The sequence below is a fragment of the Bradyrhizobium sp. S69 genome, assembly GCF_009766005.1.
In the GTDB taxonomy this organism is placed as follows: domain Bacteria; phylum Pseudomonadota; class Alphaproteobacteria; order Rhizobiales; family Xanthobacteraceae; genus Bradyrhizobium.
The window spans coordinates 1-55,303 of record NZ_LMUK01000028.1 but is presented as its reverse complement, the minus strand read 5'-3'; the positions used below and the strand labels follow the sequence as shown (position 1 = coordinate 55,303).

Here is a 55,303-nt window from a genome sequence, read left to right as displayed (position 1 = left end):
CGAGCGGAAAGATGGCGGGTTACGGCTGCGCCTAACCCACCCTACGAGCTAAAGTTGACCCCTTGGATCACGCGAACGCATGTCTGGCCGCCAGCTTGATCAGTATCCACGCTGCGGCTAACGGCGTGGAACTCAGAAACAGAATGCTTGCGGCGCTCAACATCAGATATGAAAGCCAAGCAACGCGAAATCGCGTCCAAAATCCTACAATCGCAGCCAAAAAGTTGAGACCAAACGCAAAGTAAGCTGCAACAAGCTGTGTGTTCAAAGTAACGTAGCCTGTAATTCTGAGATTGCGTATGATTGCCATCGCAGCAAAGATGGCGATTACGAAAGCAATCAAAGAAGAGGTTTTAGACCAACGCATGGCTGCAATCTTCTTAGGTTAAAGACGCTTCTCGGAGGCACAATGCGCTCACACTTGAGCCTAGCACGGAGAAGTAGAAGTCTGTGAAGGTATCGCCAACAGCGTAAATCATCGGTTGACTTCCGCTGCTGGCGGCACATTGCGTCATTTCGCTGCGATACGGAATTTAGTCGCGACCGGGGCATAGCGCACCTTGGTGAAGGCCCCACCAATCGCCCTTGAGTTATGAGGGCTTCCCCCGATCAGCCGCCGCGACGCAGCGATGCGATATTCGGGTTGCTCATCAGGGTATCTGTCCGGTTCGTTCGCTTGGCCGACCTACCAGTGCCTGCGTCGCCGTCAGGGCGATTACACCAGCGCTTGGTCCAGTATCCGCGCTGAAAATATTCCGCTTTGATTTTGACCCAAATCACGTCTTCCATTGTCTATCCCACCCGATGAGAGGGGCGGCTCGCGATCGTCACGAACGTGCGGTGGGATGCGATGGACGCGAGTGCCACGACTGACGAGCGTGGCTCAAGCGGACGGCAAAGTCGTGTGGTCCTGACGCCCCAATGGCCGGTGTCAAGTTCGCAAGGAGTTCACGCTTCTTGGGGGCGACGGTGACAAGCAAGCCTGGTCTCACCGGGGAGAGCACGGAATAAGCTGTAAAACCATTGCGCAGGGAAGGCCGGACTGCTTCCGCTGAACCTGTATGCTCGTGTGCGCCTTTCTATCTACCCTTGCACGCGAGACCGCGGGTGCAGCGCGCACCCGGTCTTCCCTGCGCCCTCCCTTTTTGGGGGCGAATGAATTTGCAAACCTCGGGCGCATCGTGTCGCGAGAATGCGGGCGTACGTTCAGCCGTCATTGCGAGGAGCTCTTGCGACGAAGCAATCCAGCTTCTCCGTGCGGCTCCTGGATTGCTTCGCTAACGCTCGCAATGACGATGTTGGACGTGGACGTCACGCCCCCCACCGGTGGCGGGTATGACGGCGGTAGTGTGTAGACTCATGTAATGTTATAATATAACAATATCTCATGGTTCCACCTCATGCCCACGCCCACGGCCCCGCGTCGCCGCATCCGGCGCAGCCGGCTCCCTGGTCGATCCTGCGCATGACCGGGCTCTCACGTCTGGCTGCGGCGATAGCGGTCAGCGCCGGCCTGTGGGCCATCGTATGGCTGGCGATGAGGTGAGCGATGGCGGCGCAACTGCAATTCCGTGACGTCACCTTGGGCTATGACCGGCATCCGGCGGTGCACCACCTCAGTGGCGAGGTCGCCTCCGGCGCCTTGATTGCGGTGGTCGGTCCCAACGGCGCCGGCAAGTCGACGCTATTTCGGGGGCTGGTCGGTATCCTCAAGCCGCTGGCCGGGTCGATCGAGCGCGGCCTCGACATCAGGGATATCGCCTATCTGCCGCAGACCGCCGATATCGACCGCAGCTTTCCGATCTCGGTGTTCGACTTCGTCGGCACTGGATTATGGCGCTCGACCGGATTTTTCGGCGGCATCGGCAAATCGGCGCGAGGCAAGATCGCCCAGGCGCTGGCATCGGTTGGTCTCACCGGCTTCGAAAATCGCAATATCGGCACGCTGTCGGGCGGGCAGATGCAGCGCATGCTGTTTGCGCGGGTGCTGTTGCAGGACGCAGCCTTAATCGTGCTGGACGAGCCGTTCAACGCCATCGACACCAAGACCTCGGCCGATCTGCTGGTGCTGGTGCGGCGCTGGCATAGTGAAAAGCGCACCGTGCTGGCGGCGCTGCACGATATGGATCTGGTGCGCGGCAATTTTCCGGAGACGCTGCTGCTGGCGCGCGGCAAGGTCGCCTGGGGCTCAACGCCTGACGTGTTGACCGCGGAAAACCTTATCGAGGCGCGGCGGATGTGCGAAGCCTTCGACGATGGCGCGGCGCCTTGCGTGGCGCAAGACACAGCCTCGCGGGCCGCCTGAGATGGTGCTTTACGATGCGCTGATCGCGCCCTTCACCGAATTTGAATTCATGCGCCGGGCGCTTGCCGCGGTGATCGTGCTGGCGCTGGGCGGCGCGCCGATCGGCGTGTTCCTGATGCTGCGGCGCATGAGCCTGGTCGGCGACGCCATGGCGCATGCGATCCTGCCGGGGGCTGCGATCGGCTTCCTGGTGTCGGGGCTCAATCTGTTTGCGATGACGACGGGCGGATTGATCGCGGGCTTCATGGTGGCGATTCTCGCGGGCGTGGTCGCGCGCAACACCGAGCTGAAGGAAGACGCATCGCTGGCCACCTTCTATCTGACATCGCTGGCGCTGGGCGTCACCATTGTCTCGATCAAGGGCACCAATATCGATCTGCTGCACGTGTTGTTCGGCGATATCCTAGCGATGGACGATCCGACCCTGCTGGTGATCGCCTTCAACACCACGGTCACCCTTGTGGTGCTCGCGGTGATCTACCGCCCGCTGGTGATCGAATGCGTCGATCCGGTGTTCCTGCGCACCGTCAGCCGCGCCGGGGCGCCGGCGCATCTGGCGTTCCTGGCGCTGGTCGTCGTCAATTTGGTCAACGGCTTTCATGCGCTCGGCACGCTGCTCGCGGTCGGGCTGATGATCCTGCCCGCGGGCATTGCGCGGTTCTGGTCCCGCGACATCACCGGCATGATCTGTATCGCGGTGATCAGCGCGATGGTGTCGGGCTATCTGGGGCTGGTGCTGTCGTTTCAGACCAAGGTGCCGTCGGGACCCGCGATCATCCTGGTGGCGGCGGCCCTCTATGTGGTTTCAGTGCTGTTCGGCAACGTCAGCGGCCTGGTCCGGCAGATGTTTCCGGCACCTCACCTCGAAGCGTAGCATGGGTCTCGCATGGTGAAGTATCTGTTTCCACGCGCTCGGCGTCAGCTTCACCTCTCCCCTTGTGGGAGAGGTCGGATCGCATGGAATGCGATCCGGGTGAGGGGTCCAGGCCTATCGATAGGTCGTAACCCCTCACCCCAACCCTCTCCCACAAGGGGAGAGGGGGCGCGCTGCCGCTCGGGCTTAGTACCGAGAATGAGATTTTGGCTCGTAGCTCTGCTGCTTGCGGCATTGGCTTCGCCGGCCTGCGCGCAAGATCGCCTCAACATCGTCGCCAGCTTCTCCATCCTCGGTGATTTCGCCAAAAACGTCGGCGGCGATCGAATCGAGGTGGCGACGCTGGTTGGCGCCAATGGCGACGTTCACGTCTATACGCCGGCGCCGGCCGATGCGAAGAAGATCGCCGACGCCAAGCTTGTGATCATCAACGGTTTTGCGCTGGAAGGCTGGCTGCCGCGGCTGGTGCAGTCCTCCGGCAGCAAGGCCAGGATCGTCACCGCGACCGACGGCATCGCCCCGCGCGTATTGGGTGTAGCGGACGATCCGCATGCCTGGCAGTCGGTCGCCAATGCCAAGGTCTATGTCGCCAATATCCGCGACGCGCTGATGGCCGCCGATCCCGCCGACGGCGCGGTATTTCGCGCCAATGCGGAGGGCTATCTGGCCAAACTCGACGGGCTCGATCGCGACGTCAAAACCGCGATGGCGCAGATCCCGCCTGACCACCGCAAGGTGATCTCGACCCACGATGCCTTCGGCTATTTTGCCGCGGCTTACGGCGTCGAATTCATCGCGCCGCTGGGCGTTTCCACCGATTCGGAGCCCAGCGCCCGCGATATCGCCGGCATCATCACCCAGATCCGGGCAGCGAAAATCCCGGCAATTTTCCTCGAAAATATCAGCGATCCGCGGCTGATGCAGCGGATCGCGGCCGAGACCGGCGCCCGCATCGGCGGAACGCTGTATTCCGACAGTTTAACGGGCGAAAAGGGCGAGGCCCCCACTTACATTGATATGGTCAGGCACAATATAAAGGCCCTGACCGATGCGCTTGACCAGGGGCCCCCCTGATGCCGGTTGCGCCGCAAAATTCCCGATGTTCGGAGTTGTTATGCCAGAATTGACGTCCCAAAAAATCCCCGTGACCGTGCTGACGGGCTATCTCGGCGCCGGCAAGACCACGCTGCTCAACCGCATCCTGTCGGAGAACCACGGCAAGAAATACGCCGTGATCGTCAACGAATTCGGCGAGATCGGCATCGACAATGATTTGATCATCGGCGCGGACGAGGAAGTCTTCGAGATGAACAATGGCTGCGTCTGCTGCACCGTGCGCGGCGACCTGGTGCGCATTCTCGAGGGCCTGATGAAGCGCAAGGGCAAGTTCGACGCCATCATCGTCGAGACCACCGGGCTCGCCGATCCGGCGCCGGTGGCGCAGACCTTTTTCGTCGACGAGGACGTGCAGAAGAACGCCCGGCTCGACGCGGTGGTCACGGTGGCCGACGCCAGATGGCTGAGCGACCGGCTCAAGGATGCGCCGGAAGCCAAGAACCAGATCGCGTTCGCCGACGTCATCGTGCTCAACAAGACCGATCTGGTTTCGAAGGCCGAACTGGCCGAGGTCGAGGCCCGGATTCGCGCCATCAACCCCTATGCCAAGCTGCACCGCACCGAGCGCTGCCAGGTCGCGCTGTCGGATGTGCTGGAGCGCGGCGCGTTCGATCTCGATCGTATCCTGGAAATCGAACCGGAATTCCTCGAGACCGGCGACGGCCACGATCATCATGACCACGATCACGGTCATGGCCACGACCATCATCATGATCACGGCCATAGCCACGATACCCACAGCCATGGCGGGCTGAAGCATTATCACGACGAGGACATGCAATCGCTGTCGCTGCGGACCAGCAAACCGCTCGATGCCACCAAATTCATGCCCTGGCTGCAGGGCCTGGTCGCCGCCGAGGGTGCCAAGATTCTGCGCTCAAAGGGCATTTTGTCGTTCAGCGACGATGACGACCGCTATGTGTTCCAGGGTGTGCATATGATGCTCGAGGGCGACCATCAGCGGAAATGGAAAGACGGCGAGTCCCGCGAGAGCCGCCTGGTTTTCATCGGTCGCGAGCTGCCGGAACAGTTGATCCGTGACGGCTTCGAAAGCTGCATCACCACGTGATGAAACAGTTCGAGTCGGACGACAATTCAGCCTCCATCATTTCGGTCACCGACAAGGTGCGGCCGCTGGCGCTCGGCATGCCGGTGATCGCGGTGCATTTCCTGGGTGATCGGGCGGCCTTTATCGGGGCCGAGGAAAACGTCGCGTTGGTCGATGGGGCCGGCGAGATTTCCACGGTCGTGGTCCATGGCGGCGGCATCCTGTGCGTCGCCACCGATGGGGCGCGCATCGTGATGGGCGGCGATGACGGCAAGTTGGTCGCGCTGGACAAAAAAGGCGAGACGGCGCTGCTCGCGACCGATCCGAAGCGGCGCTGGATCGACAATGTCGCGCTGCATCCCGACGGTGCGGTGGCGTGGTCGGCCGGCAAGACGGCGTTCGTGCGCAGCGGCAAGGCCGAGGAAAAATCCTTCGAGGTGCCGTCGACCGTCGGCGGACTGGCGTTTGCACCAAAAGGCGTGCGCCTTGCGGTCGCCCATTACAACGGCGTGACCCTGTGGTTTCCCAACATGGCCGCCAACGCCGAAGTTCTGGAATGGGCGGGCTCGCATCTCGGCGTGGTGTTCTCGCCGGACAACAAGTTCCTGGTCACCGCGATGCATGAGCCGGCGCTGCACGGCTGGCGGCTGGCGGATCACCGGCACATGCGCATGACCGGCTATCCGGGACGGGTCCGCTCGATGTCGTGGAGCGCGGGCGGCAAGGCGCTGGCGACCTCGGGCGCCGACAGCGTGATCATGTGGCCGTTCGCCAGCAAGGACGGTCCGATGGGCAAGGAGCCCGCGATGTTCGCGCCGCTGCAGGCGCGCGTCTCGATGGTCGCCTGCCATCCCAAGCAGGATATCCTCGCGGTCGGCTACAGCGACGGCACCATCCTGATGGTCCGGATGACGGATGGCGCCGAGATCCTGGTGCGCAAGAATGGCGGCGCGGCCGTCTCCGCGCTGGCCTGGAATCCAAAAGGCACGCTGCTGGCGTTCGCCGCCGAAGATGGTGACGGCGGCTTGCTGGAGTTGTGATAGATAGCCTCCAGTCGCCTGACTGGGGAGCCCGATGCGATTCCTGACGACCTTTCAGCTCTACGATTTCCTCGACACGCTGGTCAGCCTCGTCACAGCCTTCGTGCTCGGCGCCCTGATCGGTGCCGAGCGGCAATACCGGCAGCGCACCGCGGGGCTTCGCACCAACGTGCTGGTCGCGGTCGGCGCTGCCGCGTTCGTCGACCTCGCGATGCACATCGCCGGCGCCGATGGCGCGGTGCGCGTGATCGCCTATGTGGTGTCGGGAATCGGCTTCCTCGGCGCCGGCGTCATCATGAAGCAGGGGCTCGATGTACGCGGCCTCAACACCGCGGCCACGCTGTGGGCATCCGCCGCGGTAGGATCCTGTGCCGGCGCCGACATGGTGGCGCAGGCAGCGGCGCTGACCGTGTTCGTGCTCGCCGGCAATACCCTGCTGCGGCCGCTCGTGAATGCCATCAATCGCATTCCGCTCGATGCGCAATCGTCGGAAGCGACGTACGAGTTCAAGCTCGCCGTCACGCCGGAGGCGCTGCCTGCGATGCGCGATCGGCTGGTGGAGCAACTGGAAAAGGCCAATTATCCGGTGGCCGATGTCGAGGTCGTCGAGCATGGCGACGATCTCCTGGAGATCGTGGCGAGACTGGTCTCTACCGCGATCCATCCGGCCGAACTCGAAGCGGTGGTGGCTGATCTGGAGCGGCAGCCGGGCGTTCGCCATGCCACCTGGGAAGTCAGCACCAAGGATTGATTGCGGCTGTTCGGAGGAGTGACCTCCGTATTCCCGGGTCGCGCCCTGGACGTGCCTTGGAACCATGCTTCGCCATATCCGTTGAAATGGAGAAACAACGGACGGTGAAACATGACCCCGGACCACAGGAAACGCGCGGATAAAAAAGACCTGCTGCTGGCCTCCATGATGGTTGTGGCGGGGCTTGCGGTATCTGGCTTCGCGCTGGGCAGCCTCGCCGCCGACGGGCAAACGCGAATGGCGCAGGCGACGCCGCCGCTGCAGGGGACGCCTTCGACCACCCAGGGCCAGGCGCCTGCCGAAGCAAAACCCGGTGGCGCGCGTCCGACCACGCCGGCGCCGGAGCCCGCGCGCCCGGACGCCGAGGCGCAAAAGAACGGCGCCACGCCGGCGTTGCCGCCGGCGCCCGCCGAGAAGACCGCTCCGCCGATCAAGCAATGATCATTTAGGGGCATTTGGTCCGCCCGGTCATTGGGTTCGGCCATATGACCGCGTGACGACGATCGGCAGCCTGCTGCCGATTTTACGGCCTCGATTGTTGGCAGGCGCTGCGGCATAATTATCGGCAGCGCGGATCAACCAACGAGGTGAATGATGAAGATCGACGATGTCAGGCGAACCGCCTATTCGATGCCGCTGACCAATCCGTCGTTTCCGCCCGGGCCTTATCGATTCTACAATCGGGAATATTTCGTCATCACCTATCGGACCGATCCGGAAGCGCTGGCCGCCGTGGTGCCGGAGCCGCTGGAGATCACGGATTCGGTGGTCAAATATGAATTCATCCGGATGCCCGACTCGACCGGCTTCGGCGACTACACCGAAACCGGGCAGGTGATTCCGGTCCGTTTCAACGGCGAGGACGGCGCCTATACCCACGCAATGTATCTCGACGACGATGCGCCGATCGCCGGCGGCCGCGAGCTATGGGGATTTCCCAAGAAGCGCGCCACACCCAAGATCGAAGTCGAAAGCGATGTATTGGTGGGATCGCTGCATTACGGCTCCGTGCTCTGCGCCTCGGCCACCATGGGCTACAAGCACCGTCAGGCCGATCATGATGCGGTGCTCAAGAGCATGAAGGCGCCGAATTTCATCCTGAAGATCATCCCGCATGTCGATGGCACTCCGCGGATTTGCGAACTGGTGCGCTTCAGTCTCGAGGATATCACCTTGAAAGAGGCCTGGACCGGCCCCGCGGCGCTCGGCCTGTTCCCGCACGCCCTCGCCGACGTTTCGCGGCTGCCGGTGCGCGAGGTGGTCTCGGCGCTGCATTTCAAGGCCGACCTCACGCTCGGCCTCGGCAGCGTGGCGTTCGATTATCTGGCGAAGTAAATCGTCGTCACCGGGTCAAGCCCGCGTATGACAACTGGCCGATCAGCGCGCGCCCTTGAGCGTGCAGGATGTGGAGCAGGTGGTGATCACGCCGCGATCGCAGGCGATGCACGCCGCCATGCATTGGTTCATGTCTTTGGGATGGTACGGGCTGTAAAGCTTGTTGGCGCAGTTGATCGAGCCCGTCACGTCGTTGTCGGGCTTGCAACCAGCCAGCGCAACCGCCGCAAGGACGATAGCGATCATCGCGCGCATGCTCACCGCTCCACTGAGGAGCCGTCGCGAGAACGAAGCCGCCGCGACGGCTCAGGGCCTTCGCATCAGAACTAATCCGCCAGCTTGGCGCGATATGATTAATCAGGGGTTACGATGCGCATCCCCTGATCCGAAAATGGCCGGCGCCGTGGCGCGACCCGATGCCTCAGCGCACCAGCACATTCTTGAACTGCCAGGGGTCGCTGAGGTCGATATCCTCCGGGAACAGTCCCGGACGACCCGTGAGCGGCGTCCAGTCGGTGTAATAGCCCTTCACCGGGCCGAGATACGGCAGCTGGATTTCCAGCAAACGATCGAAATCCATCTCGTCGGCTTCGACGATGCCTTCGCTCGGGTTTTCCAGCGCCCACACCATGCCGCCGAGCACGGCGGAGGTCACTTGCAGGCCGGTGGCGTTCTGATAGGGCGCGAGTTTGCGGGTCTCCTCGATCGAGAGCTGCGAGCCGTACCAGTAGGCATTGTTGTCATGGCCGAACAGCAGCACGCCGAGTTCGTCGATGCCATCGACGATTTCGTTCTCATCGAGGATGTGATGCTTCTCCTGCATTTTCGCGGCGCGGCCGAACATTTCATGCAGCGACAGCACGGCATCGTCGGCCGGATGATAGGCATAGTGGCAGGTCGGCCGATAGATCGCCGTGCCCGATGCGTCACGCACCGTGAAGTAATCGGCGATCGAGATCGACTCGTTGTGGGTGACGAGGAAGCCGTACTGCGCGCCACGGGTCGGGCACCAGGTGCGCACGCGGGTGTCGGCGCCGGGCTGCATCAGATAGATGGCGGCGCCGCAGCCTGCTTCGTGGGTATGCGCATTCTCGGGCATCCATTTTTCATGGGTGCCCCAACCGAGTTCGGACGGCTGCACGCCTTCCGACAGGAAACCTTCGACCGACCAGGTGTTGACGAAGACGTCCGGCTCTTTCGGCGACTTGGAGCGCTGAGTGTCGCGTTCGGCGATGTGGATGCCCTTGACGCCAGCCTGCCGCATCAAGTCCGCCCATTCGGCTTTGGTCTTCGGCTTGGGAGCATTGAGCTTCAGATCGGCGGCGACATTGAGCAGCGCCTGCTTGGCGAAAAAAGAGACCATGCCGGGATTGGCGCCACAGCAGGAGACGGCCGTCGTGGAGCCCGCGGGGCGCGCCTTCTTGGCGGCCAGCGTCACCTCGCGAAGCGCGTAGTTGGAGCGCGCTTCCGGGCCCTTCGAGGAATCGAAATAGAAGCCGAGCCAGGGCTCGTTGACGGTGTCGATGTAAAGAGCGCCAAGTTCGTTGCAGAGCTCCATGATGTCGGTAGAGCCGGTATCGACCGAGAGATTGACGCAAAAACCCTGGCCGCCGCCTTCCGTGAGCAGCGGGGTGAGCAAGTCGCGATAATTGTCCTTGGTCACGCCCTGCTGGATGAATCTGACATTGTGCTTCTCGCAATGTGCCTTGCGGCCCTCGTCCTTGGGATCGATCACGGTAACGCGCGACTTGTCGTAATCGAGATGCCGCTCGATCATCGGCAACGTGCCTTTGCCGATGGAGCCGAAGCCAACCATGACGATGGGGCCGGTAATCTTCGCGTAGATCTGCGAGGCGGGGCTCATAATGGTCTCCAGTCGTAACAGGGCTAACGGCTGAGCAGGGGGATTAGGTGGTACGCTTGGCAGTCACTTCGATCTCGACCTTCATCTCGGGCTTGTAGAGCCCGGCGACGACCAAGAGGGTTGCGGCGGGACGGATCTCGCCGAAGACTTCGCCGCAGACCGCGAAGTGGGCGTCCGCGTCCTTGGCGTCGGTGATGTAATAGGTCGCGCGGACGATGTCGGTCATCGCGAAGCCGCCCTCTTTCAGGGCCGCTTCGATGGTCTTGAAGCAGTTTCGTGTCTGGCTCGTGACATCGGCGGGCATCGTCATGGTGCTGTAGTCATAGCCGGTGGTCCCCGAAACGAAGGCAAAATCACCGTCGATCACGGCGCGGCTGTAGCCGGCGGTCCGCTCAAAAGGCGAGCCGGTGGAAATCAGGCGGCGTGGCATTTGTGGACCTCAAAAAGCGGGTTTGGCGCGGTTTACGGGGTTTTCGCCGGGGAGCGCAAGTTTTCGCTACCTCACCGGGAACGCTTCATCATGGCGCGTTCAGGCCGCGTGCGGCACGAGCTGCGCCGCCTTGCTGGCGCGGGACGCCCCCCGCTTCGAGACGGTGTTCGGCAGCAAGGCTCCCGTCGGCGCGATCATGCCCCGGGCGCCGTCGAGCGCGCCTTGGCGCAGTTCGAGCCCGAGCAGGCGGTCGCGCTCGAACGGGCCGGGCAACGCCAGCTCCGAGGTCTTGGCGGGCGAGAAGCCGAAGCGGGCGTAATAGGGGGCGTCGCCGAGCAGGATGACCGCGCCATGGCCAAGCGCCGTCGCCGCCGCAAGCGCCTGCTCCATGAGCGCAGCCCCGACGCCGAGCTCGCGGCAGCTATCATCTACCGCGAGCGGGCCGAGCATGAGCGCCGGGACATCCCCGGCGCTGACGTGCCACAACCGCACGGTTCCAACCAGCCGTTCTTGCCCGTCCTGGCGCACGACCGACAGGGCAAGGCCTTCGGCGGGCGCGCGTCCGTCGCGCAGGCGCTGGCAGGTGCGCGTATGGCGGTTCGCGCCAAAGCAGGCATCCAGCAGCGCTTCGCGCGCAACGACGTCGGATGCTCGTTCCGCACGGATCGCGAACGGAGCGGCATTCGGCAGCAGGGCAATGGTGGTGTTCCGCAGAGCAGTCATGGCACGTCAGTCCTCACTTCCAACGGCGATCGGGCCGCCGGAAGCGTTGTCGGAAATTTCAAAAATGCAGGATGAGAGCCGGCGCGCCGGCTCCCGGTTAGTCAGGCCTCAATAAGATGAGGTCAGATGTGGTAGGTCCGCAGTGGCGGGATGCCGTTGAACGCCACCGACGAGTAGGTCGATGTATAGGCGCCGGTGCCTTCGATCAGCAGCTTGTCGCCGATCTCGAGCGTAACCGGGAGCGGATACGGCATCTTCTCGTACAGCACGTCGGCGGAATCGCAGGTCGGTCCCGCGAGCACGCACGGCGTCATGTCCGCACCGTCATGCGGCGTGCGGATGGCGTAGCGGATCGACTCGTCCATCGTCTCGGCGAGACCGCCGAACTTGCCGATGTCCAGATACACCCAGCGCACCTCGTCCTCGTCGCTCTTCTTGGAGATCAGAACGACTTCGGTTTCGATGATGCCAGCATTACCGACCATGCCGCGGCCCGGTTCGATGATGGTCTCGGGGATCTGGTTGCCGAAATGCTTGCGCAGCGCACGGAAGATCGACCGGCCGTACTGCACGACCGGAGGAACGTCCTTGAGGTACTTGGTCGGGAACCCTCCGCCCATGTTGACCATGGACAGGTTGATCCCGCGTTCGGCGCAGTCACGGAACACCGTCGAGGCCATCGCCAGCGCACGGTCCCACGCCTTCACCTTGCGCTGCTGCGAGCCGACATGGAACGAGATGCCGACCGGCTCCAGGCCCAGACGCTTGGCGAGGTCGAGCACTTCGACGGCCATTTCCGGATCGCAGCCGAACTTGCGCGACAGCGGCCATTCGGCGCCCGCGCAGTCATACAGAATGCGGCAGAACACCTTGGCGCCGGGAGCGGCACGGGCGATCTTCTCGACCTCGGCGGAGCAATCGACCGCGAACAGGCGAATGCCGAGCGCGAAGGCGCGTGCGATGTCGCGCTCCTTCTTGATCGTATTGCCATAGGAGACGCGGTCGGGCGTCGCCCCCGCAGCCAGCGCCATTTCGATTTCGGCGACCGTCGCGGTGTCGAAGCACGAGCCCATCGAGGCCAGCAGCGACAGCACCTCCGGCGCCGGATTTGCCTTCACCGCGTAGAACACGCGGCTGTCCGGCAAGGCCTTGGCAAAGGTCTGATAATTGTCGCGCACGACCTCAAGGTCGACCACGAGGCACGGCTCGGTGTCCTGGCCCTCGCTGCGGCGGTTGCGCAGGAATTCCTGAATACGTTCGGTCATAGCACTCTCCCGAACGGTCCCAGCGACGGGGATTCCGTTCAAAAAATGATGTCGGATAAGAGCGCTCCGGCCACATCGCGCGATGGAGGCGCGACGAAGCCAAAAGACTCAAACCAGACTGTGCTGCCGTGGATTGGTTGGGATTGCTCCCGCCCGCTCACCTGGCAATGAAGGACAAGCCTTTTCAGTAGCCCGCGCCGGCGTTGGAATGCCGGTAGAGACCAAAAAAGCCCGATCCGTCGTTGCTTTAAGTCGCGTCCCCCGTTGAGAACGAGGTGCGCCGGTTCGCCTCCGGCTGCCAGTCACGGTTGCAAAGGATGGAGAGACCTTCAGCGGCATCCCTTGAGAGAGATGCTGGCCTTTCAAGCCTAGAATGACTTGAGCGACCCTCGGTTCTTCATCCCTTGGCGGCTGTCCGGCCTCTTGTCCGGATACCTACCGACTGACACACGACCACAGGCACGTGCGAAATTGGGCAAGAAGGCAAATAAGGTTTTTGAGTTCGCTGTGCAAGATTTTTTTTGCGCTGCGGGTAAATTTCTTCCGCGGGTGTGCAAAAGCACCACTGAATCTGAACAGCCGTTAAGTTTCTTTAACGAGAAGTGAGCGTTTGAGGCCTGCGGCGCAGTGCTTTCTTGGCTTCAGCTTCCGCCTCGAATGCTTTGTCGGCCTGTCGTGCTCAGGCGCGCCGGGTGAACGGCTCGACGCGCTGCGCGGCGCGGATGAAGGCGATCATGACGAGCACGCCGATCCCAAACAGCACCGCTTGCAGCACATGCGCGCCAGTGTCGCCGAGCCCGAACAGGATCGCGAGCGCCCAGCCGCCGGCAAAGGCTGCGCCAAACACCTCGGCGCCGATCAGGATTGCCGCGCTGATCACGGTAACGACGCTGGGCCAGGCGATCTGGCGGGAGGCGGTCGGGGCGGGTTGCGCGTTCATCTTCTGGATCCTGTTTGAGGGGCGCAATCTCTCCGAAAAGTCCCCTGCTATCAAGCGCAAAAGGCCTAAAAAAGCCCGATCGCGTGATATAGGTCGGCGATCCAAGCCTTGAGTATTTGGGCTTGAACCATTTTGGCGAAAAACGGGAATTGTGATGTCAGAAAACCTGCAAACCGCGGCCGCTGCTCCAGCCTCGGCGAACCCGCTTCTCACGCCCTGGCAGACGCCGTTCGAGACGCCGCCGTTCGCCGCGATTGCCCCTGAGCACTTCCTGCCCGCCTTCGAGCAGGCCTTCGCCGACCATTCGGCCGAAGTCGCCGCGATCACCCACGATCCGTCGGCGCCGGATTTCGCCAACACCATCACCGCGCTGGAACGTGCGGGCAAGCTGCTCTCCCGGGTGGCGGCGGTGTTCTACGATCTGGTGTCGGCGCATTCCAACCCGGCGCTGCTCGAGGTCGACAAGGAGGTGTCGTTGCGGATGGCCCGGCACTGGAATCCGATCATGATGAACGCGGTGCTGTTCGGCCGGATCGCGCTGTTGCACCACAATCGCGCCACGTTCGGGCTGACCGGCGAACAGATGCGGCTTTTGGAGCGCACCTACACCCGCTTCCATCGTGCCGGCGCCGGCCTCGACGAGGCCGCCAAGAAGCGGATGGCCAAGATCAACGAGCGGTTGGCCCATCTCGGTACCACATTCAGCCATCATCTGCTCGGCGACGAGCAGCAATGGGCCATGGAGCTCGGCGAGGGCGATCGAGAGGGCCTGTCGGACAGCTTTGTCGCGGCGGCAAAGGCGGCGGCCGAGGAGCGTGGCATGGCCGGCAAGGCCGTCATGACGCTGTCGCGGTCGTTTGTGGAGCCGTTCCTCAAGAGCTCGTCCCGGCGCGACCTGCGTGAGAAGGTCTTCAAGGCGTTCACGGCGCGCGGCGACAACACCAACGACAACGACAATAACGAGACCATCGTCGAGATCCTCAGTCTGCGCGAGGAGAGCGCCAAGCTGCTCGGCTTCCCGACCTTCGCCGCCTACCGGCTGGAGGATTCGATGGCCAAGACGCCGGAAGCCGTGCGGGGCCTGTTGGAGCGGGTCTGGAAGCCCGCCCGGGCCCGCGCTTTGGCCGACCGTGATGCCTTGCAGGCGCTGGTGGCGGAGGAGGGTGGCAATTTTGCGCTGGCGCCGTGGGACTGGCGCTATTACGCGGAAAGGCTGCGGCAGGCCAAAGCCAATTTCGACGACGCCGCGATCAAGCCTTACCTGGCGCTCGACCACATGATCGAGGCCGCCTTCGACTGCGCCACCAGGCTGTTCGGTGTGACGTTCTCCGAGCGCAAGGATATTCCGGTCTGGCATCCGGATGTGCGGGTCTGGGAGGTCAGGGATAGCGCGGGCAGGCACAAAGCGCTGTTCTATGGCGATTACTTTGCCCGGTCCTCGAAGCGCTCCGGCGCCTGGATGACCTCGCTGCGCGACCAGCAGAAGCTCGACGGCGAGATCGCGCCGCTGGTGATCAATGTCTGCAATTTCTCTAAGGGCGCCGAGGGCGAGCCGTCGCTGCTATCGCCGGACGATGCGCGCACGCTGTTTCACGAATTCGGCCACGGCCTGCACGGCATGATGTCGGACGTGACCTATCCGTCGCTGTCGGGCACCAGCGTGTTCACGGATTTCGTCGAGCTGCCGTCGCAGCTTTACGAGCATTGGCAAGAGCAGCCGCAGGTGCTGCGCCAGTTTGCCCGGCACTACCAGACCGGCGAGCCGCTGCCGGATGATCTGCTCAAGCGCTTCATCGCCGCGCGAAAATTCAACCAGGGCTTTGCCACCGTGGAATTCGTCTCCTCGGCGCTGATCGATCTCGAATTCCACACCCAGCCAGCCGCGGCGAGCCGCGACGTGCGGGCGTTCGAGCGCCAGGAGCTGGAAAAAATCGGGATGCCGGCCGAAATCTCGCTGCGGCACCGGCCGCAGCAATTCGGCCATATCTTCTCCGGCGATCATTACGCGTCGGGCTATTACAGCTACATGTGGTCGGAAGTGATGGATGCCGACGCGTTCGGCGCCTTCGAGGAGGCCGGCAATATCTTCGATCCGGCCACCGCCAAGCGCCTGCTCGACGATATCTATGCCTCCGGCGGTTCGCGCGATCCGGAAGACGCCTATGTCGCCTTCCGCGGCCGCGAGCCGGAGCCCGACGCGCTGCTGCGTCGCCGCGGTCTGCTGGAAACGCCCGAAGCTGCCTGACAAAAGAGGCGGCGTGAGCAGGGCGTGAATCGGGGCTCTAGTCTTTTGTCTTGACGCGTTTTCTTGACGCGAACCGGTGCCCACGGAGCCTGTCATCGGGCGCGCATTTGCGCGACCCGTTGGCTTGAAAACGCTCTAGATCGGCAGATAATTGCGGATCGCGGGCATGAAGAAGATCGCGGTGTTGATCACAAAGCCGATCGCCCACAGGATCGACCGCAGCGTCGGCCGGTTGCCCAGATAGGTGAGGACGTAAGCGATCCGCACGATCAGGAACAGGATCGCCAATTCATTGACAAAGCGCTGCGGGCCGCCGCGGAACTCCGCCAGCAGCACGGCGATCGCGAAGAACGGAAACGTCTCGATGCCGTTCTGGTGCGCGCCCAGCGCCCGGGCTCCGATCGGATCTTCATAAAAAGCCGGATCGCGCGGGTTGGCGTTGTCGAAACGGCGAAAACCGATCCACTTGATCGGCGCGATCGTCAGCAGATACAGCATCAGCGCGGCGAAAACGCACCATTCGGCGATCGTCATGGTTCCTCCCAGCCAGCGCCAAGCCTAGCGAAGCTGACGTTATCTTGACAAGGATGGAGCAACGCGCGAAGCCCCTGATCTCATGACAGTGATCGTTCCCATCGACGGCGCCAAAGCAAGCGTTAAGGAAAGCGGCGCGGCTGCTGCCGCCGGCACCCGGGAACGCGTCGGCGTGCTGCTGGTCAATCTCGGCACGCCCGATACCGCCGATACCAGGGGCGTGCGGGTCTATCTGAAGGAGTTCCTGTCCGATCCGCGGGTAATCGAAAACCAGGGGCTGGTGTGGAAGCTGGCGCTCAACGGCGTTATCCTGCGCACCCGCCCGGCGCGCAAGGCGCGCGATTACCTCAAGATCTGGAACACCGAAAACAACGAGTCCCCGCTCAAGACCATCACCCGGGCCCAATCCGAGAAGCTTGCCGCGGCGATCGCGGATCATGACCATGTCGTGGTCGATTGGGCGATGCGCTACGGCAATCCGTCGATCCGCTCGCGCATCGACGCCCTGACGGCGCAAGGCTGCGACCGGCTGCTGGTGGTACCGCTCTATCCGCAATATTCGGCGGCGACGTCGGCGACCGTCTGCGACGAGGTATTCGCGGTGCTTCGCACCATGCGTGCGCAGCCGACCTTGCGGGTGAGCCCGCCTTATTACGACGATCCGAATTACATCGAGGCGCTGGCGGTTTCGATCAACGCGCATCTGGCGACCCTGCCGTTCGTGCCGGAACTGATCGTGGCCTCGTTTCACGGCATGCCGCAAAAATACATCGACAAGGGCGATCCCTACCAGTCGCAATGCGTCGCGACCACCGATGCATTGCGCCAGCGCATGGGGCTGGACGCCGGAAAGCTGCTGCTGACTTTCCAGTCGCGCTTCGGCTTCGACCAGTGGCTAAAACCCTACACCGACAAGACGATCGAGCAACTGGCGAAAGACGGCGTGCGCCGCATCGCCGTCGTCACGCCCGGTTTCTCGGCCGATTGCCTCGAGACGCTGGAGGAAATCGCGCAGGAGAACGCCGAGATCTTCAAGCACCATGGCGGCGAGCAATTTGCCGCGATTCCCTGCCTGAACGACAGCGAGCCCGGCATGGACGTGATCCGCCAGCTGGTGCTGCGCGAGCTGCAAGGCTGGCTATAGTCGCTGGATATCATCGCAAGATTTATGACAAGTCTTGTGTCGGGCTTGCTGGCGTTTCGAACCTTACATCTGGGCTTGGCGACCAAAGGAGGTTCGCCGCACCGCAAAGCGTGTTAACGTTTTGCGGTACGGTGCGATCTGCGTTTCACGCGGCCTTCGGTCGTCAGGGAGAGCTTTATGGACGGGTTTAGTATTTTCGCCATTGCGGTGGTGCTGCTGGTCATCTTCACGCTGTTTGCCGGCGTCAAGACGGTGCCGCAGGGCTATGACTGGACCATCGAGCGGTTCGGCAAATACACCCGCACATTGGCGCCCGGGCTCAACATCATCATCCCCTATTTCGACCGGGTCGGCCGCAAGATCAACATGATGGAGCAGGTGATCAACATTCCGGAGCAGGAAGTGATCACCAAGGACAACGCCACCGTGACGGTGGACGGCGTTGCGTTCTACCAGGTGTTCGACGCCGCGAAGGCAAGCTACGAGGTTTCCAATCTCAACCAGGCGATCATCGTATTGACGATGACCAACATTCGCTCGGTGATGGGGTCGATGGACCTCGACCAGGTGCTGTCGCATCGCGACGAGATCAACGAGCGATTGCTGCGCGTGGTCGACGCGGCGGTGTCGCCGTGGGGATTGAAGGTCAACCGCATCGAGATCAAGGACATCGTGCCGCCCGCCGACCTGGTCGAGGCGATGGGACGCCAGATGAAGGCCGAGCGCGTCAAGCGCGCGGATATTCTGCAAGCCGAAGGCCAGCGCCAATCGGAGATCCTTCGGGCGGAAGGCGCAAAACAGGGCCAGATACTGCAGGCCGAGGGCCGCAAGGAAGCCGCATTCCGGGACGCCGAGGCGCGCGAGCGTTCCGCCGAAGCGGAAGCCAGGGCGACGCAGATGGTCTCTGAAGCGATTGCGAAAGGCGACGTCGCCGCGCTGAATTATTTCATCGCCGACAAATACATCAAGGCGTTCGGGCAACTGGCGGACTCGCCGAACCAGAAGATCATCATGCTGCCGATCGAGGCCGTGAGCATTCTCGGCTCGCTCGCCGGCATCGGCGAAATCGCAAAAGCCACCTTCGGCGAAAGCGCCGCCTCGGCACAGGCCGCCGCGCGCCGCGGCTCGGTGCCGAGCACCGGGTCAACCCCACCGCCGATAACGCCGCCGCGGTAACGAAAGGTCGCACGATGGCCGAGATGTTTTCGACGCTGGGCACCTGGAACTGGCTGATCTTCGGCATCATCCTGATGGCGCTGGAGCTGGTGGCGCCGGGCGTGTTCCTGTTCTGGCTCGGCCTCGCGGCGCTGTTGGTCGGCCTGTTGTCGTTCGTCGTGCATCCGTCGTGGCAGTTGCAGATCCTGATGTTCGCGGCCTTCGCCGCCGCCGCGGTGCCGTTGTGGCGGCGTGTGGCGCGCGGCCATCATGGCGCCAGCAAAAGCAATCCGTTCCTCAACAAGCGCGCCGATGCGCTGGTCGGCCGGGTCTTTACCCTGGAAAAACCGATCATCGACGGCGCCGGCACGGTGCGGATCGACGACACGATCTGGCGCGTCGCCGGCCCCGATGCCCCCGCCGGCAGCCGGGTCAGGATCGTGCAGGCCGATGGTGCCAGCCTGACGGTGGCTGCGCCCTGAATCAATTCGCCGGGCGTTTGCTCCAGCGCTCGGCGAAGCGATTGAGCGGCATGAACTGGTCGAATAATTCCCGGCCCAGCTCCGTCAGGCGATAGCCGCTTTCCTGCACAAGCTCGACCAGGTCCGCCTCGCGCAAATCGGTCAACCGCGCCTGAAGCACGGTCGGTGAGGCGTCATCGCAGGCGGCGCGCAGCGCGCGCGAGCTCAGCGGTTGTTCGCGAAGCTCCCAGACGATCCGCAAGGTCCATCGCCGTCCCAGCAGATCGAGCAGCGCCATGATCGGCCGGCCTGAGCTCGAGCCGCGCACCCGGCGTTTTTTCCTGGCAGCCATCTGTTTGGGCAAAGCAGGCCTCCTTGCGCTTCGCTACAGATAATGTAGCGGTGTGCTACGTTTATTGTAGCACAGGAGTCCGCGATGTCACGTATTGCACCGCTGCAGCCGCCTTATGATCAGGATATCCAGGCGCAGTTCGACCGCATCATGCGTGGCGCGCCGCCGCTGATGCTGTTTCGTGTTATCGCCGGCCATTCGCGCGCCTGGGAGAAATTCCGCGCCGGCGGCCTGCTGGACAAGGGACCGCTGTCGTTACGGGAGCGCGAGATCGTGATCGACCGGACCTGCGCGCGGACCGGATGCGAATATGAATGGGGCGTGCATGTCGCGATATTTGCCGATGCGGCGGGCCTAACCGATCACCAGGTCCGCGCCACGGTGCGGGGCGCGGCCGATGCGCCGTGCTGGACCGCGGCCGAGCAGGCGCTGATCGCGACCGTCGATGCGCTGCATGAACGCGCCAGCTTGAGCGACGACGAATACAAGGCGCTGTCGGCGCATTATGACAACGCGAAAATCTTCGAGATCATGCTGCTGTGCGGCTTCTATCGCACCGTGTCATATCTGGCGAACGGGCTGGATCTGCCGCTGGAGGAAAAGGCCGCAAGGTTTCCGGAGGCGACTAACTAAAGTCTCGTCGTTCCGGGGCGCGCTCTCGCGCGAGCCCGGAATCCATAACCCCAGTATTGCTGTTCAGAACCGAACGCTGCCACCGGGGGTATGGATTCCGGGCCTGCGCCAAGAGGCGCATCCCGGAATGACGGCTGAGACAGAGATAACTGCGGAGGTCGAACGAGGGCCTTTACGCCACGCCGGCGCGCAGGAAATCGTGTAGGTGCACGATGCCGACCGGCTTTCTGGCCTCGGTCACGATCAGCGTGGTGATCTTCGCCGAATTGAGCATTTCCAGCGCTTCGCTGGCGAGCAGGTCGCGGTCGATGGTCTTCGGGTTCCGGGTCATGATGTCGTCGACCAAAGCGGTCATCAGATCGGGCCGCGTGATGTGGCGGCGCAAATCGCCGTCGGTGACGATGCCGACGATGTGGCCGCGCCCATCGATGATGCCGACACAGCCAAAACCTTTCGACGACATCTCGACCAGCGCGTCGGACATTTTGGTGCCGAGCGGCCGCAACGGCACCGCGTCGCCGGCATGCATCAGGTCGCGGACATATTTCAGCATGGCGCCGAGCTTGCCGCCGGGATGCAGCACGCTGAAATCCACCGAGGTAAAGCCCCGGCCTTCCAGCAGCGCGATCGCTAGCGCGTCGCCCAGCGCCAGCAGCATCAGCGAGGAGGTGGTGGGGGCGAGATTATGCGGGCAGGCCTCGCGCGCCTTGGGCAAGGTCAGCGCGACATCGGCGGCCTTGCTCAGGGGCGATTCGGATTCCGCGGTCATCGCGATCAGCGCGATCCGGAAACGCTTGGCGTAGGTGATCAGGTTCTTCATTTCCGGCTGCTCGCCGGACCACGACAGCGCCACGATGACGTCGTCGGCGGTGATCATGCCGAGATCGCCGTGGCTGGCCTCGGCGGAATGCACGAAGAAGGCGGGCGTGCCGGTCGAGGCAAAGGTAGCCGCGATCTTGCGCGCGACGTGGCCGGACTTGCCGAGACCCGTGACGATCACCCGGCCCTTGGCTTCAAGGATCAGGCTGACGGCGGCGGCGAAAGCCGACCCCAGCGGGCCCTGCAACGCCGCCGCGATCGCGGTGACGCCGCTGCCCTCGGCGTCGAGGGTCCGCAACGCCGATTGAATGGCGGCGTTGGCGCGGTCGGAGCCGGATGATTTTGCCATCAGCGGTTTCGTCTTGGCCATCTGTGATTCCAGGGAAGTGGGGCCGCTCGCCGGCCCATGCTTGAGCTTGACGGCCTTCCTAGCACGGCCGGCTCGGCGATGCGACGCGGGGGCCGCCGGTTCTCAACGCCTCATTAACCATAATTGTTTTAACTCCATTAACGACATTTTCCACAGCCGTATTCGCGCGGGCGTGGGGCTTGATCGCCAAGTAATTGAATTCGTTGGAGTATCTTTATCGTGATGTCGGGTCCAGCCACGGGCCGCCGCAAGCGCGCATCGAGTTTACGCGCGTCTTTGCCGTGCCTGACGCTGACCCGACTGACATTAAGTTGTCTTGCGCTGATCGCCTTCGATCAGACCCTGGCGCAGGCCCAGAGCATCACCCCCGATTTGTTTCGCCCGGTGCAAGGCGGCTTCGTGTCGCCGCAGGATTTGCCGTTGCGCAAGACCGCGGCCGGCGGTGATCCCAACGCCAACACCGACGACGACCAGCTGCGTGACCCCGACAACAAACCCGCGCCATCGCGAATCGGGCAGATTCCGCAATATGGCCTGCCTCCCGCCAGCGGGGCCTCCGCTTCCGGTTTTGACTCGCTTAATCGCACGCTGAAGAAGCCGAAACTTTATCCGGGGCAGGCCAAGACGAAACCGTCGCCCGGTCCGGGCACGCCGCCGCCATCGCCACCGAAGCTCAACGCCGCCGGCCAATTGCGGCTGTCGATCGCGCCATCGGAATCCGCCAACAAGACGCCGCTGCCGCCCGCGATGGCCGGCACCGTGGACGGTCAGCCGTCGCGCAGGCGGCTGAAAGTGGACGACGATCCATTCGGCCCGGTCGGCGATTATGCCGGCGGCTTCCTGATCAAGTCCGCGGTCGAGGTCAGCGGCGGCTATGAGACCAATCCCGGCCGGCTCCCGGAGCCGAAAGGCGCGCCGTTCTGGGTGGTGGCGCCGGAGTTTTTGGCGCAGTCCGACTGGGAGCGTCACGCGCTGGTCGCCGATCTCAGGGGCTCGTTCACGGGCTATGGCAACAGCCTGCCGCCGATCGTCGATGGCGCGATCTCGCCATCGCCGACCGATGTCTCGAGGCCGAGCTTCACCGGCCATGTCGACGGCCGTCTCGATGTCACCCAGGACACCCACATCCTGTCGGAAGTGCGCCTCCTGCTGTCCACCGACAATCCGGGCAGCCCGAACATCCAGACCGGGCTCGCCCGCTATCCGATCTACACCACGCTCGGCGGCACCTTCGGCGTCGACCAGAATTTCAACCGCCTCAACATCTACGCCGGCGGCACCGTCGATCGCACGGTGTATCAGAACTCGACGCTGACCGACGGCACCACCGCCACCAACGACGACCGCAACTTCAACCAGTATGGCGGCATCACCCGCGCCAGCTATGAACTGACGCCGGCCGTGAAGCCGTTCGTCGAGGTCGAGGGCGACAGCCGCGTCCACGATCTCGCACTCGACCGCAACGGTTTCGCCCGCGATTCCACCGGCGGCTATGCCAAGGGCGGCACGTCGTTCGAATTCTCGCGGCTGTTGACCGGCGAAATCGCGGTTGGCTATGAGGCGCGCGACTATGCCGATTCCCGCCTCGGCCGGCTGGAGGGCCTGCTCACCACCGCGTCGCTGACCTGGACCGCGACGCCGCTGACGACGGCAAAATTCTATTCCGACACCCAGATCGGCGAGACCACGCTGCCGGGCACCTCAGGCGTGCTGGTGCACACCTACACCGTCGAGGCCGATCATGATTTTCGCCGCTGGCTGACCGCGATCGGCAAATTCACCTTCGGCACCTACGACTATCAAGGCGACGGCCGCTCCGACAAGACCTACAGCGTCGAGGGCGATCTGATCTACAAGATGACCCGCAATCTCTGGATCAAGGGCTCTGTGCGCCGCGACATCCTCAACTCCAACATCGCCGGCGCCAGCTCGGCATCGACGATAATGATGCTGGGTGTGAGGGTGCAGAATTGACGGCGGTGGGTTCGCGCGGTCGCCTCGCCGTTGGCCGTCATGGCCGGACTTGATCCGGCCATCCATCCCTTTAAAAAATGCTCTTACGAAGATCGATGGATACGCGGGTCAAGCCCGCGTATGACGACCGCATTTGCTGCGGGTGCTTTCGTTACACGCCGGCAAACCTCACCTCGGCAGATTCGTCGTCCCCATCAAATGCTGGTCGATCGCGCGCGCGCACAGGCGCCCTTCGCGGATCGCCCACACCACCAGCGACTGGCCGCGGCGCATGTCGCCGGCCGAGAACACGTTCGGCCGCGAGGTCTGGTAGTCGGTCATGTTGGCGCGCACGTTGCCGCGCTGGTCGAGATCGACGCCGAGCGTCTTCAACAGGCCCTCATGCACGGGGTGCACAAAACCCATCGCCAACAGCACCAGTTGCGCCTCGAGCTCGAACTCGCTGCCGGCGATCGGCTTGAACTTGTCGTCAACCTGCACGCAATGCAGTTTGCCGACCTGGCCGTCGCCGCCGGAGAATTTCTGCGTCAGCACCGCGTATTCGCGCCGCGCGCCTTCGGCCTGGCTCGACGAGGTTCGCATCTTCAGCGGCCAGTTCGGCCAGGTCAGGCCCTTGTCCTCATGCTCCGGGGGAGCTGCCATGATTTCGAGCTGCGTCACCGACAACGCGCCCTGCCGAAACGACGTACCGATACAGTCCGAGCCGGTATCGCCGCCGCCGATCACCACCACATGCTTGCCGCCGGCGAGAATCTCCGCGTCCTTGCCGAGCGGCTCGCTGGAGACCCGGCGATTCTGCTGCGGCAGAAAATCCATCGCGAAGTGAATGCCGCCGAGGTCGCGGCCGGGAATCAACAGGTCGCGCGGCGCCTCCGAGCCGCCGGTCAGCGCCAGCACGTCATAGTGGTTCAGCATCTCGCGCGGATCGATCGCGCCCTGCGAGGTGCCGCCGACCGCGTTGCCGTAATGGAATATGACGCCTTCGCCTTCCATCTGGGTCACGCGGCGGTCGATGACATGCTTCTCCATCTTGAAGTCGGGAATGCCGTAGCGCAGCAGGCCGCCGGCCTTGGCGTATTTCTCGAACAGATGCACCTCGTGGCCGGCGCGGGCCAGTTGCTGCGCGCAGGCCATGCCCGCCGGGCCCGAGCCGATCACGGCGACCTTCTTGCCGGTCTTTTGAGTCGCGATTTCCGGCTTGAGCCAGCCGCTGTCCCAGGCGCGGTCGACGATCGCGCATTCGATGGTTTTGATGGTGACCGGATTGTCGTCGATGTTGAGCGTGCAGGAGGCCTCGCACGGCGCCGGGCAGATCCGGCCGGTGAATTCCGGAAAATTATTGGTCGAGTGCAGATTGCGCGAGGCTTCTTCCCAGTTGCCCTGGTAGACCAGATCGTTGAAGTCCGGAATCTGGTTGTTGACGGGGCAGCCCGGCGTACCCGGCGCCACCGCGCCGGTGCCGTGGCAATAGGGAATGCCGCAATTCATGCAGCGCGCGGCCTGGTCGCGCGTCTCTTTCTCGCTCAGGGGAACGACGAATTCGTTGTAACTTTTGACGCGCTCGGCCACCGGCGCATATTTGCGATCGTGCCGCTCGATCTCGAGAAAACCTGTAATTTTGCCCATTACACCCGACGCCCCTGCAATCGTGCTTCGTATTCGTTGCTTGTCCCGTCATTGCGAGGAGCGAAGCGACGAAGCAATCCATGCCTTGAGGTCCAATGGATTGCTTCGCTGCGCTCGCAATGACGGCTGAGAGTTCCTCGTTGTATCACGCCCCGATCGCGATCTTCGGCTCGGCGTCGGCGTTCTTTGCCTTCAATTCCTTCAGCGCGCGGCGGTACTCTACCGGCATCACCTTGCGGAATTTCGGCAGCCATGTCTTCCAGTCCGCCAGGATGTCGGCGGCGCGCTTCGATCCCGCCAGCTTGGCGTGGCGTGTGATCAGGATGTGCAGCCGCTCGACGTCGGACTCGAGCAGGTCCTTGAACACGTCGACCCGGCCATGGGCTTCGAGGTCACCGGTGTGGTGATAGGTGTCCTCGTTGATCATCTCTTCCGAGACCACGGGTTCCAGATCGATCATCGCCATGTTGCAGAGCTTTTCGAAGTCGCCGGCTTCATCCAGCACATAGGCGACGCCGCCCGACATGCCGGCCGCGAAGTTGCGCCCGGTCTTGCCGAGCACCACCACGATGCCGCCGGTCATGTATTCGCAGCAATGATCGCCGGCGCCTTCGACCACGGCGACCGCGCCGGAGTTGCGCACCGCGAAGCGCTCGCCGGCGATGCCGCGGAAGTAGCATTCGCCTTCGATCGCACCGTACATCACGGTATTGCCGACGATGATCGATTCCTCCGGCACGATGCCGGAATTGGCCGGCGGCTTGACGATGATGCGGCCGCCGGAAAGGCCCTTGCCGACATAGTCGTTGCCTTCGCCCTCGAGTTCGAAGGTGATGCCGCGCGCCAGCCACGCGCCAAAGGCCTGACCTGACGTGCCTTTCAGGCTGACCTGGATGGTGTCATGCGGCAGGCCGGCGTGGCCATATATTTTCGCCACCGCGCCGGACAGCATTGCTCCGGCGCTGCGGTCGGTGTTGTTGATCTCGACCTCGAACTTGACCGGCGCGCCGCGGTCGAGGGCTGGCCGCGAGTTTTCGATCAGCTTGCGGTCGAGCACCGCCTCCAGATGATGGTTCTGGCTCTCGGAGTGATAGATCTTCTGGCCGGGCAGTTCCTTCTGGCGCACGAACAGCTTCGAGAAGTCGAGCCCTTTCGCCTTCCAGTGCGCCACCAGCTTCGACTGGTCGAGCATCTGGGTCTGGCCGACCATCTCGTTGAAGCTGCGGTAGCCGAGCGCCGCCATGATCTCGCGCACTTCCTCGGCGACAAAGAAGAAGTAGTTGATGACGTGCTCCGGCTGGCCGGTGAAGCGCTTGCGCAGCACCGGATCCTGCGTCGCGACGCCGACCGGGCAGGTGTTGAGATGGCACTTGCGCATCATGATGCAGCCGGCCGCGATCAGCGGCGCGGTGGCAAAGCCGAATTCGTCGGCGCCGAGCAGCGCGCCGATCACGACGTCGCGCCCGGTGCGGAACCCGCCGTCGACCTGGACCACGATGCGGCTGCGCAGCCGTTCGCGCACCAGCGTCTGGTGGGTTTCGGCGAGGCCGATTTCCCACGGTGAGCCGGCGTGCTTGAGCGAGGTCAGCGGAGCCGCACCCGTGCCGCCCTCGTAGCCGGAAATCGTGACGTGGTCGGCGCGCGCCTTGGCGACGCCGGCCGCAACCGTGCCGACACCTATTTCGGAGACCAGCTTGACCGAAACCTGGCCTTCCTGATTGACGTTCTTGAGGTCGTAAATGAGCTGCGCCAAATCCTCGATCGAATAGATGTCGTGATGCGGCGGCGGCGAGATCAGGCCGACGCCGGGTGTCGAATGCCGCACCTTGGCGATGGTCGCGTCGACCTTGTGGCCGGGCAATTGGCCGCCTTCGCCGGGCTTGGCGCCCTGCGCCATCTTGATCTGCATCATGTCGGAGTTGACGAGATATTCCGTCGTCACCCCGAAACGGCCCGAAGCGACCTGCTTGATCGCCGAGCGCATCGAATCGCCGTTGGGCATCGGCTTGTAGCGATCGGATTCCTCGCCGCCTTCGCCGGTGTTCGACTTGCCGCCGATCCGGTTCATCGCGATCGCCAGCGTGGTGTGCGCCTCGCGCGAGATCGAGCCGTACGACATCGCGCCGGTGGCGAAACGCTTGACGATCTCTTTGGCGGATTCGACCTGGTCGAGCGGAACAGGTTTGCGCTTCTCGTCCTCGGCGGTCTTGATCTTGAACAGGCCGCGCAGCGTCAACAACCGCTCGGACTGTTCGTTGAGGATTTTCGCGAATGCGCGATATCGCTCCAGCGAGTTGCCGCGCACCGCGTGCTGCAACGTGGAGACGGATTCGGCGGTCCAGGCGTGGTCCTCGCCGCGGGTGCGGTAGGCATATTCGCCGCCGACGTCGAGTGCTGTCTTGTACACCGGCGCTTCGCCGAACGCATCGGCATGGCGGCGCGCGGTTTCTTCGGCGATTTCGGCAAGCCCGACGCCCTCAATGCGGGTGTGGGTGCCGACGAAATATTTTGCGACGAACTCCGCCTTCAGTCCGACCGCGTCGAAAATCTGCGCGCCGCAATAGGACTGATAGGTCGAGATGCCCATCTTCGACATCACCTTGAGCAGGCCCTTGCCGATCGACTTGATGTAGCGCTTGACGATCTCATAATCGTCGAGCGAGCCCGGCAGGCGTTCCTTCATCGCGATGATGGTCTCGAACGCGAGATAGGGATTGATCGCCTCGGCGCCGTAGCCCGCCAAACATGCGAAGTGATGCACCTCGCGCGGTTCGCCGGATTCGACCACGAGGCCGACCGAGGTGCGCAGCCCGGTACGGATCAGATGATGATGCACGGCGGCGCAGGCCAGCAGCGAGGGGATCGGAATCCGGTCCGAGCCCGCCATGCGGTCGGACAGGATGATGATGTTGACGCCCTCGCGGACGGCAGCCTCCGCGCGCGCACACAATTCGTCGAGCACCTGCTCGAGGCCGGCGGCGCCGAAGCCGGCATGGAAGGTGGTGTCGAGCGTGCGCGACTTGAAATGGCTTTCGGCGACGTCCGAGATCGAACGGATCTTTTCCAGATCGGCGTCGGTCAGGATCGGCTGGCGCACTTCGAGGCGTTTGGTCGAGGCCAGGCCCTTGAGGTCGAACAGGTTCGGCCGCGGCCCAATGATCGAGACCAGGCTCATCACCAGCTCCTCGCGGATCGGATCGATCGGCGGGTTGGTGACCTGTGCGAAATTCTGCTTGAAATAAGTGAACAGCGCTTTCGATTTGTCCGACAACGCCGAGATCGGCGTGTCGTTGCCCATCGAGCCCGCGGCTTCCTCGCCGGTGGCCGCCATCGGCGTCATCAGGATGGTGATGTCTTCCTGCGAATAGCCGAACGCCTGCTGACGGTCGAGCAACGGCAGGTTGGAGCGCATGCCCTTGGTCGGCGCATCCCGCAGTTCTTCCAGCACGATCTGGGTGCGGCCGAGCCACTCGCGATAGGGATGGCTTGCGGCAAGCTGCGCCTTGATCTCGTCGTCGGGGATGAGGCGGCCCTCTTCGAGGTCGACCAGCAGCATCTTGCCGGGCTGCAACCGCCATTTGGTGACGATCTGGTCCTCGGGGATTTTCAGCACGCCCATTTCGGACGCCATGATGATGCGGTCGTCTCGGGTCACGAGGTAGCGCGCCGGGCGCAGGCCGTTGCGATCGAGCGTGGCGCCGATCTGGCGGCCGTCGGTGAAGGCGATCGCGGCGGGGCCGTCCCACGGCTCCATCATCGCGGCGTGATATTCGTAGAACGCGCGGCGCTGCTCATCCATCAGCGGATTGCCGGCCCAGGCTTCCGGAATCATCATCATCACCGCGTGCGGCAGCGAGTAGCCGCCCTGCACCAGAAATTCGAGCGCATTGTCGAAGCAAGCGGTGTCGCTTTGTCCCTCATAGGAGATCGGCCACAACCGGCTGATGTCCTTGCCGTACAGCTCCGAACTGACCGAGGCCTGCCGCGCCGCCATCCAGTTGACGTTGCCGCGCAGCGTGTTGATCTCGCCATTATGCGCGATCATCCGATAGGGATGCGCCAGCGACCAGGTCGGGAAGGTGTTGGTGGAAAAGCGCTGATGCACCAGCGCCAGCGCGCTCTCGAAATCCGGCTCGTGCAGGTCGGGATAATATTTGCCGAGTTGGTCGGCGAGGAACATGCCCTTGTAGATCACGGTGCGGCACGACATCGAGACCGGGTAATAGCCGGCGAGGCCGCGGTCGCGGCGCTGGTAGATTGCCTGCGAGATCGACTTGCGCAGGATATAGAGCCGGCGTTCGAACTCATCGTCGGTCTTGGCGGCGCCGTTGCGGCCGATGAACACCTGCATGTTGGCAGGCTCGGTCGGCTTCACGGTCTCGCCGAGCGAGGAATTGTCGGTCGGCACCTCGCGCCAGCCGAGCAGCGTCAATCCTTCGGACTTGATCTGGTCGGCGACGATGCTCTTGATGACGTTACGCCACGCCGTCTCCCTCGGCATGAACAGTGCGCCGATGGCATATTCGCCCGGCGTCGGCAATTGGAAGCCGATCTCGGCGGCCTTGCGCGCGAAGAAGGCGTGCGGAATCTGCACCAGGATGCCGGCGCCGTCGCCGGCGCGCGGGTCGGCGCCGACCGCGCCGCGATGTTCGAGGTTGCAGAGAATGCTGATCGCGTCGGATACGATCCCGTGCGATTTCTTGCCCTTGATGTTGGCGATGAAGCCGACACCGCAGGAATCCTTTTCGAGGCTGAGGTCATAAAGACCTTCGGCCGGCGGTCGCCAGGTGTGCTCGCGCTGGATGTTGTCGTCGGCCGGTTTCGAGGCCGGGCCGGCCGACAGCGCATCGGTGATGATGTTTTCGCGCTCGAACTGCGACCCACTCATCTGGCGTCCTCTCAATAAGGCCAGGGCCTCACCGTTGTCAGCGGCACACCTTGGGCGTCTACGGCACCCACCGGGCCACCGCTCGTCCTCCGCGAGCCACAATTTCAGAATTAAGGCCTGGGCGTTCCCTGGGCGTTCAACGTCCCGGAGGAACGACCTTGCCTTTACGTTCTGGCGCATGGGCGCCTGACTTTCGTTGCAATCCCTGTGCCGGGCCTGCACCGCAATTGAGACAGCCATGCTGTCCTAACCTCGACCATGCCAAATTTTTTTCTATCATACAAGCGCGCCAAAGTCGCTGGCCGCATGCGCCTCCGTCACGCCAAGTGGACCCTATTCTTGGGATTTGACGCCCCGGATTTGAAGCAAACGCGCCGCGATCCGGCCCAAGGTCCGCCGGAATCGGCGGTGAAATTGCCTGGGGAACAAGGGAGCGAAAATGCTCCGGGGCGTTGGGTCAGGTATCAGACAGTCACAGGAGCGATGGGCGATGAAGCGGTTCACGGGATGGGCGATGTCGGCGGGGCTGGTTCTGGCCGCCACATCGGCAAATGCTCAGATGCTGGCGCCAATTGAATGGCCCATTGAAGTAGCGGGCTCGCTGGTTACCACCGTCTCGGATATCGGTGGGACCTATGCCGAGGCCATGCTGCCAGGTGAGGGGCCGAGCTTGCTGCCCGGAACCGAGGTCTACACGGTGGTTCGCGAGAACGGGTATTCGCCGCTCGGAATTCCGCAGCAGCACGGCTATTTCTACACCATCGCGGTGATCGATCGCGGCGGTGCAGACGGGCGGCTGGTGATCGATGCCCGTGACGGCCGGATCGTCCGCTTCGTGCCGGCCTATCGAGTCGGCAGCAATTACGATGAGGCGGTGCCGCCCGCCTATCCGGCAGGGGCAGGACCGTTGCCGCCGATCAATCAGGCTCGCGGCGTGCCGCGACCGCCGGCGTCGGTGCCGCATGTGGCGAGCCGCACGCCGTCGGTGCCGTTGCCCAAGGCGATGCCGCCGCGCGCCGGGGAGCCGCCGGTCGCCGCCAAATCCGACGCCAATTCCGGCGCCAAGTCCGATCGTGGCGCCGCCCCGCCGCCGCCGCAGGCGATGGCGATGCAGACCAAGCCGGTCGAGCTGTCAAAATCCCCGCAAAATACCGCTCCGGCCCCGATCGACACCAAACCCGCCGGCCAACAGATCCAGCCGACGCAGGAGATGCCGAAGGTGCAGGGGCTGGAGTAGCGGGAAAATCTTGCGTCGTCCCGGCCTCCGCGCCGGGACCCATACGCCGTGTCGTTCCGATTAAAAACGAGCGTTGCGGCGTTCGCGCTCCAAGATGCAAGCGCCAGGGGTTATGGGTCCCCGCGTTCGTGGGGACGACGAAAACCAACAAAAAACGCCCCGGTTGCCCGGGGCGTTTTCGTTATTTCCAGCGAATATCCGCCGGAAATTCAACAATCCTTAGGCGGCGACCTTGCCGATGGTGCCGTCGACCACTTGCGGGGCCTGGGCGCCGGAGCTGATCGGAATGCTGCGGGGCTTCTTGGCCTCGGGAATCTCGCGGACGAGATCGACATGGAGCAGGCCGTGCTCGAGCGAGGCGTTCTTCACCTGCACGAAATCGGCAAGCTGGAAGGCGCGTTCGAAGGTGCGCGCCGCGATGCCGCGATACAGCACCTCGGATTTGTCCTGGCCGTTCTCATTGGCGATTTTCTCGCCCTTGATCGTCAGCGTGTTCTCCTTCGCGACGATCGAAAGCTCAGCCTGCGCGAAGCCGGATACCGCGACGCTGATGCGGTAGGCGTTTTCGCCGGTGCGCTCGATATTGTAGGGCGGATAGCCGGGGCTGCCGTCGGCGGTGGCCTGATCGAGCAGGGAAAAGAACCGGTCGAAGCCGACGGTGGAACGATAAAACGGAGTGAGGTCATAGGTACGCATAGGGTAGTCCTCCATTGAGCGACTGTTTCAGTTAACCCGCCCGCCATCGGGCCGGGCTTTTGTCGTCGTGCAGCCTGCAATGTTCCGGTCTCGAAACACTGGTAGCGGCCTGCACCAAGGTGATATGGGAGGATCACAAAGCGCGTTCAAGAGGGCCGAATCGCGCCGCTTTCCAAGACGCCGCGCCCTTGATTTTCAGCGCTTTTCACCCACCCGGTCCCCGCATGACGCTCGTCTCGATCCCCGCCAATCCCGTTCCGGAGAACGTCGTCAGCGGCACGATCGAGACGCCGGATGGCGTGGAATTGCGATTTGCGCGCTGGGCGCCCCCCGCCAACCGCAAGGGCACCGTTTGCGTGTTTCCCGGGCGCGGCGAGCAGATCGAGAAATATTTCGAGACCGTGCGCGACCTGCGCGACCGCGGCTTTGCGGTGGCGATGATCGACTGGCGCGGGCAGGGTCACTCCTCGCGCCGGCTGCGCGATCCACGCAAGGGCTATGTCCGCAATTTCGCCGATTACGAAGTGGACGTCGAGACCTTCGTGCAGCAGGTGGTGCTGCCGGATTGCCCGCCGCCGTATTTCGCGCTGGCGCATTCGATGGGCGGCGCGGTGATGCTGCGCGTGGCGCATGCGGGCAAGCGCTGGTTCGACCGCATGGTGCTGACGGCGCCGATGATCGATCTACCCGGACATAGCACGTCGTTTCCGGCGCGCGCGGTACTGCGGCTGCTGCGGCTCGCGGGGCAGGGCGGCCGCTACGTTCCCGGCGGTAGCGATCAATTGACCGGGCTCAATTCGTTCATCAACAATCCCCTGACCAGCGATCCGGTGCGCTACGCCCGCAACGCCGCCATCCTGGAAGAAGACCCGACGCTCGGCATCGCGGCGCCGACGGTGGCCTGGGCCGATACCGCCTTCACCGCGATGCGCGGCTTTCGCGCCGCCAACTATCCGCTGGAAATCCGCCAGCCGATCCTGATGCTGGCCGCCAGCAACGACGCCGTTGTTTCAACGGCCGCGATCGAGGAATTCGCCTATCATCTGCGCGCCGGCTCGCATCTGGTGATCGCCGGCTCGAAGCACGAGATCCTGCAGGAACAGGATCGCTACCGCGCGCAATTCTGGGCCGCGTTCGATGCCTTCGTGCCGGGTACGCCGCTGTTCAAGTAGCGGCTATAGCGTTTTCGAGCCAACGGGTCGCGCCAATGCGCGCCCGATGACAGGCTCCGTGGTACCGGTTCGCGTGAGGAAAACGCGTCAAAACAAAAGACGAGAGCTCCGTTCCGATTCTATCGGAACGGAGCTCTCGCCCCGGCGCCGTTACAGCGTCTTCAAATATTCGATCAGGTCCTTGCGCTCCTCGTCGGTCAGCAGGCGGCCGATCACGCCCGCCTTGTGCTCGTCAGGTGCGACCGCCGATCCCTCCAGCGAGTGGCCGAGATTGCTGTTGCCGTGGAGCGGCTTTCCGTCGGCATCCGTCACCGTGAACAGAGTTTCGCCGTTCTTGCAGCTCGGGGCTTCATTGGCCTCGACATGGAAGCCGACCTGTTGCGGATCGAAATCGCGAAAACCCATGCAGAATTGCTTCGGGCGTTGGCCTGCGGGCATCAGCATCCAGTACAGCGAGGGCACCGATCCGTTGTGAAGATAGGGAGCGGTGGCCCAGACGCCGTTCAGCGGACGGGCGCGATAGTGCAAATCCGCACCCGGATTGGGACAGTTCTTTCGCGGACCCCAAAGCTCTTTCTGATCCGCTTCCGAAACGTGGTTGTCGTTCATCCACTTTCGGCTGACCAGTTCGACGGTGGTCATCAGGGCAATCGAATAGGGCATTTCCGTCGAAGAGTAGGTGGATGGCGCCGGCAGATCGGTACATTCCGAACCCTTGCCGTCAGCCGCGGGCTGCATATCGCGCGCGGGCTGCATATCCAGGAAGCCGGGAAGGTCGACCTTGCGCTTTCCGAGCACCTCGGCTTGCGCCGAATCCGTGCCCATGCCGCTCACCGATTTCTGCACCGGCTTCAGCGACGCGGTCCCGGCATCCCAGTGCTCCGATTTCCAGACGCTCTGGTCGGGGAATTGGGTGTCGAACACCGGATCGTCGACCGGTCCGAGATGGCACTCGACGCAGATTTCGGCGTAAAGCGCGCGGCCCTTGGTGACCCGGGCCGGATCGACTTTCCAGGCGGGATCGTTGGGGAATATCTGCGCGGGCCATTTCGGCGGCTGCAGTCCGCCGAAACTCTTTGGGTCCCGTTTGAACGGATCGTCGGCGCCCCGCAGCATCGCTTCGATGCGGACCAGGTTCTCGAGCGCCATCGACGAGCGGAACAGCGTATCCTTGGGGGCGTCGGGCGACAGATTGAGCAGGGCAAAGACCCCGAGCGCCTCGCCGGCATTGCGGATCAGCGGCTGTTCGATCGAGGCGTCGTATTGCGCCCACAACAGCCACGGCACGGTCCAGATCGGCGGGAAGCTGACCGGGGCGTCCCGGGCGTGCAGATTCTTGTCGAAGCCCTGAAGACCGTTCATAGCCATGTCGGTGGCGAACACCTGATTGCCGATCCGGTTCAGCGCATCCAGTCGTCCGTACCCTTCCTCAGTGTCGTCCTGGTGCGCGTCCTTGAGCGCCTTTGTCAGCGCTTTGACCTGGGCGAGGACGGTGTCGGCGCCCTTTGCAAGCTGCTTCTTGAGTTCGTCGCGCTCCGCCCTGGAGGCATCGGGGCCGAGCACGCGTTTGGCGAAGCGGTTGAAGCGCGTCGGCAAATACCGCGTCATCAAAATCGATTGGCCGGTGGCGAGTTCGAGTTTCAGCAGATCCAGATTGGCCGCCCCGCCATCGAAGCGCAGGCTGGTGCCCTTGTAGTTGACGTGCCCGGTGTGACATGCCGCGCAGCTCAGGCCGATCATGTCGGCTTGCGGCTTGCCGGTGGTGGGATCGAGCGCTCCGGGCGTTCGCGCAAAGCCCACCGGCAGGCCATCGACGTTCTCGGCCGCCAACGGCTTCAGGCCCGCGACGGAGGCAGGCGCCGGCTCGGTCTTGGCATCGGATGCGTAATAGCCGAAGCGATGCAGGGTCGCTTCGTCGGTATGGATGGTTTTCGGGCTTGGCAGAAAGCCGAAGCGCTCGAGATAGTCGCTGTCGCTGAGCAGACCGGGTTCGGTAAACAGGTGAATGCCCGGCTGTTCCAGCGCCACGAACAGGGCGTAGGGCACCGGAAACGTCGCGGTGCCCTGGCTGGCGTGATGGAACCAGTGGCGGTCCTCGATCGACCAGTTCTGGTCGAGCCAGCGCGCTTCCTTGATCGGCGGCGGCTCCGGCAGCGGAGGCGGCAGGAATTGCGCCAGCGGCGGCACGAGTTTCTGCAATTGGTCGGGAAACTCTGCGGCCGCCACCACCACCGCGGCGACCAACGCGCCCAGCACGACCGCGATCTTGCCGGCGAGAATGACGCCGCGCCATCCGGATGGCGTCCGTAACCTGATGCGCGCGACGATCCGCTCCGGCAGCCGCCGTTCGTTGAACAGCGTGCTAACCTCGGCCACGCTGAGATAGCGCGCCTCGCCCTCGCCCTTGCCCATGATGTCGAGCAGGACCGGCCATTCGCCTTTCATCAGCAGCGGGTCGTACCAGCGTCGATTACCCTTGGCGCGCGCGAAATTCGCCTTCATGTAGGCCTCGATCTCCGGTGCGGTCAGGCCGCGCTCGGTCCCCCCGGCTGGGTCCTGGTATTCCTTGCCGAACCCGGCGAGGCGCTCGATTTCAGCCTCCTGCACGTGGGCGGTGCAGTCGAGGATGCGCGAACCGACGCCATGCTTGTCGAGGGGGCCGTTGCGCAGATGGTCAAGCACGGCGCCGGACCACCAGTTGCGCAGCAGGCGCACGGGACCGAGGCCGTTCGCGATCAGTGCCACCGGGATGGTTTTCAGGCCGACAATCTTCTTCTTGAAGCCGGTTTCGCCGGACGCGGCCTCGATGGTCTCGGCCAGCATCGGCAGCGGGACGACGTGGCCGTCGACGAGGCCTTCCGCGACCAGCGCGCGCAAGAACGGACACGGATTATCGGGCGAGACGGCGATCGTGCGGGAAGTGGTGTCGCTGGAGTCTTGCATGGCCCCGAATCCTGAAAAAGCGGCTGACGATAAAGTTCAAGTATGCAATTGGCGCCAATTTGAAGTTAACGAAGATGTTGAAAAGCGATGCTTTGGCGACGCTACCTCAGGGTGTAGCGGATTCGTCACGCGTTTCATACCCGTGTCGACGGAAGCCAAAGCCGAGGCGGCTGCGCCGCATCGTCATATCCGGGCTTTCAGATCCCCGGTTCAGGAATTTGTCTTGAGGCTTATCGGAGGCTCGAGCCGGGCGAGGCTGGTCGCGGGTATGCCGGCTTTCAGGAGTCCGTCGCGATAGTGGGCGATATCGGCTGCGTTTTTCCAATGGAAATTCCGCAGATGCCGCTCGACGGTCAGGCCGGGGTAGTCGCCGAGCAGGACTTCGGCCGCGTTTGCTGCTTCCTCGGCCCGTCCGGCCTGCGCCAGCGCCGCGGTCCGTACCGCCAGCGCCTGAAGATGATTGGGATTGACGTACAGGGCTTCACGCGCCCAGGACAGCGACGCGTCATATTGTCCGAGCAAATAATGGCTGAAGGCGTTCACCGCCGCCCATTGATACCGGGGGTCGCTGTTGCCGCGCTGGGCCGCCATCGAAAACAGTTCGATGGCCTGCCGATGCTCGCCGTTCATCAAGTGGCACATCCCGAGCACGCCGCGGGCGCCCATGTCGTACGGGTTCAGCTGCGCCCCGCGTTTGGCGGCATCGGTCGCCGCCTCTTGATGGCCTTGCAGCGCGTGCAGATAGGCGAGAATCTGGAACGCAAAGGAGGAACGCGGATCGAGCCGGACGCTGCTTTCCGCCAGGCTCATCGCGGAGTCCCATAATTCGCGGGTGCTCTTGATCCATCCGAACTGGATGCCCTGGATCTGGATGGTGGCGAGGTAGGCGCGCGCGATCGAAAGCGTCGGATCGAGCGCGATGGCTTCCTTGAACAGGCCGATCGAGGTCTCGAAATCGTCCTTGGTCTGTAGATAATAGTAGGACAGCCCCTTGAGAAAACGATCCCACGCGGTGATGTCGTTGGAGGCCCGGGCGGGAGCGGAAGCCTCCGCGCGATAGATCTCGGTGGCGATCGCCGCGGACAGGCTGGTGGTGATTTCATCCTGCATCGCAAACAGGTCGCCGATGTCCCGGTCGTATCGACCGGTCCATAATTGCTCACCGTTCTCCGGCGCGATCAGTTCCGAGGTGACGCGAATTTTGGCTCCGGCGCGCCGTACCGAGCCCTGGATCAGGTAGGTCGCATCGATCTCGCGTGCGATCAGGCGGGTGCTGACATTCTTGCCTTTGAACGAAAAGGTCGAGTTTCGGCTCAGCACCCGATAAAACGATTGCAGCGAAAGCGCGTGGATCAGATCCTCGGTGAGGCCGTCGGAAAAATATTCGTCGTCGCTACCGCTGAGATTGGCGAATGGCAGCACGCCCACGATCGCGGTTCGATATTGAGCCGGCAAATGCGAGGACGTTTCCTTTTGTCCTCGACGTCCATCGGAGCCCGCCGGCTCCCAGCTCCAGACATGGATCGGGTCGGCGATATTCTTGAAGCGGTGCGGACCGGCGTCGACGAGGGCGACGCTGAGATGCCTGGAGGCCTCGCTATGGGCCTTGGCCGAAATGGCGATGCCGCCGGGGGCCGCAACCGTCTCGAGGCGGACGGCGATATTCACGTCATCGCCGAACACCTCGTCCTCGTCGGCCATCACATCTCCCATGTGGATGCCCATGCGGAATTGCATGATGCGATCTGCGGGAATGTGGTTGTTGCGTTCCGCCATCTGGATCTGCATCGCGACCGCAGCCTCTATGGCTCCGACGATGCTCGGAAACTCCAGCAGGAAGCCGTCGCCGGTATTCTTGACCAGGCGGCCGCCGTGATTGAGGATGATCGGGTAGACTGCGGTTCGATGCGCCTTGAACGCGGCATGCGTACCGGCCTCGTCGGCACCCATCATGCGCGAGTAGCCTGCGATGTCAGCGCAGACGATGGCGGCCAGGCGTCTCTCCATATCTCCAAGCCTCCCGAACAGGCGGATAACCACTACGTGGTTGGCTGACTGATTCCAATGCCTTTAAGGCGGGTTTTGCTCGACCAAAGCCGTGACAATAATAATATAATCGCTCGGAATGATATCTGGGGGCAATTGGGTGACCTTGGTGCCGTTGACCGGGGTAAACAAGCCCAATGCTTTTGCAGGAGATGGCGATCCGCTAGGCTGCTTGCCTGCTGTCAACGCGAACCGGTTTGAAATCATGCTCGGCATCCACGAACTCTGGCTCTTTGTCGTCTCGGGCGTTTTGCTCAACATTTCGCCCGGACCGGACACCGCCTATGTCGTCGGCCGCAGTCTGCAAATCGGCTGGCGCGGCGGCGCCGCCGCGGCGCTCGGCATCAGTTCCGGCTGCCTCGTGCATGTCTTCGGCGCGGCGCTCGGGCTCTCGGCGTTATTGATGGCCTCGTCGGCCGCGTTCACGCTGATCAAATGGGCTGGTGCTGCCTATCTTTGCTATGTCGGGATCACCATGCTGCTGTCGCGGCAGCGTCCGCCGCCGCAGGACGCCGTCGGTCCGGCTGCGATTTCGCTGCGTCAGGTGTTCTGGCAGGGCGCGTTGACCAACGTGCTCAATCCGAAAGTCGCGTTGTTCTTCCTCGCCTTCCTGCCGCAATTCGTCGATGCGGACGCGCCGCACAAGCCGGTCGCCTTCCTGTCGCTCGGCCTGATTTTCGTCGCTACCGGTACGCTGTGGTGTTTTGGGCTGGCGGCGTTCGCGGCGCGCACCGCCGGCCGCATCCGGCAATCCGGCCGCGCGTTGCTCTGGATCAACCGCGCGCTCGGCGGGCTGTTCGTCTATCTCGGCCTCCGCATCGCAGCGCTTCAGGCCAGGTGAGTATTGTAGATCGCGTTGCCGGCAAGGTAGATCCCCAGCGCAATCATCGCGATCAGGAACCAGCGCTTGAAGGTGTCCGGGTGCATCCGGGTCCGCAGCGCCTGGCCGGTAAACATGCCGGCGAACGAACAGACCAGCGCGATGGCGCCCGGCAGCGCGGTCGCCCCCGACAGCAGTCCGGCTTTGGTGAGGTTGAACGCCAATCCTAGCGTCGCGACCGTGAAGAACACGCCGAGCGCCTGAAACAGTTCCTCCTTTTCCAGGCCAATCGACTGCATGTACGGCATCGAGGGAATCACCTGAACGCCGGTCGCCGCGGAGATCATGCCGGTGACCACGCCGACGCCGCCGCCGATCCATTTTTCGTTGCGGGGGGCGATGTTGAAGGTGAATTTCCTCAGGCCGATGATCGCATAGATCACCAGCAGCACGCCCAGGATCACGGTGCCGTAGCGGGCATAGGGGCCGGCCAGCATGCCCGAGTTCAGCCGGATGCCGATCACCGTGCCCAGCATCAGCGGCCACAGCCGCCGCAGGATGTCGCGCAGATAGGGACCGCCAAAGGTTTGCCAGATGTTGGTGACGATCGCCGGCACGATCACGATGGCGAGCGCCTGCGCCGGCGGCATCGTCACCGCGAGCAGGCCCATCGACACCGTCGGCAGGCCGAGCCCGACGACGCCCTTGACGAAGCCCGCGAACAGGAAGGTCGCGGCGATGAGAATGAGGAAAGGTTCGAACATGAGGGCCACATTGACCGATCGGCGGGATCGGCACAATCTGGAGGTTACGGATCAAGCCTTCGGCCGCGACGAAGGCAGAGCGTCAGGGGAACGGCCATGCGCTTCGACCTGGTTGACCTGCAATTGTTCGTCGCGGTAGCCGATTCGCGCAGCATCACCCGCGGCGCGCTGCAGGTCCATCTGGCGCTGGCTTCGGCCAGCGCGCGGATCAAGGGGCTCGAAGCGGCCCTGGGCGTGGTGCTGCTCAAGCGTGTCCGGCGCGGTGTCGAACTGACCGCGGCGGGCGAGAGCCTGCTCGATCATGCCCGCATCGTCATGCATCAGGTCGAGGCGATGCGCGGCGATCTCGCAGCCTTCGCCAGCGGCGCCAAGGCCAGCGTGCACCTGCTCGCCAACACCTCGGTGCTGTCGGAGCATTTGCCGAAGGCGCTGGCGGCATTCCTGCGCGAATACCCGGATATCGATGTCGATGTCGAGGAGCGCGAGAGCAGCGACATCGTCACGGCGATTGCGAGCGGCATCGCCGATCTCGGTTTTGCCGCCGAGCACGTGCTGCCGGATCAGTTTGAACGGTTCCTGTTCAGCGAAGACCGCCTGGTGCTGGTGGCGTCACGGCGTAACGCGTTCGCAGCCCGGCGCCAGATCGACTTTCAGGAGATGGCCGGTCACGACTTCGTCGGGCTGACCAATTCGACCGCGCTCTATTCGCATATCGCCAAGCACGCCGCCCGGCTCGGCATCCGCTTTCATTACCGGGCGCGCCTGAGGGATTTTGACGCGATCTGCCAGATGGTGGCGGCCGATGTCGGCATCGCGGTGGTTCCGGAAGCTGCCGCCCGGCGCTGTGCCCGATCGATGCCGATCGCGATCGTCCGGATCCGCGATCCCTGGGCCAACCGCAGGCTGGTGATCTGCGCCCGCAGCTTCAAATCGCTGACCCGGCCGGCCAAGCAATTGGTGGAGCATCTGCGCAAGGCCGCGCCGTAGTATCAAGGCGGCGCCATAAGGCCGCGACGGCGCCAACGAAGTTTTATTTTTCGATCGGGACGCCGGCGTCCTTGATCACGCCGGCCCATTTCTTGGTTTCGGCGTCGATAAACTTGCGAAAGGCTTCCGGGGTGTCGCCGGCCACCGTGAGGCCTTGCTCGGCGAGCTTTTGTTTGACCGCTGGATCGTTCATCGCCTCGTTGGCGACGCGGTTCAGCGTGGCGACAATCTTCTCGGGCGTGCCGGCCGGCGCGATCATGCCGTACCAGTTTTCGATCAAGAGGTCCGGCATGCCGACTTCCGCCGTGGTCGGCACGTCTGGCGCGGTGGCGGCGCGTTCGGGCGCGCCAAGCGCGATCGGCCGCAGCAGGCCGGCCTTGATCTGCGGCAGGATCACCGGCAGATCTAGGAACGTCATCTGCACCTGTTGTCCGAGGAGATCGTTGATGGCGGGCGCGGCCCCCCGATAGGGCACGTGGACGATGTCGATCTTGGCCGTCAGTTTGAACAATTCGCCGGCCAGATGCGGCAGGCCGCCGATCCCGGCGGAGGCAAAATTGAGTTTTCCGGGCTGGGCTTTGGCAAGCGCGACCAGTTCGGCCATGTTTTTGGCCGGAACGTTGCTGGCGACCACCAGCATCTCCGGCACCGTCGTCACCAGGGTGACTGGCGCGAAATCCTTGTCGACATCGTAGCCGACCTTGTCCATCGTCGGGCTGATGACCAGCGAACTCGCGCTGACGATGCCGATGGTGTAGCCGTCGGCGGCGGCCTTGGCGACCATGTCGGTTCCCAGCACGCCGCCTTGTCCGCCGCGGTTGTCGATCACCAGCTGCTGCTTGAAGATCTCGGACATGCGCTGGCCGACCACGCGCGCGATAATGTCGTTCGGCCCACCCGGCGGAAACGGCACGATCAGCCTGATCGGCTTGTTCGGGAAATCCTGCGCCTGGGCCGCCAACGGGGCGAGCAGCAGCGAAAGTCCAACGACCAGCGGTCTCAATGCGCGCATCAATCCTCCCGGCGGACTTTTCGCGCACTATCGTCGCGTTTCGGGCCGCTTGAGGCAATGCTACGTCACCCGTCGCGTCATGCCTAGCTGGGTCGTAGTCCTAGCCGTTGAGCAGCTTGATGGCCGCCTCATGCACGCGGGGGTCGCCGGCGGCGATGATGCGGCCGCCGTTCTGCGCGGGCTTGCCTTCCCAGGTGGTGACGATACCGCCGGCGCCGGTGATGATCGGAATCAGCGCCGCGATATCATAGGGTTTCAGTTCGGTCTCGATGACGAGGTCGAGATGGCCGGCCGCCAGCATGCAGTAGGAATAACAGTCACCGCCATAGCGCGTCAGCCGCGCCGCGCCCTGCACCCGGTCGAACGCCGCGCGGTCGGCGGTGTTCATCAACAGCGGGCTGGTGGTGAACAACGTCGCATCCCGCAGCGACGAACAGCGGCGCACCGCCAGTTTCCGTTCGCCCGACGGTCCATGATAGAGCGCCGAACCGCTGTCGCCGGAAAAGCGCTCGCCGATATAGGGCTGATGCATCATGCCGTACACCGGCGTCCCCCGGTGCAGCAGCGCGATCAGCGTGCCCCAGATCGGAAAGCCCGCGATAAAGGACTTGGTGCCGTCGATCGGATCCAGCACCCAGACATATTCGGCGTCTTCGCGCTCATTGCCGAATTCTTCGCCGACGATGCCGTGCTGGGGGAAATTGGCCTTGATCAGTCGCCGCATCACCGCCTCGGCGGCGCGGTCGGCCTCGGTCACCGGATCGAACTCGCGGTCCTCGGGTCCGGTGCTCTTGTTGTCGATGGAGAGCGAGGTTCGGAAGAACGGCCGGATGGTTTCGCCGGAGGTGGTCGCAAGGCGGGCGATGAAGGCTGTAAAATCAATGACCGTCACGGCGCTTCCTTGTCGGTAGGCTTGCTCGATAAGACCTGGATCGGTGAGGTCCGGGTCGCAAGAGCTTTCTGGGTCGCGGCTTTTAAGTTTTCGCGCTATTGCCTATCTCAATCCTGCAAGCGGCGCACTTTTATCCGCCCAACTATCCACGATGCCTGCTGGCATTTTGGATGCAGATTGAAGCGCGAACAGGCGTGCATTTTTGGTAAGGACGCCGATCACGAAATCGAGAGTGCGCCGGAAATAACCCGTCCAGCCTGCCGAAGGGTGATCCAAGTCACTGAAATAGCGCTGAAATCTCCGTGGCTACGGATGTGTTGCGCGCGTGCAAGGCCTGCGAAATTTGCATGGGAAATGCATTAAAAGCACTTGCGTTTTGTGCAGCGCGGTCGCATATTGTTGCGGTGCGGTAGCGCCTCGCGCTATCGCTGCCCTCCTTGGGCGTTTCCTCCCTAGACTTGGGCCGCTTGTTCATTCAAGCGGCCCTTTTTTCTTTTGGAGAGATTTTACGTTCGTTATTCCCGGGCGCGCGTCTTCGCCCGAACGACGATGTGCGTTGTTTTTTATTCCGCCGCCGCCTGGAACGGTCCGAGGTCGCTGAGCGGAACCGCCGCCAGCGCGTCGGCCAAGGTCGAAAAATCCGCCGCCACCTGTTCGAATCGCGGCCCGCGTTCGCGGCGCCGTTCATCCATATAGATCGCGCGGTTGAGTTCGAGCTGCACGGTGTGCAGTCCGCTCGCCGGGTTGCCGTAATGCTCGGTGATGAAGCCGCCGGCATAGGGCTTGTTGCGTCCGACCGAATAGCCGAGCGCACGCATGGATTCTTCCACGGTGTCGGCCAGCAGCGCCGCGCAGCTCGTGCCATAGCGGTCGCCGATCACCACGTCCGGCCGCCGCGGCTCGTCGCGCGAGACGCCGACCGATGGCATCGAATGGCAATCCACCAGCACTACCGTTCCGAAGCTCTGATGCGCCTTGTTGATCAGCCGCCGCAAGGCGCGGTGATAGGGCTTGTAGAGCGCCTCGATCCGCGACAGCGCATCATCGACGCTGATACGGTCGCGATAGATCTCCTGGCCGTCGCCGACCACCCGCGGGATGGTGCCAAGCCCGCCGGCAACCCGCATCGACCTGGTATTGGCGAAGCTCGGCAAGCGCCCGGTGAACATCCGCGGGTCGAGTTCGTAGGGCTCGCGGTTGACGTCGACATAGGAGCGCGGGAAATTGACCCGGACCACCGGAAAGCCGCGCTGGCTCAGATCGCCGATCAACTCGTCCATGAAGGAATCTTCGGAGCGGCGTAGCGCTGCGAGGTCGATCCGCGACACCTCGAGGAAATCGAGCGGATAGACCGAGCCTGAATGCGGGGAGTTGAAGATGATGGGCGCCCGCCACACGGCCGGCTCCACGATCTCGAACGGGGGCGACAGTTCGCCGTCCAATTGGGTCATCCTCGGGCGCCGTCCCTGGAGCTGCGGTTTCTGAATGTATCATTACCGCTGGAAAAACGGGGGCTTTCTGTCGAGGTATTGTCGGTAATCGCAGCCGTTCTGCCAAGCGAAAAAAGCCCGAAACTGGCTGGAACGCTTCTGAGGTGCGAAAAACGCTCGTCTTCGTTGCTTTGCACGGCATTCCGGTACAGAAATAGCGCCGCGTGCTTCCCCCTCGGCCTGCCCGTTCTTTCATCCGAAATTTACTCTCTGCAGGCTTAGTGAATGGACTGATCTCCTACCGGGATTCGACAACCGCCCCATGCACAAAATCCTCCTCGCCGAAGACGACAACGATATGCGCCGCTTCCTGGTCAAGGCACTGGAAAATGCGGGTTTTCAGGTCTCCTCCCACGACAATGGGTTGTCGGCCTATCAGCGGCTGCGCGAGGAGCCGTTCGAGATGCTGCTCACCGATATCGTGATGCCGGAAATGGACGGCATCGAGCTGGCACGCCGCGCCTCGGAACTCGATCCCGATATCAAGATCATGTTCATCACCGGCTTTGCCGCGGTGGCGCTGAACTCCGATTCGGAGGCGCCCAAGAACGCCAAGGTGCTGGCCAAGCCGGTCCATCTTCGCGAATTGGTCAGCGAAGTGAACAAGATGCTGGCGGCCTGAGCAGGCCCCGGATTGCGGTCGACAGACCCAGAAAACGACTGAAAAAGTGCCCCCCAGCGTCCTTGCCTGCTCGCTTGGGAGCCGATATACGGACGCCACCCGTCACGTAAGGCCTTTAGGGCGCGTAGCTCAGCGGGAGAGCACCTCGTTGACATCGAGGGGGTCACAGGTTCGATCCCTGTCGCGCCCACCATCCAACATCGCGCCACCGTCGAATATGACGATGCCTCGTGGTTTTCCCGGCCGCTTGGCCGTTGGCTGACGGCGCAGCCGCCCCGGCATGCAGCTAATCCCTACATGATGTGATCTGAGACAATCCGAGCTGACCGCCGGCGACAGTCATGTCGCTGACGACGCGGACCGAAAGGAGTTCAAATGAATGATCTAACCCGCATCATGCAGGCCGCGGACACGGCTGCCCGCTGGCACGTCGGCCAGCGCCGCAAGGGTCAGGCCGCCGAGCCCTACATCAATCATCTGCTCGAAGTGGCTTTCCTCGTTACCACGGCGACCGAAGGCCGCGAGCCGGACGTGGTGATCGCCGCGCTGTTGCACGATGCGGTCGAGGATCAGGGCATCGCGATTGACTCGATCGCCGGCGCGTATGGCCGCAAGGTCGCCGATATCGTCGCTGAGGTGACCGACGACAAGGCGCTGCCCAAGGCCGAACGCAAGCGATTGCAGGTCGAGACCGCGGCTCACAAGAGCCGCGAAGCCAGGCTGATCAAGCTTGCCGATAAAACCAGCAATGTGCGCGCGATTGCCAACAGCCCGCCGCCGGACTGGTCGATCGAACGGCGGCTCGATTACGTCAGGTGGGCGGGTGAAGTTGTTGCGCAGATTCGGGGCACCTCGCCGTGGCTGGAACAGCAGTTTAGCGAGGCTGCCAACCACGCGGAGCAATCAGCGACGAAGAGTTAAGCCAACGGCAAGCCACGATGGGCCGCAGCCGTTGGGTCAAGTGCCAATGTGACCTCGTCTACCAGTGACCGCGACGACGTCCCCAGTATCCGCCGCCACCGAACAACATCACCACCAGAACGATAATCAGGATCAATTCCATGGCGTTTCTCCGTTGATGCTGGTGGCGTTATTTGCCGCCAACCGAACAACTAACGGTGTCTACAAGCGATGGTTCCCGATCAGCGTGCACGTCTGCTCCAACGGCATCCGAAGGGCGTGAGTAATTCTGCTCATGTATTCGGTCAGACCGTGATGCCGTAACTCGCCACCGCGTTACGGCAAATCGCGCAGGATGGCTTCGGCTCGCCCCTCACGGCGTGACGGCGCCGCGCGATACGCCTTGCGGCGCGGTCGCCGTCTTCCAGGTCGAATTAGCGACGTGAACCGGCGAAAACGCCGGCCGCTCGACATAGCGGCCATCGCCTGGTTCGGCGCGAAGCTCGCCGTTCTGCCAGGCGATCTTGCCGCGCGACAACGTCGCCGCCGGCGCGCCGGTGCAGGCGTAACCTTCGAACACATTATAATCGATGCGGCTGAGCTGGTTCTTGGCCGAGATGGTCTTGCTCGCCGAGGGATCCCACACCACGAGATCGGCGTCGGAGCCGGCCGCGACCGCGCCCTTGCGCGGATAGATATTGAGAATGCGGGCGATGTTCGCCGACGTCACCGCGACGAACTCTTCCCTAGTCAGCCGGCCGGTGTTGACGCCGGCGCTCCACAGCACCGGCATGCGGTCTTCGAGGCCGCCGGTGCCGTTGGGGATCTTGCGAAAATCATCCAGGCCGATCCGTTTCTGCTCCGTCGTGAACGCGCAATGGTCGGTCGCGACCACCTGAAGCGAGCCGCATTGCAGCCCCGCCCACAGGCTGTCCTGATGCGCCTTGTCGCGGAACGGCGGCGACATCACCCGTCGCGCCGCATGGTCCCAGTTCTTGTTGTCATATTCGGTCGCATCGAGCACCAAATGCTGGATCAACGGCTCGCCATAGACGCGCTTGCCGGTGGCGCGGGCCCGCGCGATCGCTTCATGCGCCTCGCGGCAACTGGTGTGCACGACATAGAGCGGCGCGCCGGTCATGTCGGCGATCATGATGGCGCGGTTGGTCGCCTCGGCCTCGACCTCCGGAGGGCGCGAAAAAGCGTGGCCCTCGGGACCGCCAATGCCGCGGGCGAGCACGGCTTCCTGCATCCGCGCCACGACGTCGCCGTTCTCGGCGTGGACCAGCGGCATCGCGCCGAGATGGGCGCAGCGCGCAAACGAGTTGTAGAGCTCGTCGTCGTTCACCATCAACGCGCCCTTGTAGGCCATGAAGTGCTTGAAGGTGTTGATGCCGTAGGTCTTGACCACGATCTCCATCTCGTCGAACACCTGTTTTGACCACGACGTCACCGCCATGTGAAACCCATAGTCGGTGGCCGCCCGCTCGGATTTGCGCCGCCATTCCTGATAGGCGGCGAGCATCGATTGCCCGGGATCGGGAAGACAGTGATCGACCACCATGGTGGTGCCGCCGGTCAGCGCCGCCTTGGTGCCCCACTCGAAATCGTCGGCGGTGACCGTGCCCATGAACGGCATTTCGAGATGGGTATGCGGATCGATGCCGCCCGGCATCACGTAGCAGCCGCCGGCGTCGATCGTCTGCGCGCCGGTGGGCGCGTCAAGCGCGGCGCCGACAGCGACGATTGTTTCTCCGTCCACGAGGACGTCCGCGCGTTTCGAATGGTCGTGATTGACGACCGTGCCGCCGCGGATGAGGATAGCCATGACGTCTCCTGACACCGAAAAATGCTCGGCAGCCCGATCTGCCGCCATCGTAGAAGCGAAAATCGGGCCAAACAAGTTTAGGAGCCCCAGATGTAGCCGCTACGGGGCTGGGCGGGTAGGTGATATTCCGCAGCCAGCTCGGTGCGCAGGAGTGGTGCATCCATCTCGATGAGGCCCATACAACCGAAGCGAACTTCGCCCAATCTTTAGTCTGTCACAAAAGGCATTGGTGCGGTCGCAACCGGCGTCCGCCAATTGACTCACTTCCGTGACGATGTACTCTCCCGCCCAATAAAGAATACCTATCCGAAAAGGATAGAGGCATCGGGGAGGGACGCGATGAGCTTTTGCTTGCGCCTGATTTGCTATTCTTTTGCGGTCGCCTTTACCATTTTTAGTCTCATGGTGTTCGGGCGGCCGGCGGCGGCGGCCGAGGAGACCATCAAGCTTGCCTACACCGATCCCTTCTCGGGGCCATTCGCCTCCGGCGGCGATGAATTTCTAAAAGCCTTTCAATTCATCATTGCGCGAAAGAACGCCATGGGCGGTGCGCTCGGCCGCAAGTTCGAGATCGTGCCGTTCGACGACAAGCTGCAGCCCGCCGAAGCGCTGATCGCGCTGAAGAGCATGACCGACCAGAACATTCCGTTCGTGATGCATTGCACCGGATCGAATGTCGGCTCGGCGCTGATCGACGCGGTCTCCAAGCACAACGCGCGCAATCCGGATAACCGCATCCTGTATCTGAACTGCGGCGCGCTTGCGACCGAACTGACCAACGAGCAATGCGATTTCTGGCACTTCCGCTTCGCGGGCAGCGTCGATATGCGCGCCGCGGCGCGGATCAAATCGCTGCCGGCGGATCTGAAAAAGGTCTATCTGCTGAATCAGGATTATCTGTTCGGCCAATCGATCCAGCATGACAGCAAGAAATGGCTGGCAAAGCTGCGGCCCGACATCGAAATTGTCGGCGACGAATTGATGCCGTTCGGCAAGGTGCAGGATTTCACGCCGTACATTGCGAAAATCAAGGCATCCGGCGCCCAGAGCGTGGTCACCGGCAATTATAACCGCGACCTCAATCTCCTGATCAAGGCGGCGGTGGATGACGGTCTTAACGTGCGGTTCGATACCTTCCTGGCGCATCTGATCGGCGGACCTACCGCGATCGGACCGGCCGGCGAGAACCGGCTGACGTCGGTGATGGAGTTCAACGGCAATGTCGCGGTCGATCAGAAAAGCGCGGCCGCCGAAAAGATTGCGATCGACTGGCGGGTCGATCACCAGACCGACTTCTCGACACTCAATTTCCTGACCATGATCGACATGCTGGCCGATGCCATCAACAAGGCGGGCAGCACCGATCCGCTGAAGGTGGCGCTGGCGCTCGAGGACATGCACTACAAGGATCTGGACGGCCAGGAAAACATCATGCGCAAGGAAGATCACCAATTGCTGATGCCGTATTATGTCGGCGTGTTCTCCAAGGACGTGAAATACGACTCCGAACATACCGGCTTCGGCTGGAAGAACATCATGACGGCGACCGCCGCCGACCTGACCTTGCCGACCGTCTGCAAGATGAAGCGGCCGACGGAATAGAGCGTACGTGAAAGGGCGGTGAACGGGAGAACGAGGCGGTCATGGAGATAGTCCTCGTTTCCCTGTTCAATGGCCTGGTCTACGGCATGCTGCTGTTCATGCTGGCCAGCGGCCTGACGCTGATCTTCAGCATGATGGGCGTGCTGAATTTCGCCCATGCCTCGATCTACATGATCGGGGCGTATCTAGCGTTCACCGTCAGCCGGTTCGTCGGGTTCTTTCCTGCGCTGATCATTGCGCCGCTGCTCTGTGCGCTAATCGGCGCCGCGATCGAGGTGTGGGGCCTGCGGCGCGTTCATCACAACGGCCATATCGCCGAGCTGCTGTTTACCTTCGGCCTCGTCTTCATCGTCCAGCGCAGCGTCCAGATGATCTGGGGCATGCTGCCGATGGCCTATCGGGTGCCTCCGAGCCTCGACTTTTCGCTGTTCACGATCTATGGCGCCAACTTCCCGGCCTATCGCGGCTTCATGCTGCTGGTCTCGGTCGGCATGCTGGTGGCGACCTGGCTGCTGCTGAAGAAAACCCGGATCGGCCTGGTGATCCAGGCAGCGCTCACCCATCCGCAAATGGCGAGCGCGCTCGGGCATAACGTGCCGCGCGTCTTCACCATCGTGTTCGCCGGAGGTTGCCTGCTGGCCGGGCTCGCGGGGGTGATCGGCGGCAACTACCAGACCACGGAACCCGGCATGGCGGAATCGATGGGGCCGATCGTCTTCGTCGTCGTGGTGTTCGGCGGGCTCGGCTCGCTCGCCGGCTGCTTCGTCGCCTCGATCCTGATGGGGCTGATCATGACCTTCGCGGTGGTGATCAACACTTCGATGCTCGACCTGCTCAGGCCGCTCGGCATCACGGTTACCGGCGACAATCTGTTCACCGAAATCCTGACCGTGCCGGTGGCCCGCATCGGCGCGCTGCTGCCATTCGCGATGATGATTATCATCCTGTCGTTCCGGCCGCGCGGCCTGATGGGAACGCGCGACACATGACGGCGTCCCGGTTCTGGCAAATCTCGATCTGGATATTGGTGCTGGCGCTCGCGATCGCAGCACCTTGGGCGTTCTACAATTATCACACCGGGCGGCAATCCGGTTTTGTCATCTCGATGCTGAGCCAGATGGGCATGATGAGCATCCTGGCGTTGTCCTACAACATGCTGCTCGGGCAGGCCGGACTGTTCTCGCTGTGCCACGCCACCTTCTTCGGGATCGGCGGCTATGCGACCATTCATTTCCTCAACATGGCCAGCGCCGGCAGCCTGCCGTTGCCGATGGAACTGATCCCGTTGCTGTCAGGGCTTTCCGGGCTTGGGCTTGCGATCGTGCTCGGCTATATCGCGACCAAGCAGCGCGCGACGGCTTTTGCGATGATCACGCTTGGGATCGGCGAACTGATGGTCACCTCGGCGCTGATGTTCCAGCATTTCTTCGGCGGCGAGGGCGGCGTCAATACCAACCGCATGATCGGCCGCAGCCTGTTTGGTCTGACCTATGCGCAAGGCATCCAGGTCTATTATCTGATCCTGGCGTGGACGCTGCTATCGGCGCTGGCGATGTTCTTCCTGACCATGACGCCGCTCGGCCGGATGGCGAACGCGTCGCGCGACAATTTCGAGCGGGTGCAGTTCGTCGGCTACGACCCGCGCATGGTGCGCTTCTTTCAATTCGCGCTGTCCGGTCTGTTCGCGGGCATCGGCGGCGGATTATACGCCATCACCTACGAGATCGTGACCTTCGATGCGCTGGCAGCTCCGTTGTCGGCCAATGCGCTGCTGATGGCCTATATCGGCGGCTCCGCCTCGTTCGGCGGTCCGATCCTCGGCGCGGTGCTGATCACGCTGCTGCAAAGCGGCGTCAGCCTGATGTCGAATTCCTGGCTGGTCTATGTCGGCGTGCTCTTCATCAGCATGGTGATTTTCGCACCAAGCGGAATCATGGGGCTGGTGACGGCCCACGGCCCGATTGTTCGCGGCGGGCAGCTTGGCCGCCTGGCGGTGCCCTATATCAGGGTGCTGGTGCCCGGCATCCTGATGGTGGCAGGCTTTGTCGGCCTGGTGGAACTGACCTCGTTCCTGACCATTGGTGCTGCGCAAGGCAAGTCGCTGGTTCTGTTCGGCAACAAGATCGACGTCCATGCCACGCTGCCGTGGCTATCGGCGGCGGTCTGCCTTCTCGGCGGCGGGTTCTGGTTGCGGCTGGAAGCGCGATCGTTTCGGCGGGTCTGGGAAGGCCTGATGCAGGGTCTCAAGCCGCAGCGGAGCGTCGCATGAGCGATGCGGCGCTCGCTTTGAAAAACGTCGGCAAGGCGTTCGGCAATCTCGAAATCATCCGCGGCGTCAGCCTCGATATCGCCAGGGGCGAACGTCACGCCATCATCGGTCCGAACGGCGCCGGCAAGACCACGCTGTTCAACCTGATCAGCGGACGGTTCCGGATATCGAGCGGCGAGATTTTGCTGAACGATGTCCGTATCGACGGGTTGCCGCCGCACAAGATCAACCGGATGGGGCTGTCGCGAAGCTTTCAGATCACCTCGATCTTCCACCGGCTGTCGGTGTTCGAGAACCTGCGCTGCGCGCTGTTGTGGAGCATGGGCTATCGCTATTCGTTCTGGACGCCGCTGTGGCTGCAGCGCGAATTGACCGCGCGCACCGATGCGATGCTGGAGGATCTCAATCTCACGCCCCGCCGCGACACCGCGGCCGGCCTGTTGTCGTATGCCGATCAGCGCGCGCTCGAGATCGGCATGACGATCGCGGGCGGCGCGTCCGTCATCCTGCTCGATGAGCCGACCGCGGGAATGAGCAACTCGGAGACCGATAACGCGGTTGCGCTAATCCGCCGGGTCTCCAAGGGCAAGACGCTGCTGATGGTCGAGCACGACATGAAAGTGGTGTTCGATCTCGCCGACGTCATCACGGTTCTGGTCTATGGCCAGGTCATCGCGTCGGGGCCGCCGCACATCGTGCGCGCCAATCCCGCCGTTCAGGAAGCCTATCTCGGGGCACTGGACGCCGCATGATCCTCGAAGTCCGCGACCTCCACGCTTATTACGGCCAAAGCCACATCCTGCATGGCGTGGCAATGGACGTGAATGACGGCGAGATCGTCAGCCTGCTCGGGCGCAACGGCGTCGGCCGATCGACCGCCTGCAAGTCGATCATGGGGCTGGTCACCGCCCAAGGCACGGTAAAATTCAAGGGCAAGGACATCGCGGGCTTGCGCCCCGATCAGGTCGCGCATTGCGGCATCGGTTACGTGCCGGAGGACCGCCAGATCTTTCCGACCCTGACGGTGCGGCAAAATCTCGAACTCGGCCTCAAGCGTTCCGGCACATTCGGCCGCTGGAATTTCGACGATGTGTTTGCGTTGTTTCCAAACCTGAAGGCGCGCCAGGATACGTCGGCGGGCGTGTTGTCGGGTGGCGAGCAGCAGATGTTGACGATGTGCCGCACCCTGATGGGCGATCCCGATCTGATGCTGATCGACGAGCCTACCGAAGGGCTGGCGCCCAAGCTGGTCGAGCAGGTCGGCGAACTCCTGGCCGAGATCGCGCGGCGCGGCGTTTCGGTCCTGCTGGTCGAGCAGAAACTCGCGATCGCGCTCAAGATATCATCCAGGCTTTATGTGATGGGCCACGGCCGAATCGTGTTCGAGGGCACGCCGGGCGACCTCGGCGCGAATTCCGCCGTGCGCAAGGAGTGGCTCGAGGTTTGATTGGTGCAGACGCCCAACGTGCCGTCCATCCTTCGAGACGCGCGCAAGGGCGCGCTCCTCAGGATGAGGGGGCGGTTATGTGGCGACCTCATGGTGAGGAGGTGCACTTGCGCCGTCTCGAACCATGACTTTTCTGCGCATGGCGCCATGCCTCGCGCCGAGATTGCCCCGGATGATTTGCTCGACCGGCGGATATAGATGATACTGAAAAAAACAGAAGACGAAACGGGAGCAAACTATGTCTGGGGTGAAAACGGGGTTGGTTCTGCGCGCGGCGGCGGCGATCTCCGCGCTGACGCTGCTGCTGGCGCCGGGCAGGCAGGCCGTCGCCGCCGAAAAATGGGATCTCTACGTCTATAACGCGGTCGGGACGGTTGCCGCCGTCAAGGGGCTCGATACCACGATCGCGCAGATCGAAAAGGAAACCGGCGGCGAGCTTTCGATCCGGCTGCATCTGGGAGGCTCGCTCCCGATCAACACCACGACCATTACCCAAGCCGTCAGCGACGATGTCGTGCAGATGGGCGACGATGGCTATTTCCTCGGCAATGTGCCGATCGGCGGCGTGCTGCGGCTGCCGATGCTGCTGCGGACGTTGTCGGATTACGACAAGGCCACGGCGATCATGACGCCTTATTTGACCCGGGCGTTCGAGAAAAAAGGCCTGGTCGTGCTCGGGCAATATCTTTATCCGTTCCAGGTGGCCTATTCGAGCAAGAAGCTGACCTCGCTGGCCGACTTCAAGGGCCAGAAGATTCGCGTCACCTCGCCGGAGCAGGGCGAATTCATCAAGCGGCTGGGCGGCATCCCGCAGACCATCGGCGCGCCGCAGGTGCCTTCCGCGCTTGACCGCGGCGTGGTCGACGGCGTGCTCACCGCCAACACCGGCGGCGGCAATATCTGGAAGGACCTGCTGAAATACAACTACCGGATCGGCATCAACTATTTCAACTCGGTCATCATCGCCAACAAGGAGCGGTTCGAAAAGCTGACGCCGGAGACGCAGGATAAAGTGCGCAAGATCATCACGGCCAATCTGCCGCTGATCACCAAGGCGATGCAGGATGAGGAAGAAGACCTCACCAAAAAGTTCGCCGACGGCGGCATGACCATTACCCGGGAAAACCCCGAGGAAATCGATGCGGCGGTCAAGGTGATCGCGCCGTATTGGGAGGAGTGGGCCAAGACCCAGGGCCCCGATGCGGTCGTCGCGCTGAAACAAGTCCGCGCCGCCATCGGCCGATAATCATGGCGACGCCTTCGGAGCCCTCGGCCGGTGGGGCGGCGCCCCATGCCGTCGAACAAATCGTGGCCGGATCGACCCTGGTCGAGGATACCTGCGAAGCGATCTGCGCGCTGTTCTTGATCGCGTCGATCGTGCTGATCGCGGCCGAAGCGATCGCACGCAATGTATTTTCGACCTCGTTCCAGATCACCGATGAAGTCTGCGGCTATCTCCTGGTAGCGCTCACCTTCCTGAGCATGTCGGTCGCCGAGGCCCATGGCGCCTTCCATCGCGTCGAACTGGTGCAGACCCGGCTGTCGTTCGCCGCGCGGCTATTGTCGCAACTGGTGTTCGACTGCATTTCGCTGGTCGCCTCCGCGCTGGTGACGTGGCAATTGTACCGGCTCGCGTCCAACTCCTGGCATTCCGAAGACGTCGCGCCGACGCCGCTGCATACGCCGTTATGGCTGCCGCAATGCACGATGGCGATCGGGATGGCGCTGCTGTGCCTGGCCCTGATCCGCGCGATGCTAGCCAAAGCGCGAATTTTGGCGCGGGGCGATCGCGCATGAGCCCGGGTGTCGAATTCATCGTCGTGATGCTGGTTTTCCTCGGCCTGTTGACCGTGGGCATGACCATTCCATTCGCGATCCTGGTGCCCTCCGTGCTGTATCTCTTCATGCATGCGGGATTGGCGGGATTGAAAGGCATCGGCCTCGTCAGTTGGGGCAGCATGGACAGCTTTACGCTGACCGCGATCCCGCTGTTCATCCTGATGGCCGAGATATTGCAGGAGAGCAAACTCAGCCAGCGGGTCTATCGCGGCCTGTCGACGCTGGTGGCCTGGATGCCCGGCGGGCTGTTGCAGACCAACATCGCGGGCTGTGCGATCTTCGCCGCGATCAGCGGCTCCAGCGTGGTGACCGCCGCATCGATCGGCCGGGTCGCGCTGCCGGAATTGCAGAAGCGCAACTACAGTCCGCGCTTGTCGGCGGGCTCGCTGGCCGCCGGCGGCACGCTCGGGATCCTGTTTCCGCCGAGCATCGCGATGATCGTTTACGGCACGTTCACCGAGACCTCGGTCGCAAAGCTGTTCATGGCCGGCGTACTGCCCGGCTTTCTGCTGACCTTCCTGTTCATGGCCTACATCGCCGTGCACGCCTGGCTGAAACCCGATGTGGCGCCGGTCGAACGCGGCCCGCGTTCGATGCGGGAATTGCTGGGCGCCATTCTCGATGTGCTGCCGTTCGTGTTCCTGATCGGCGGCACCATGGGCAGCATCTATTCGGGGCTGGTGACGCCGACCGAAGCCGCTGCGGTCGGATGCCTGCTGGCGATGCTGATCGCGATGATCTGCGGCGAATTCAATTTCGGCGTGCTCAAGGCGGCGCTGAGGACCTGCGTCCGGATCTGCGGCAACATCCTGTTCATCGTCTACGCCGCGTTCGTTTTTTCCTAT

52 protein-coding genes and 1 tRNA gene are annotated in these 55,303 nt (G+C 63.0%); 30 read left to right on the top strand and 23 right to left on the bottom strand.

Annotated features, from left to right (window positions below; all coding sequences use genetic code 11):
- Positions 1–67: 67 nt before the first annotated feature.
- Both GSQ88_RS12005 and GSQ88_RS12000 read right to left on the bottom strand, forming a co-directional pair.
- Positions 68–367, bottom strand: a complete 300-nt coding sequence (locus tag GSQ88_RS12005) for a hypothetical protein (RefSeq protein ID WP_159007964.1) — start codon at positions 365–367, stop codon at positions 68–70.
- A gap of 242 nt (positions 368–609) precedes the next feature.
- Positions 610–789: a hypothetical protein gene (locus GSQ88_RS12000; RefSeq protein WP_159007963.1), complete on the bottom strand. Its 180-nt coding sequence runs from the start codon at positions 787–789 to the stop codon at positions 610–612.
- 598 nt (positions 790–1,387) lie between these two features.
- Between GSQ88_RS12000 and GSQ88_RS34955 the strand changes: the two genes are divergently transcribed.
- From GSQ88_RS34955 to GSQ88_RS11960, 9 genes are all read left to right on the top strand, one after another.
- A complete protein-coding gene (locus GSQ88_RS34955) occupies positions 1,388–1,546 on the top strand; it encodes a hypothetical protein (protein ID WP_174247990.1) in 159 nt (52 codons plus the stop codon).
- 3 nt (positions 1,547–1,549) lie between these two features.
- Entirely contained in the window at positions 1,550–2,305 is a 756-nt protein-coding gene (locus tag GSQ88_RS11995; RefSeq protein ID WP_159007962.1) for a metal ABC transporter ATP-binding protein, read from the top strand.
- 4 nt (positions 2,306–2,309) lie between these two features.
- Entirely contained in the window at positions 2,310–3,179 is an 870-nt protein-coding gene (locus GSQ88_RS11990; protein ID WP_159007977.1) for a metal ABC transporter permease, read from the top strand.
- 198 nt (positions 3,180–3,377) lie between these two features.
- Complete coding sequence (locus GSQ88_RS11985) at positions 3,378–4,253, top strand: metal ABC transporter substrate-binding protein (RefSeq protein ID WP_159007961.1); 876 nt, start codon at positions 3,378–3,380, stop codon at positions 4,251–4,253.
- Between the two features lie 40 nt (positions 4,254–4,293).
- Positions 4,294–5,364, top strand: coding sequence for a CobW family GTP-binding protein (locus GSQ88_RS11980; protein ID WP_159007960.1), 1,071 nt, complete (start codon positions 4,294–4,296; stop codon positions 5,362–5,364).
- A complete protein-coding gene (locus tag GSQ88_RS11975) occupies positions 5,364–6,383 on the top strand; it encodes a WD40 repeat domain-containing protein (protein ID WP_174247989.1) in 1,020 nt (339 codons plus the stop codon). The genes GSQ88_RS11980 and GSQ88_RS11975 overlap by 1 nt, the downstream gene beginning before the upstream one ends.
- Positions 6,384–6,417: 34 nt before the next feature.
- Entirely contained in the window at positions 6,418–7,134 is a 717-nt protein-coding gene (locus tag GSQ88_RS11970) for an MgtC/SapB family protein (RefSeq protein ID WP_159007958.1), read from the top strand.
- A gap of 111 nt (positions 7,135–7,245) precedes the next feature.
- Positions 7,246–7,575, top strand: a complete 330-nt coding sequence (locus GSQ88_RS11965; RefSeq protein WP_159007957.1) for a hypothetical protein — start codon at positions 7,246–7,248, stop codon at positions 7,573–7,575.
- Between the two features lie 153 nt (positions 7,576–7,728).
- Positions 7,729–8,469: an acetoacetate decarboxylase gene (locus GSQ88_RS11960; protein WP_159007956.1), complete on the top strand. Its 741-nt coding sequence runs from the start codon at positions 7,729–7,731 to the stop codon at positions 8,467–8,469.
- A gap of 42 nt (positions 8,470–8,511) precedes the next feature.
- On the opposite strand, the gene GSQ88_RS11955 is transcribed toward GSQ88_RS11960, so the two are convergent.
- The 6 genes from GSQ88_RS11955 to GSQ88_RS11925 all read right to left on the bottom strand — a co-directional run bounded on the left by GSQ88_RS11955 (position 8,512) and on the right by GSQ88_RS11925 (position 13,691).
- Positions 8,512–8,724, bottom strand: a complete 213-nt coding sequence (locus GSQ88_RS11955) for a hypothetical protein (RefSeq protein WP_159007955.1) — start codon at positions 8,722–8,724, stop codon at positions 8,512–8,514.
- A 166-nt stretch (positions 8,725–8,890) separates the two neighbouring features.
- Positions 8,891–10,333, bottom strand: coding sequence for a homospermidine synthase (locus GSQ88_RS11950; protein ID WP_159007954.1), 1,443 nt, complete (start codon positions 10,331–10,333; stop codon positions 8,891–8,893).
- A gap of 43 nt (positions 10,334–10,376) precedes the next feature.
- Positions 10,377–10,763, bottom strand: coding sequence for a RidA family protein (locus tag GSQ88_RS11945; RefSeq protein ID WP_159007953.1), 387 nt, complete (start codon positions 10,761–10,763; stop codon positions 10,377–10,379).
- A gap of 99 nt (positions 10,764–10,862) precedes the next feature.
- Complete coding sequence (locus GSQ88_RS11940) at positions 10,863–11,486, bottom strand: GNAT family N-acetyltransferase (protein WP_159007952.1); 624 nt, start codon at positions 11,484–11,486, stop codon at positions 10,863–10,865.
- Positions 11,487–11,608: 122 nt separating this feature from the next.
- The gene (locus GSQ88_RS11935; protein WP_159007951.1) at positions 11,609–12,751 is read right to left on the bottom strand and encodes a type III PLP-dependent enzyme; all 1,143 of its coding nucleotides are present in this window, start codon (positions 12,749–12,751) and stop codon (positions 11,609–11,611) included.
- A 679-nt stretch (positions 12,752–13,430) separates the two neighbouring features.
- Positions 13,431–13,691, bottom strand: coding sequence for a hypothetical protein (locus GSQ88_RS11925; RefSeq protein ID WP_159007950.1), 261 nt, complete (start codon positions 13,689–13,691; stop codon positions 13,431–13,433).
- A gap of 154 nt (positions 13,692–13,845) precedes the next feature.
- On the opposite strand from GSQ88_RS11925, the gene GSQ88_RS11920 reads away from it, so the two are divergent.
- Positions 13,846–15,936 carry a M3 family metallopeptidase gene (locus GSQ88_RS11920; RefSeq protein ID WP_159007949.1) on the top strand — a complete coding sequence of 697 codons (2,091 nt, stop codon included), beginning with the start codon at positions 13,846–13,848 and terminating at the stop codon, positions 15,934–15,936.
- Between the two features lie 135 nt (positions 15,937–16,071).
- Here GSQ88_RS11920 and GSQ88_RS11915 read toward each other — a convergent pair whose 3' ends face one another.
- Complete coding sequence (locus GSQ88_RS11915; protein ID WP_159007948.1) at positions 16,072–16,470, bottom strand: MAPEG family protein; 399 nt, start codon at positions 16,468–16,470, stop codon at positions 16,072–16,074.
- A gap of 82 nt (positions 16,471–16,552) precedes the next feature.
- On the opposite strand from GSQ88_RS11915, the gene hemH reads away from it, so the two are divergent.
- The 3 genes from hemH to GSQ88_RS11900 all read left to right on the top strand — a co-directional run bounded on the left by hemH (position 16,553) and on the right by GSQ88_RS11900 (position 19,251).
- Positions 16,553–17,614 carry a ferrochelatase gene (gene hemH, locus GSQ88_RS11910; RefSeq protein WP_159007947.1) on the top strand — a complete coding sequence of 354 codons (1,062 nt, stop codon included), beginning with the start codon at positions 16,553–16,555 and terminating at the stop codon, positions 17,612–17,614.
- 177 nt (positions 17,615–17,791) lie between these two features.
- Positions 17,792–18,790, top strand: a complete 999-nt coding sequence (locus tag GSQ88_RS11905; RefSeq protein WP_159007946.1) for an SPFH domain-containing protein — start codon at positions 17,792–17,794, stop codon at positions 18,788–18,790.
- A gap of 14 nt (positions 18,791–18,804) precedes the next feature.
- Positions 18,805–19,251 (top strand): NfeD family protein, encoded by a 447-nt coding sequence (locus GSQ88_RS11900; protein WP_159007945.1) that lies wholly within the window; start codon positions 18,805–18,807, stop codon positions 19,249–19,251.
- Between the two features lies 1 nt (position 19,252).
- On the opposite strand, the gene GSQ88_RS11895 is transcribed toward GSQ88_RS11900, so the two are convergent.
- Positions 19,253–19,582 carry a winged helix-turn-helix transcriptional regulator gene (locus tag GSQ88_RS11895; protein WP_159007976.1) on the bottom strand — a complete coding sequence of 110 codons (330 nt, stop codon included), beginning with the start codon at positions 19,580–19,582 and terminating at the stop codon, positions 19,253–19,255.
- Between the two features lie 84 nt (positions 19,583–19,666).
- Between GSQ88_RS11895 and GSQ88_RS11890 the strand changes: the two genes are divergently transcribed.
- A complete protein-coding gene (locus GSQ88_RS11890; protein ID WP_159007944.1) occupies positions 19,667–20,215 on the top strand; it encodes a carboxymuconolactone decarboxylase family protein in 549 nt (182 codons plus the stop codon).
- Between the two features lie 172 nt (positions 20,216–20,387).
- On the opposite strand, the gene GSQ88_RS11885 is transcribed toward GSQ88_RS11890, so the two are convergent.
- A complete protein-coding gene (locus GSQ88_RS11885; RefSeq protein WP_159007943.1) occupies positions 20,388–21,404 on the bottom strand; it encodes a KpsF/GutQ family sugar-phosphate isomerase in 1,017 nt (338 codons plus the stop codon).
- Between the two features lie 222 nt (positions 21,405–21,626).
- Here GSQ88_RS11885 and GSQ88_RS11880 point away from each other — a divergent pair, with 222 nt between their 5' ends.
- Positions 21,627–23,378, top strand: a complete 1,752-nt coding sequence (locus GSQ88_RS11880; protein WP_159007975.1) for an outer membrane beta-barrel protein — start codon at positions 21,627–21,629, stop codon at positions 23,376–23,378.
- Between the two features lie 168 nt (positions 23,379–23,546).
- Here GSQ88_RS11880 and GSQ88_RS11875 read toward each other — a convergent pair whose 3' ends face one another.
- Complete coding sequence (locus GSQ88_RS11875; RefSeq protein WP_159007942.1) at positions 23,547–25,004, bottom strand: glutamate synthase subunit beta; 1,458 nt, start codon at positions 25,002–25,004, stop codon at positions 23,547–23,549.
- Between the two features lie 145 nt (positions 25,005–25,149).
- Positions 25,150–29,892, bottom strand: coding sequence for a glutamate synthase large subunit (gltB, locus tag GSQ88_RS11870; RefSeq protein WP_159007941.1), 4,743 nt, complete (start codon positions 29,890–29,892; stop codon positions 25,150–25,152).
- Between the two features lie 490 nt (positions 29,893–30,382).
- Between gltB and GSQ88_RS11865 the strand changes: the two genes are divergently transcribed.
- Positions 30,383–31,129 (top strand): hypothetical protein, encoded by a 747-nt coding sequence (locus GSQ88_RS11865; RefSeq protein WP_159007940.1) that lies wholly within the window; start codon positions 30,383–30,385, stop codon positions 31,127–31,129.
- A gap of 219 nt (positions 31,130–31,348) precedes the next feature.
- Here GSQ88_RS11865 and GSQ88_RS11860 read toward each other — a convergent pair whose 3' ends face one another.
- On the bottom strand, positions 31,349–31,825 hold the full coding sequence (locus tag GSQ88_RS11860; RefSeq protein ID WP_174247988.1) for an Hsp20 family protein: 477 nt from the start codon (positions 31,823–31,825) through the stop codon (positions 31,349–31,351).
- A 224-nt stretch (positions 31,826–32,049) separates the two neighbouring features.
- Here GSQ88_RS11860 and GSQ88_RS11855 point away from each other — a divergent pair, with 224 nt between their 5' ends.
- Positions 32,050–32,997 (top strand): alpha/beta fold hydrolase, encoded by a 948-nt coding sequence (locus GSQ88_RS11855; protein WP_159007938.1) that lies wholly within the window; start codon positions 32,050–32,052, stop codon positions 32,995–32,997.
- A gap of 150 nt (positions 32,998–33,147) precedes the next feature.
- Here GSQ88_RS11855 and GSQ88_RS11850 read toward each other — a convergent pair whose 3' ends face one another.
- The 3 genes from GSQ88_RS11850 to GSQ88_RS11840 all read right to left on the bottom strand — a co-directional run bounded on the left by GSQ88_RS11850 (position 33,148) and on the right by GSQ88_RS11840 (position 38,202).
- Positions 33,148–35,940, bottom strand: coding sequence for a di-heme-cytochrome C peroxidase (locus GSQ88_RS11850; RefSeq protein ID WP_159007937.1), 2,793 nt, complete (start codon positions 35,938–35,940; stop codon positions 33,148–33,150).
- A gap of 210 nt (positions 35,941–36,150) precedes the next feature.
- Positions 36,151–37,947, bottom strand: coding sequence for an adenylate/guanylate cyclase domain-containing protein (locus GSQ88_RS11845; protein WP_159007936.1), 1,797 nt, complete (start codon positions 37,945–37,947; stop codon positions 36,151–36,153).
- Positions 37,948–38,010: 63 nt separating this feature from the next.
- Positions 38,011–38,202, bottom strand: coding sequence for a hypothetical protein (locus GSQ88_RS11840; protein WP_159007935.1), 192 nt, complete (start codon positions 38,200–38,202; stop codon positions 38,011–38,013).
- Between GSQ88_RS11840 and GSQ88_RS11835 the strand changes: the two genes are divergently transcribed.
- Complete coding sequence (locus tag GSQ88_RS11835) at positions 38,192–38,827, top strand: LysE family translocator (protein ID WP_159007934.1); 636 nt, start codon at positions 38,192–38,194, stop codon at positions 38,825–38,827. The genes GSQ88_RS11840 and GSQ88_RS11835 overlap by 11 nt on opposite strands.
- Here the strand turns inward: GSQ88_RS11835 and GSQ88_RS11830 are convergent.
- Complete coding sequence (locus tag GSQ88_RS11830) at positions 38,815–39,570, bottom strand: sulfite exporter TauE/SafE family protein (protein WP_159007933.1); 756 nt, start codon at positions 39,568–39,570, stop codon at positions 38,815–38,817. The genes GSQ88_RS11835 and GSQ88_RS11830 overlap by 13 nt on opposite strands.
- 96 nt (positions 39,571–39,666) lie before the next feature.
- On the opposite strand from GSQ88_RS11830, the gene GSQ88_RS11825 reads away from it, so the two are divergent.
- Positions 39,667–40,557, top strand: coding sequence for a LysR family transcriptional regulator (locus GSQ88_RS11825; RefSeq protein WP_159007932.1), 891 nt, complete (start codon positions 39,667–39,669; stop codon positions 40,555–40,557).
- 43 nt (positions 40,558–40,600) lie between these two features.
- On the opposite strand, the gene GSQ88_RS11820 is transcribed toward GSQ88_RS11825, so the two are convergent.
- The 3 genes from GSQ88_RS11820 to GSQ88_RS11810 all read right to left on the bottom strand — a co-directional run bounded on the left by GSQ88_RS11820 (position 40,601) and on the right by GSQ88_RS11810 (position 43,912).
- Entirely contained in the window at positions 40,601–41,569 is a 969-nt protein-coding gene (locus GSQ88_RS11820) for a Bug family tripartite tricarboxylate transporter substrate binding protein (protein ID WP_159007931.1), read from the bottom strand.
- A gap of 100 nt (positions 41,570–41,669) precedes the next feature.
- On the bottom strand, positions 41,670–42,461 hold the full coding sequence (gene hisN, locus GSQ88_RS11815) for a histidinol-phosphatase (RefSeq protein ID WP_159007930.1): 792 nt from the start codon (positions 42,459–42,461) through the stop codon (positions 41,670–41,672).
- A gap of 563 nt (positions 42,462–43,024) precedes the next feature.
- The gene (locus GSQ88_RS11810) at positions 43,025–43,912 is read right to left on the bottom strand and encodes an N-formylglutamate amidohydrolase (protein WP_159007929.1); all 888 of its coding nucleotides are present in this window, start codon (positions 43,910–43,912) and stop codon (positions 43,025–43,027) included.
- 301 nt (positions 43,913–44,213) lie between these two features.
- Between GSQ88_RS11810 and cpdR the strand changes: the two genes are divergently transcribed.
- The 3 genes from cpdR (at position 44,214) to GSQ88_RS11795 (ending at position 45,494) form a co-directional block, all read left to right on the top strand.
- Positions 44,214–44,573 (top strand): cell cycle two-component system response regulator CpdR, encoded by a 360-nt coding sequence (gene cpdR / locus GSQ88_RS11805; RefSeq protein ID WP_138833499.1) that lies wholly within the window; start codon positions 44,214–44,216, stop codon positions 44,571–44,573.
- A 118-nt stretch (positions 44,574–44,691) separates the two neighbouring features.
- Positions 44,692–44,766 (top strand) — tRNA-Val (locus GSQ88_RS11800).
- A gap of 182 nt (positions 44,767–44,948) precedes the next feature.
- The gene (locus tag GSQ88_RS11795; RefSeq protein ID WP_159007928.1) at positions 44,949–45,494 is read left to right on the top strand and encodes an HD domain-containing protein; all 546 of its coding nucleotides are present in this window, start codon (positions 44,949–44,951) and stop codon (positions 45,492–45,494) included.
- Between the two features lie 58 nt (positions 45,495–45,552).
- Here the strand turns inward: GSQ88_RS11795 and GSQ88_RS36165 are convergent, their stop codons facing one another.
- Positions 45,553–45,636: a DUF3309 family protein gene (locus GSQ88_RS36165; protein ID WP_502706722.1), complete on the bottom strand. Its 84-nt coding sequence runs from the start codon at positions 45,634–45,636 to the stop codon at positions 45,553–45,555.
- A gap of 210 nt (positions 45,637–45,846) precedes the next feature.
- Positions 45,847–47,301, bottom strand: a complete 1,455-nt coding sequence (hydA, locus tag GSQ88_RS11790; protein ID WP_159007927.1) for a dihydropyrimidinase — start codon at positions 47,299–47,301, stop codon at positions 45,847–45,849.
- 339 nt (positions 47,302–47,640) lie between these two features.
- On the opposite strand from hydA, the gene GSQ88_RS11785 reads away from it, so the two are divergent.
- The 8 genes from GSQ88_RS11785 to GSQ88_RS11750 all read left to right on the top strand — a co-directional run.
- Entirely contained in the window at positions 47,641–48,903 is a 1,263-nt protein-coding gene (locus tag GSQ88_RS11785) for a branched-chain amino acid ABC transporter substrate-binding protein (protein WP_159007926.1), read from the top strand.
- A 41-nt stretch (positions 48,904–48,944) separates the two neighbouring features.
- Positions 48,945–49,892 carry a branched-chain amino acid ABC transporter permease gene (locus tag GSQ88_RS11780; protein WP_159007925.1) on the top strand — a complete coding sequence of 316 codons (948 nt, stop codon included), beginning with the start codon at positions 48,945–48,947 and terminating at the stop codon, positions 49,890–49,892.
- Positions 49,889–51,172, top strand: coding sequence for a branched-chain amino acid ABC transporter permease (locus GSQ88_RS11775; RefSeq protein WP_159007924.1), 1,284 nt, complete (start codon positions 49,889–49,891; stop codon positions 51,170–51,172). The genes GSQ88_RS11780 and GSQ88_RS11775 overlap by 4 nt, the downstream gene beginning before the upstream one ends.
- Complete coding sequence (locus tag GSQ88_RS11770; RefSeq protein WP_159007923.1) at positions 51,169–51,924, top strand: ABC transporter ATP-binding protein; 756 nt, start codon at positions 51,169–51,171, stop codon at positions 51,922–51,924. Before GSQ88_RS11775 ends, GSQ88_RS11770 begins: the two co-directional genes overlap by 4 nt.
- Positions 51,921–52,619, top strand: coding sequence for an ABC transporter ATP-binding protein (locus tag GSQ88_RS11765; protein WP_174247987.1), 699 nt, complete (start codon positions 51,921–51,923; stop codon positions 52,617–52,619). Before GSQ88_RS11770 ends, GSQ88_RS11765 begins: the two co-directional genes overlap by 4 nt.
- A 238-nt stretch (positions 52,620–52,857) precedes the next feature.
- Entirely contained in the window at positions 52,858–53,865 is a 1,008-nt protein-coding gene (gene dctP, locus GSQ88_RS11760) for a TRAP transporter substrate-binding protein DctP (RefSeq protein WP_159007922.1), read from the top strand.
- A 2-nt stretch (positions 53,866–53,867) separates the two neighbouring features.
- A complete protein-coding gene (locus GSQ88_RS11755) occupies positions 53,868–54,416 on the top strand; it encodes a TRAP transporter small permease (protein ID WP_159007921.1) in 549 nt (182 codons plus the stop codon).
- The coding region (locus tag GSQ88_RS11750) for a TRAP transporter large permease (protein WP_159007920.1) at positions 54,413–55,303 on the top strand (891 nt) is incomplete at its 3' end. The genes GSQ88_RS11755 and GSQ88_RS11750, both read left to right, overlap by 4 nt.

What these genes read in the sequence shown, in the direction of transcription:
- GSQ88_RS12005 (WP_159007964.1), bottom strand. Translation starts at nt 367, where the DNA reads ATGCGTTGGTCTAAAACCTCTTCTTTGATTGCTTTCGTAATCGCCATC.
- GSQ88_RS12000 (WP_159007963.1), bottom strand. Translation starts at nt 789, where the DNA reads ATGGAAGACGTGATTTGGGTCAAAATCAAAGCGGAATATTTTCAGCGC.
- GSQ88_RS34955 (WP_174247990.1), top strand. Translation starts at nt 1,388, where the DNA reads ATGGTTCCACCTCATGCCCACGCCCACGGCCCCGCGTCGCCGCATCCG.
- GSQ88_RS11995 (WP_159007962.1), top strand. Translation starts at nt 1,550, where the DNA reads ATGGCGGCGCAACTGCAATTCCGTGACGTCACCTTGGGCTATGACCGG.
- GSQ88_RS11985 (WP_159007961.1), top strand. Translation starts at nt 3,378, where the DNA reads ATGAGATTTTGGCTCGTAGCTCTGCTGCTTGCGGCATTGGCTTCGCCG.
- GSQ88_RS11980 (WP_159007960.1), top strand. Translation starts at nt 4,294, where the DNA reads ATGCCAGAATTGACGTCCCAAAAAATCCCCGTGACCGTGCTGACGGGC.
- GSQ88_RS11975 (WP_174247989.1), top strand. Translation starts at nt 5,364, where the DNA reads ATGAAACAGTTCGAGTCGGACGACAATTCAGCCTCCATCATTTCGGTC.
- GSQ88_RS11970 (WP_159007958.1), top strand. Translation starts at nt 6,418, where the DNA reads ATGCGATTCCTGACGACCTTTCAGCTCTACGATTTCCTCGACACGCTG.
- GSQ88_RS11965 (WP_159007957.1), top strand. Translation starts at nt 7,246, where the DNA reads ATGACCCCGGACCACAGGAAACGCGCGGATAAAAAAGACCTGCTGCTG.
- GSQ88_RS11960 (WP_159007956.1), top strand. Translation starts at nt 7,729, where the DNA reads ATGAAGATCGACGATGTCAGGCGAACCGCCTATTCGATGCCGCTGACC.
- GSQ88_RS11955 (WP_159007955.1), bottom strand. Translation starts at nt 8,724, where the DNA reads ATGCGCGCGATGATCGCTATCGTCCTTGCGGCGGTTGCGCTGGCTGGT.
- GSQ88_RS11950 (WP_159007954.1), bottom strand. Translation starts at nt 10,333, where the DNA reads ATGAGCCCCGCCTCGCAGATCTACGCGAAGATTACCGGCCCCATCGTC.
- GSQ88_RS11945 (WP_159007953.1), bottom strand. Translation starts at nt 10,763, where the DNA reads ATGCCACGCCGCCTGATTTCCACCGGCTCGCCTTTTGAGCGGACCGCC.
- GSQ88_RS11940 (WP_159007952.1), bottom strand. Translation starts at nt 11,486, where the DNA reads ATGACTGCTCTGCGGAACACCACCATTGCCCTGCTGCCGAATGCCGCT.
- GSQ88_RS11935 (WP_159007951.1), bottom strand. Translation starts at nt 12,751, where the DNA reads ATGACCGAACGTATTCAGGAATTCCTGCGCAACCGCCGCAGCGAGGGC.
- GSQ88_RS11925 (WP_159007950.1), bottom strand. Translation starts at nt 13,691, where the DNA reads ATGAACGCGCAACCCGCCCCGACCGCCTCCCGCCAGATCGCCTGGCCC.
- GSQ88_RS11920 (WP_159007949.1), top strand. Translation starts at nt 13,846, where the DNA reads ATGTCAGAAAACCTGCAAACCGCGGCCGCTGCTCCAGCCTCGGCGAAC.
- GSQ88_RS11915 (WP_159007948.1), bottom strand. Translation starts at nt 16,470, where the DNA reads ATGACGATCGCCGAATGGTGCGTTTTCGCCGCGCTGATGCTGTATCTG.
- hemH (WP_159007947.1), top strand. Translation starts at nt 16,553, where the DNA reads ATGACAGTGATCGTTCCCATCGACGGCGCCAAAGCAAGCGTTAAGGAA.
- GSQ88_RS11905 (WP_159007946.1), top strand. Translation starts at nt 17,792, where the DNA reads ATGGACGGGTTTAGTATTTTCGCCATTGCGGTGGTGCTGCTGGTCATC.
- GSQ88_RS11900 (WP_159007945.1), top strand. Translation starts at nt 18,805, where the DNA reads ATGGCCGAGATGTTTTCGACGCTGGGCACCTGGAACTGGCTGATCTTC.
- GSQ88_RS11895 (WP_159007976.1), bottom strand. Translation starts at nt 19,582, where the DNA reads ATGGCTGCCAGGAAAAAACGCCGGGTGCGCGGCTCGAGCTCAGGCCGG.
- GSQ88_RS11890 (WP_159007944.1), top strand. Translation starts at nt 19,667, where the DNA reads ATGTCACGTATTGCACCGCTGCAGCCGCCTTATGATCAGGATATCCAG.
- GSQ88_RS11885 (WP_159007943.1), bottom strand. Translation starts at nt 21,404, where the DNA reads ATGGCCAAGACGAAACCGCTGATGGCAAAATCATCCGGCTCCGACCGC.
- GSQ88_RS11880 (WP_159007975.1), top strand. Translation starts at nt 21,627, where the DNA reads ATGTCGGGTCCAGCCACGGGCCGCCGCAAGCGCGCATCGAGTTTACGC.
- GSQ88_RS11875 (WP_159007942.1), bottom strand. Translation starts at nt 25,004, where the DNA reads ATGGGCAAAATTACAGGTTTTCTCGAGATCGAGCGGCACGATCGCAAA.
- gltB (WP_159007941.1), bottom strand. Translation starts at nt 29,892, where the DNA reads ATGAGTGGGTCGCAGTTCGAGCGCGAAAACATCATCACCGATGCGCTG.
- GSQ88_RS11865 (WP_159007940.1), top strand. Translation starts at nt 30,383, where the DNA reads ATGAAGCGGTTCACGGGATGGGCGATGTCGGCGGGGCTGGTTCTGGCC.
- GSQ88_RS11860 (WP_174247988.1), bottom strand. Translation starts at nt 31,825, where the DNA reads ATGCGTACCTATGACCTCACTCCGTTTTATCGTTCCACCGTCGGCTTC.
- GSQ88_RS11855 (WP_159007938.1), top strand. Translation starts at nt 32,050, where the DNA reads ATGACGCTCGTCTCGATCCCCGCCAATCCCGTTCCGGAGAACGTCGTC.
- GSQ88_RS11850 (WP_159007937.1), bottom strand. Translation starts at nt 35,940, where the DNA reads ATGCAAGACTCCAGCGACACCACTTCCCGCACGATCGCCGTCTCGCCC.
- GSQ88_RS11845 (WP_159007936.1), bottom strand. Translation starts at nt 37,947, where the DNA reads ATGGAGAGACGCCTGGCCGCCATCGTCTGCGCTGACATCGCAGGCTAC.
- GSQ88_RS11835 (WP_159007934.1), top strand. Translation starts at nt 38,192, where the DNA reads ATGCTCGGCATCCACGAACTCTGGCTCTTTGTCGTCTCGGGCGTTTTG.
- GSQ88_RS11840 (WP_159007935.1), bottom strand. Translation starts at nt 38,202, where the DNA reads ATGCCGAGCATGATTTCAAACCGGTTCGCGTTGACAGCAGGCAAGCAG.
- GSQ88_RS11830 (WP_159007933.1), bottom strand. Translation starts at nt 39,570, where the DNA reads ATGTTCGAACCTTTCCTCATTCTCATCGCCGCGACCTTCCTGTTCGCG.
- GSQ88_RS11825 (WP_159007932.1), top strand. Translation starts at nt 39,667, where the DNA reads ATGCGCTTCGACCTGGTTGACCTGCAATTGTTCGTCGCGGTAGCCGAT.
- GSQ88_RS11820 (WP_159007931.1), bottom strand. Translation starts at nt 41,569, where the DNA reads ATGCGCGCATTGAGACCGCTGGTCGTTGGACTTTCGCTGCTGCTCGCC.
- GSQ88_RS11810 (WP_159007929.1), bottom strand. Translation starts at nt 43,912, where the DNA reads ATGACCCAATTGGACGGCGAACTGTCGCCCCCGTTCGAGATCGTGGAG.
- cpdR (WP_138833499.1), top strand. Translation starts at nt 44,214, where the DNA reads ATGCACAAAATCCTCCTCGCCGAAGACGACAACGATATGCGCCGCTTC.
- GSQ88_RS11795 (WP_159007928.1), top strand. Translation starts at nt 44,949, where the DNA reads ATGAATGATCTAACCCGCATCATGCAGGCCGCGGACACGGCTGCCCGC.
- GSQ88_RS36165 (WP_502706722.1), bottom strand. Translation starts at nt 45,636, where the DNA reads ATGGAATTGATCCTGATTATCGTTCTGGTGGTGATGTTGTTCGGTGGC.
- hydA (WP_159007927.1), bottom strand. Translation starts at nt 47,301, where the DNA reads ATGGCTATCCTCATCCGCGGCGGCACGGTCGTCAATCACGACCATTCG.
- GSQ88_RS11785 (WP_159007926.1), top strand. Translation starts at nt 47,641, where the DNA reads ATGAGCTTTTGCTTGCGCCTGATTTGCTATTCTTTTGCGGTCGCCTTT.
- GSQ88_RS11780 (WP_159007925.1), top strand. Translation starts at nt 48,945, where the DNA reads ATGGAGATAGTCCTCGTTTCCCTGTTCAATGGCCTGGTCTACGGCATG.
- GSQ88_RS11775 (WP_159007924.1), top strand. Translation starts at nt 49,889, where the DNA reads ATGACGGCGTCCCGGTTCTGGCAAATCTCGATCTGGATATTGGTGCTG.
- GSQ88_RS11770 (WP_159007923.1), top strand. Translation starts at nt 51,169, where the DNA reads ATGAGCGATGCGGCGCTCGCTTTGAAAAACGTCGGCAAGGCGTTCGGC.
- GSQ88_RS11765 (WP_174247987.1), top strand. Translation starts at nt 51,921, where the DNA reads ATGATCCTCGAAGTCCGCGACCTCCACGCTTATTACGGCCAAAGCCAC.
- dctP (WP_159007922.1), top strand. Translation starts at nt 52,858, where the DNA reads ATGTCTGGGGTGAAAACGGGGTTGGTTCTGCGCGCGGCGGCGGCGATC.
- GSQ88_RS11755 (WP_159007921.1), top strand. Translation starts at nt 53,868, where the DNA reads ATGGCGACGCCTTCGGAGCCCTCGGCCGGTGGGGCGGCGCCCCATGCC.